Raw genomic sequence first — 55,296 nt, forward strand, 5'->3', positions numbered from 1 at the left:
GCGATTGGCCGGAGAAGGCGCTGCGAGGGCAGCGCATCCGCCCCTATAGCGACCTGCTGCTGCACGATATGGGCGAAGGACTGGCCGACAACCGCCCCGAAGGCGTCGCCAATGGCCGCGAGTGGCGCACCGCGCCGCTGTGGGGCGTCGGTCTGACGCAACAGGTCAACCCTCGCGCCGGATTCCTCCACGATGGCCGCGCCCGCTCCCTCACCGAGGCGATTCTCTGGCATGGCGGCGAGGCGCAGGCGGCGCGGGAGCGGTTCCGGTTGGCGACGAAAGAGGAGCGAGGCGCTCTGTTGGCGTTTTTGCAGAGTTTGTGAGGTTGAAGATGAAAGAGGCTGGGCCTCCGGCCCAGACCCGGCCAGGGCTTTGCCCTGGACCCACGAGGGCGCTGCCCTCGACCCGGCAGGGCTCTGCCCTGCACCCGGCAGGGAAATGATTTCCCTGCACCCTCGTGAGTTTTCGTTTCGTGCGGGCTCTGACTTTTGTCAGTCATTCGCACTTTGTGAGTAGGTCCTATGGCTTCGTCTTTGAAAATTTTATCGCGTGGTCCCTGTTTGGTGGTTTCACAAGGCTTGGCCATTGTGTTGCTGCTGTGGTCACACCACGCCTTGGCCGCTTCTCTCAGCGCCGCGGACTACCAGCGCGCCGCCGCCGCATCGGGCCGCGTCCTGGCCGCGCCCGCCTACGCCGCCCTGGCTGATCAAACCCAGGCCCTGGCCACAACCCTGACCCAGTGGCGCGCGGGCAAAGTCGACCTCGTCGCCGCCCGTAGCGCCTTTCACGCCGCCATGGACGCCTGGCAGGGGACGCAGCCCATCCGCATCGGCCCGGTGATGGCGCAGACCGGCCCGGCGCGTTGGCAGTATTGGCCCGATAAACACGGCTCCGGCGGACGCCAGATGCGGCGCGCCCTCAAAACCCGCCCCGAGGCGCTGCTCAAACCCGGCGCGCTGGCCACCCAGAGCGTGGCCCTGCGCGACTTCCAGGCGTTGGAACGGCTGCTGTTCCCCACAGGCGGCGCGGCGCCGGACCCCGCCAGCTACGGGGCTGCGCTGGCCGCCGCCATCGCCGCGCATTTGGCCGAGCAGAGCCAGTCATTGCGCATGCAGTGGGACGATCAGTTCCAACCGGCATTGGATGACCCGGCGCACAGCAACGGCGCGTTCTATGACGCCCCGGACGCCGCGCGCGCCTGGCTGAAAAGCATTCATGAGGCGATCTCGCTGCTGATTTTGCAAAAGCTGGAGCGGCCGCTGGATGAGAGTCTGGAAGCGGCCAACCCCAAACGGGCGGAGAACTGGCGCTCGGCGCGCAGTGGCCGCAATGTGGCGATCAATGTCGCCGCGTGGCGTCGGTTGTTTACCGCACCGGACGGACTGGGAGATCTGCTCAGTCGGTCCGGTTCCGACGCCCTGGCCAAAGGCATGGCGCGGGATATGGCGAGCGCGCAAAAAGCCGCCGAGTCCCTCTCCATGCCGCTCTCCCAGGCGGTGGCGGACGCCGAAGCGCGTTCTCAGGTGGAGGCCTTGTTAACTCAACTCAAAGATCTGCGCGATCTCATCGAAGGGCCGTTGGCCGATGAGATCGGCCTGAACTTGGGCTTTAACGCCCTGGATGGAGATTGATCATGCCTCATGTGACCCGACGAGACACCCTGCGCGGCCTGGGCGGGGCTGCTCTGCTGCTGGCGACGCCGCGCCTGGCCCTGGCCGATGCGGACAACGCCGCCAAAGCCCTGAATGTGGCATGTCAGCAGCGCGGGCGCGATCAGTTCGAGCTGGTGGCGTTGGATGGCGCGGGCGCGCCGCTGTGGTCGACGCCGTTGCCGGGGCGGGGCCACGGCGTGGCGCTGCGCCCGCAGGGGGATCTGATCGCCCTGACCGCGCGTCGGCCCGGCTCCTGGCTGTGGGTTGTGGATGTGCACAGCGGTCAGACGCGACATCAGATCGAAGCGCCGTCGGGACGCCACTTCTACGGTCATGGCTGTTTCAACGCCGATGGAACGCGCTATTTCGCCACCGAAAATGAAATCCAGAGCGGCCAGGGTTATGTAGCGATCTATGCGGCGGACGCTGGATTCAAACGCTTGGGAGCGTTTCCGGTGGGGGGCATCGGCCCCCACGAGATTCTGCTGGACGCCCCGCGCCAGGAGTTGGTGGTGGCCATTGGCGGCATCCTCACCCACCCGGACCGGGGCCGCGACAAACTCAATCTGGATAGCATGCGCCCGGCGTTGGCGCGCTTCTCGCTGGATGGGGTGGCGCGCAGTCGGGTGGAGCCGCCTGCGCGCTGGTCGCAGCTCTCCATTCGCCACATCGCGCTGGCCCCCAATGGGACGACGGTGATGGCGATGCAGTATCAGGGGCCCAAGGATCAGGAGCCGCCGCTGTGGGGGGTGGCCGACGCTGAAGGGATGCGTCTGTATCATGGTCCGGCGGGGATCGCGCGCCGTTTGCGCCACTACATGGGCAGCGCGGTGGTGGATGGCTCGGGGGCGTATGCGGCGATTACCGCGCCCAGAGCCAATACGGCCACCTTCTGGCGTCTGGCCGATGGCGCGTTGGTGGGCGAACTCGCTATGGCGGATGTGTGTGGCGCGGCGGCGTTGGAGGGGGCGGGACGGTTTGTGCTGACGGGCGGCGGCGGCTGGGCGGTGGAGACGGACGTGACGGGCCGGGTGAGCCGACGCTGGAGGCCGCATGGAAACGGCGCGTGGGACAACCATCTGGCATAGAGACGCGCGGAGTAAAAGTGTGTGCGTGACGCAGGCCGGTCGAGCGCTGTTTAAGGGGCCTGCGGCTGGCCGCAGGCGGGGTCTGGGGGCCGCTGCCCCCAGCGGGTCCAGGGCGGCGCCCTGGCGGGGTTTGGGGCGGAGCCCCAATATCTTTAATCCGTTAAGCCGTTTCCCCACTGAACAGAGGCGGCGCCAGCACAGAGCAGGGAATAAGCAGGGAAGGTTGAGCCAGCAAGGAAGCTTTCGGGGAAACGGCAGTGAGCGATATGTCGGCGTAGCCGACAGGAGCGAATGCCGTAGAAGCCGCAGCCTGGGAAAGTCAAAAAATGTTTGTGGATAAATAGTTAAGAACAAAAGACCGCAGCCCGGGAAAGCCAAACAGCGTGTGGGGCAAAAAGCCCAAAATACTGATGAATCGAAGCGCATTGCGCCCAGCATTATCAACCAGCCAGAGCAAGCATCATGAAACGACTGCCAGTCCTCCTTGTCCTCGCGCTGTTGAGCGCCGCCAATGTCCACGCCGACGACCGCATGGCGGATCTGGGCCGCCAGCTCTTCTTCGACGTCAATCTGTCGCAGAATCGCACCCAGGCGTGCGCCACCTGCCACGACCCCAATCATGGCTTTGTGGATGGACGCGACAATGGCGTGGAGGGTATGGCGTCATTGGGCGATGATGGGAAATCCCTCGGCGACCGCAATGCGCCCACCGCCTCCTATGCGGCGTTCGTTCCGCCGTTTGTCCACAACGCCAAGGGCAACTATGTGGGCGGTCTGTTCCACGATGGACGCGCGGGGAGCTTGGCGGATCAAGCTGGCGGACCGCCGCTCAACCCCATCGAAATGGGGCTGAAGGACAAGGCCGAAGCAGTGGCGCGGATTCAAGAGAACCCTGACTATGTCGCAGCGTTCAAGACGCTCTATGGCGCAGACGTGTTCTCCCGGCCCGAGCGCGCCTATGCGGCCATGAGCGAAGCGATTCAAGCCTACGAGCGCACGGCGGAGTTTGCGCCGTTCGATTCCAAATACGATCGCTATCTGCGCGGCGAGGCCCAACTGAGCGAGCAGGAGGAGTTGGGGCGCACGCTGTTCTTCTCGCAGCAGTTCACCAACTGCAACCTGTGCCACCAGTTGCGCACATCCCCCATGGGCGCGCAGGAGACCTTCAGCAACTATGAACACCACAATATCGGCGTGCCGGTGAACACGGCGCTGCGGGCGAAAAATGGCGCCCAGCCCGAGCATGTGGATCGCGGTCTGCTGGAGAATCCGGCCATCGACGATCCGGCGCAGGCGGGCAAATTCAAAACGCCCACACTGCGCAATATCGCCGTGACCGGCCCCTATATGCACAATGGGGTGTTCAAGGATCTGCGCACGGTGATCCTGTTCTACAACAGCTACAACACCAAGAGCGCCAAGCGGAAGATCAATCCCGAGACCGGCCAGCCGTTCGCCCCGCCCGAGGTGGCTGAGAATCTCTCCCTCAAAGAGCTGCAAAGCGGCCCGGCGCTGGATGACAAACGCATCGACGCCTTGGTGGCGTTCCTCAAAACCCTCACCGATGCGCGCTACGTGGAGTGACGCGCGCATCGGTGGGGGCTGCGGCGCGCGTTACTCTGAGTCCATGATCTTCTTGCGCCATCTGGCGGCGTTTTTCGCCCATTTCTGCAGCATCTTTCCGCAGCGCTCGGAGTTGGCCTCCGGGGCCATTTGTGTTTGGAAGGTTGTCGTCATATCCTCCAACGTATCGCGCAGGGCCTGCTGCTGATCCGCCGTCGCCCCCTTGCGCGCGGCGCGATCGATAAACATATCCACCAGATCATCTGATGTCTCAGGCGAGCCGTACTGCTGACACACCTTCAAGCCCGCGCGGGCGCTCATCAGCATCTGGATCATCATGTTCTGCCGCATCAGCTTGGGGTCGAACTCCTTCTGCGCCTTCTTGTAGGCGCGCTCCTGCTCCGGGGTCATGCGCTTGGCCACCGCCTTGACGTGACGACGGGTCAACACGCCATTCCACGCGCCATGGGTCCCCGGCGGTTTGTCGCAATAGGACCATTTGCCCTTCAGAGATGCCTCGCTCAGACCGGTAAAGATCACCTGTCCCCAAAAGGCGCTGCCGTGACGCTTTTCACTGCAGCGCAACTCCGAGCGGGGCTGCACCCAGTAGCCCACAAAGCGGTTCTCGTTATCCTCCACCGAACCATAAAGCTTGCCGGTGTAGTCCGGGTATTTGCCCTCGGCGGTTCCGTCATCGTCTATGGTCAGGGCCATGGGGCCGAAGTCGGTTTTCCACTCCAACTCCTGCATCGCCAGGGCGGGGCCGGAGGACAGCAGCAGGGCAAGCGCGCCCAGCAGGGTGAAGACAGAGCGTTGCAGGATATTCATGAAGACTCCCGATGACAGATCAGTGAGCAGACTCAAAGCGCGCGTAGAGAACATTGTATACGTCGCTGTTTTTTAATCAAAGTTGCCTAGTCGCTCCAGTAGCGCCAGCCGGATTGATAGCGCTCCAGAACCGTGGGGCGGTCGATGGTGCTGATCCCAAGGTCGCCCGGGTCGTCGATATCGCCGCCAAAGGTGAGCAATCCAGTCGCCATTTCAGGGCGCAGATAGCGCAATCCCGGCCATGTTAACGAGGTCCACTCCACCTCCGCGCCACCCGCCATCACAAAGCCCCACTCGCCAAACGACGGCACATTCAAGTGATAGGGAATCGCCGAACCGAACACGCTGCGCACCGTGTTGTGGATGGTCCAGAACGCCGCACGGGCGTAGAACGGGCTGGTGGCCTGGGTGACGAACACTCCACCCGGCGCCAGATTGGCTTTGACCAGATGGTGGAACGCATCGGAGTAGAGTCGCGCCACGTCGGTGGAGGAGGGGTCGGGCAGGTCGGCAACGATGAGGTCGTAGAGCTGGCCGCGCGCGTTCAGATAGCTCATGGCGTCGCCCACCTGCACATGGGCGCGTTTGTCGCGCAGGCTGTCGCCGTTGAGGGCGCGGATGTGGGGGTTCTCCCGCGCCAGCTCCAGCACCCGTTCATCCAGATCAATCAGATCGATGCGGGCAATCTGCGTATAGCGCAGCAACTCGCGCACCGCCAGTCCATCGCCGCCGCCCAGCACCAGCACGCGCCAGGGGCCGGGCCGACTGGCCGCCAAGCGCGCCATGGGCAGGTGAATCAGCGCCTCATGATAGCGGTATTCGTCGATGGCGGAGAACTGTAGCGCGCCATTGAGATAGAGGCGCAGGTCGTTGCGGTGGCGGGTCAGCACCACCTCCTGAAAACGGGTGCGCTCGGCGTGGACGATGCGGTCGCTGTAGGCGCTCTGATTCCACAACGCCAGCAGCCAGTGGGCCGATGCCAGTCCAGCGATGATGAGCAGAGTCGCGCCCCAGGCTGCGCGGCGGTAGTGGGGGCGGCGTCCGGCGGGCAGACGCGGGCCGAAGCGCCACGCCAGCAATCCGGCGATGGACATGTTGATGAGGCCAAACAGCAGGCTGGTGCGGAAGGTCCCAAACAGCGGCAGCAGCAGCAGGGGAAACGCCACCGTGGCCGCCAGCGCGCCCAGGTAGTCCAGCGACAGCACATGGGCGATGCCCACCCGCAGGCCGTCGTAGGTCTCCAGAATGCGCGTGAGCAGCGGCGTCTCCAAACCGATCAGCAGACCGATGATCAGGGTCAGCGCAGAATAGACCGGGATGAACGCCGCGTCGTTCAGATAGGCCAGATAGATCAACGGCGCCGAGAGTCCACCCAGCAGGCCGAGCAGGATCTCGGCGGCGATCATGCGTTCGATCAGGTCGCGGCGCAGGAATTTGGACAGGTAGGCCCCGGCGCCCATGGCCGCCATATAGAGGCCGATGGTGAGCGAGAAGTAGAACACCGAGTCGCCGCGGAAGTAGACCACGGCGGTGGCGATGAGCAGCTCATAGATGATGGAGCAGAGCCCGGCGGTGAATATGGCGTAGACCAGGGTAAAGACGTCGCGGTCGCGCTGCTGCGGGTCTGAGGCCGTCATGACGGGGAGGGTGCTCCAGTGTGAAGAGATGCGAAAACGTGCGAGCAAGCACGGAGCAAAACTATTGCAGGTCCAGGAGGATCATCCTCCTGGCGGGTCAAGGGCGGCGCCCTTGTGGGTCCAGGGCAAAGCCCTGGTGGGGTCTGGGGCGAAGCCCCAGTCTCTTTCATCTTCCAAGTTTTTGACAAGCTAGGGGTAACGGCGCTTATTTCCCGCCGCGCAGACCGCCGCCCCGCGAGGAGGGGCCGCCGAGGCTGCCGGAGCGGGCGCTGCCGCCGCCGCCGGTTCCCCAAGAGCGGCTGTTGCCCGGGTGGCCAAAGAAGCCGCCGCCGCCATGGCTGTAGTAGCGTCCGCCATAACCCGAATAGCCGGATCCCGCCTGCGCCGAGGGCAGCATGCTCCACCAGCCGCCCAGACCGGCGGCGGCCAGAATCAACAGAACAATGTGGGTGGGGGTCATGATCTCTCCCAGGGCGAGACGCGCTTGCCCGCCGAGGCGCTGGCGGCGCGTTTGATGTTGCGCCGCCAGATGCGATCCAGCACGAGGCCCAGAATCAATAGCAGAAGCGCGCCCTTGTCATAACTGGCGCTGCTGCCGCGCAGATAGTCCAGACGGATGGAGATGGGGGCGCTCAGGGTGGCGTCGCGTCCGTTGCCCACATCGGTGATGGCGCCCTGACGCACCTTCAGACGCAGATAGTATTCACGCGGTCCGCTCAGGGTCAGGCGCATGGTCGCTTCGGTCTGTTCATCACTCCACGCGCCGTCGCTATCGCGTCCGCTCTCGCGCCACAGATCGCCGGAGAAGCCGGTGATGGCGGAACCGCCGGGTTTGTCGATGAGTTCGCTGTCAATCGCAGTCCAGCTCTGCTGACTCTGATTGACGTGGATGGAGAACTCCACCGGCTGACTCTTGCGCTGGATGGTGAACGGCCCATAGGTATTGGGGTAGAGCGAGAGTTGGTTCAGCTGCACGCTTTTGGAGGAGGTTGACAGCCCCGCGCCGGTCAGCACGTAGAGCAGCGCCAGGGCCAAACACAGCAGTCCGGCCAAACCAAAGTCGATGCCGCGCAAGCCGCCTGACGAACTCATAGCAGCGCCGCCAATAACAGAGCGAAACCGATCACCCCGCAAGCCTCCACCCAACCGGCGGCGAGATTGCGATCCTGGGAGATCTCGGCGTCCAGGTTATGCGTGGGCAGCAGCAGCAGATCCAGCAATTTGCGCATGGCCAGCAGCAGCGCCATGCCCACCAGGGAGACGCCGACGAAGTCCAGCAGGCCAGAAGCCCAGCCGGTGAAGTCACCGCGCACGCCTGCGCCGATGAGAATGCCCAGGGCGGTCAGCGCGCCGCCAAAGGCGACCCCGGCGGCGGTGTTGCCCGATTCGATCTCACGGGAGAGGGCGTAGGGGGTGATCATGTCGTAGGCGCGGGCAAACAGCAGCAGCGACGCCTGACCCAGCAGGAAGAAGAGAAGGGAGCTGTGCGGTCCGCCGCCGACGCCCATCAGACTGCCGCCCACATTCAAGCCGGTGGCCAGCAGCAGTCCCGCGCGGGCGGAGGCCACCGCTAAATTGTGCTTCTCCACCACCGCCTGCAGGGCGTCAAAGCCGGGGAACATCCACTTGTCGAAGCTCCAGCGCGCCCCCAGCAACATGACCAGCCCGAGCGCGGCGTAGCCCGCCACCACCAGCATGTCCGCAGTCAAAGAGCCGGAGCTGGGGCCGGAGAGGGCGCCCAAAAAGATCAGGCTCGTGGCCAGCAGGTAGGCGCCCAGAGTCAGGCCGATGGCCGGATTGTCGTCCTGCCCCAGTTGTGCAGAGAGATTGTACGGGGTGATGCGATCCAGTAGCAGACGCGCGGCGGCCAGCACCACGATATAGAGCCCGGCGTAGGCCAGCAGGGCGACGATCTGATTGAGCGGATCATCGGCGTGGAGAATATTCATGCGGCCTCTCCACCGTTCAGGGAATAGACGGTGTATTGCGAGGGCTTGAGGAGCTGGTACAGATGGCACTGGTACTCATCTTCGCCCCAGCGCTCAATGCTGATGCCCGACTGATGATCCGGGGCCAGAAAGTCCCAGTAGCGCAAGCGTTCACCCAGCGGCGAGGTGGCGTTCTGGCGGTAGAAGGTGGCTTTGCCGGACTCATCGAATTCGTAGGTCACCCCCTCAAAGGAGATTTTGCCCACGCTGTTCTGGCGGATCTGCTTGAGCTGCTCCGGGGTCAGGCCCAAGGCGGTGAGGGACTCCTGACGCAGGGAGACGGAGACCTCCAACTCGTCATCCTCCTCCACTTCGATCCACACTTTGCGGGTTCCGGCGTCGCCCTCCAGTTCAAACCAGCTGAAGCCATCCTCGTCATAGGTGTGGCGGCCGAGAATGGAGACGTCGAAATCCTCCAGGTCGGGGCCGACGCCGCGCAGGGAGACCAGGCCGCCCGCTTCGACATTCTGCAGCACCAGGGGTTTGCTGACTGGGGCGGCGCCTGCGCCCTGTTTGCGGCGATTGGAGAGCATGAAATATCCCGCCACGATAATGGCGATCAGCAGCAGTAACTGAAATCCGTCCATGCCGAGAACTCCCGTGGGGCCAAAGCGTTGTCATTGCGCGTCACAAATAGATCGGGCGCGAGCCATGATGACCCGCGCCCGATCCGTCTGTCAATCCAGCAAGCGCAGAGGGAGCGGCGCTCCGGCTCTGCTCTGGCGGCGACTTACTTCAAGGTTTTCAAGAACTCGATCACGGCGGCGCGATCTTTCTCTTTTTTCAGACCGGCGAAGGTCATTTTGGTCTTTTTCAGCATCTTCTTGGGCTTGGTCAGCCACTTGTCGAGGGTTTCGTCGTCCCAGGTCAGGCCAGCCTCTTTCATGTCTTTCGAATACTTCTTGAAAGAGTCGCTGTGCGCGGAGTGGGAGCCGTAGATGCCGAACAGGTTCGGGCCCACTTTGTGTTTACCGCCATCTTCGGAGGTGTGGCAGGTGCCGCACTTCTTCTTGAACAGCTTGGCGCCATCGGCCGCTTGGGCGGTATTCACGGTGAAAGCCAGGGCCAGGGCCATGCACAGGGCGGCGGTGATGCGTTGAATGGTCATGCTATTTCCTTGTCTCTTCCAGGATGTTGAACGGTTCGCGCAAAGCCCTTATAAGGCGCCATATTGGCCGAAATGTCAACCTTAACAGCCGATTTTCTTGTGTAAGCGCCTTGAATTTATTGGCTTTTCCGTATATTAGCCAATGGTGTGAGTCGGAACGATTTTGCCGTCCTGCTCGACTTTGCCGTGTTTCACGCACGCTTAACGTATTCGTGTCAGGCGGGCGGGAATTGTCGCGCCCAAGGTGCGTTTTTCTGCGTTCCGGCGACGCTGCGGGCAGGGTGAAAACGGCAGCGGGCGCGGATCATCATGACCCGCGCCCGCGTGTGGAGTTTGCCGCAAACTTTCTGGCGTCTGAGGCTAAGGAGGACTCTATTTGGCGGTGCTCAAGTAGGCGATTACGTCTGCGCGGTCGCTGGGTTTGCGCAAGCCGACAAAGGTCATGCGGGTGCGTTTGAACATCGCTTTGGGCTTGGTCAGGAACATGTCCAGACGCTGCGGATTCCACGCGAATCCGGCTTCTTTGAGGTCATTTGAGTAGGGAAAATGCGGGCTCGTCCCCGCTTGGCGACCCACCACGCCATACAGGTTCGGCCCCACTCTCTTTTTGCCCGAGCTATCAAAGAAATGGCAGGAGGCGCACTTCTTCTTGAACAGCTTCTCCCCGGCTGCGGCGTCGCCCTGCGCAAACGCGACGTTGGCGGCAACAGTCAGCGACAGGGTCATGCTCAGGATTGCGGCAATGCGGGAGATGGTCATGACGACTCCTCGTTGTTTGCTCAGATGGTGTGAGCGCATCGTGCGCGCTTGAGATATCCGTGGCGCACAGGCAAGATTTGTCGCACATTTTAAGCCGCATTTTCATCACCGCCAACCCGACCGGAGCACACACGAGCGCCCTATGGAGATCACCCAACTGATTATCGACGCCTATGGCTGTCAGGGACCGCTCAATGACGCCGAGCCGATTCTGGACGCCATGACGCGCGCCGCCGAGCGGGTGGGGGCGCACAGCATCGGCCAGGCGCAGGCGCGCTATGTGCCCCACGGGATCACCGCGATTCTGTTTCTGGCGGAGTCGCACATTCTGGTCTCCACCTGGCCGGAGCATCAGTTGGCCATGGTGGATCTGCTGCTGTGCAACCCGGATATGGATCCCTATGCGGCGTGGGCGGAGTTGGAGGCGTTGCTCAAGCCGGTGAGTGAGGCGCGCATCAATGAGACGTTGCGGCGGGTGGCGCTGGAGCCTGGGACAAGCTGAGAGCGATGACCCGGGGGCTCAGGAGAAGAGGCCAAACAGAAACGCCAGGGCGATGATCTCGGCGCAGATGAGGGTGAGGACATAGCTGGCGTCGGCGGCGCGTTGGCGTTTGAGCAGCGTCAACAGCAGACCCATTGCATAGGCCGACAGGCCGACAAGCGGCGCGCCGACGCCAACCAAAACGGAATCAATCGCCTTGCCGACGCTGCCGATCCCGGCCAAGCGCCACGCTCCGGTCGACGCGCCCGCCACCCCCAGAGTGATGAGAACGCCTGCGCCGACGGTGGCGCTGAGCCCCAACACGCAGTGTTTGATCAGCGGCAGCGCCTGCTCTGGCGTGATGGCGGTGCGGGCGAGCGCCCGATCCAGGCTGCGCAGGCGCCACGCAAAGCCCAGCGGAATCAGCAAGGCGCAGGCGGAGAATGTCCAGAGGGCCCACGCCAGCGCGCTGGGCGGAAGCGTCGGCATGCGGGTCGTTAGCGTCAGCAGGCTGGCCGCCAGCGCCAGCAGAAGCGCCGTGAGCGCCCAGGCGAGGCCCCGCCACAGAGTCAGATTGGGGGGGCGCACTGTTGCGTCAAGCGGCGGCATAGCGCCTCCTAGGGGGGCGGCGGTTGCGCAGCGGGCGGGGACGTGCGCGCCGCCCAGCGCGCCTGGAACGCTTTTTCCTCGTTTTCCATGCGCTCCAGACACGACTCGCCCGGCGCCATGGGGATCTCTTGTTCCACGCCATCGGCTCCGGTGAGCAGCAGCGCCCCTTCACCCGGTTCATGGAACATGGGGCAGACTGCCTGAAAGGCGATTGTCAGCGTCCCATTCACCCAGCGGTGGTGACTCACCCCCTCTTCCGAAGCGCCCATCCGCCAATAGGTTTCCAACAATCCCGTTGCGGGATTGAGGAACACATCGCCCAGCCGCTCCAGCGCGGAACTGCGCACGAACTGATCGGCCTCGGGGTCGAACAGCCAATAGAAATAAGGGGGGTTGGGGCGTCCGGTCTCGCGCTCCAGCAGGGCCAGATCGGTGTAGCCATCGCCGTTGAAATCCGCCGCTTTGAGGCCGCCTACACCATCGGCGGTGCGCCAGATCTGCGCGGGGAAGGGGGCCAGGGTTAGCGTCACACGGGCTTGGCGGTCGGCGTAGTCGGGCTTGGCCAGATGGGACAGACGCAGCCCGTGGGCCTCCAGCGCGTCGTCGTTCAGATCGCCCCACGCCTCCAGGGTGAATGCGCCGCGATCGCGGTCCAGGGGGATGCGACACGCGACGCCGCGACCATGGCCGCTCACCTTGGCGGCGAAGTCGCACGCGGGAGCGAGGGTCGGGGCGGCTGCGGCGGGGCTGGGCGAGCAGCAGGCGGCCAGGGCCGTCAGAATGATCAGGGACCGTAGGGACATGGGGCGCTCTTGAAGCGGGATGGCGGCGCGGTCGCCCGCGCCGCCGACTGCGCTTACTGCATGTTCATGCGCGCTTTGAGCGCAGCCAGGGAGTCGCTGGCGCTGGCGCCCTTGTCGTCGCCCAGGGCGGCGTCGATGGCGTCATCGGTGGAGGTGGTCGCCGCCGCCATGTCGCCATAGGCCTGGGCCAGGGACTCCTGCTCGTTGACCTTGTCGCGCATGCGCTCGAGCATGGCGATGGTGCCTTTGCCATCCACTTGCGCCAGTTCGGCGTTGAGCTTCTTGGTGGCGCTGCTGACCTGGGCGCGCGCTTTGAGGGTGCGCAGCTCATTTTCCCACTTGCCGATCTGGTCGCGGATGTTGCGCACATTGCGCTCCAGTTGCGCGGTCATGGCGTCGAGCTTCTGCAGATCCGTTTGCAGGGCGTTGGCGCGGCTGTTGGCCTCGTCGCGCTTGGCCAGCGCCTCGCCAGCCAGACGGTCGGCTTCGGCGGGGTCCAGTTGACCGCTCTGCGCCTTTTGCAGCAGCAGCATCGCTTTGCGCTCGTAGTTGGCGGCGTTCTCCTTATCGGCGTTGACGTCGCGGCGCAGGCGCACCGTCTGCGCCTTGACCTGGGCCAGACTCTCCATGTTGCGGGTCTGATCCTCTTTCAGTTCGCGAATGCCCTGTTCGGCCATCTTGGCCGGGTCTTCCACTTTGTCCATCACCGCGTGGGCTTCGGATTTGCCCCAGGTGAACAGGCGTTGAAAAAATCCACTCATCGACTCTCTCCTCGTGCTTTTCTCGTTGGATTCGCCTGTTCAGGCGGCGGCGCCTTGGGCGAAGGCGATCAACTCATCGGCGAAGTCCACCAGACCCACCGACAGCGCGTTGATGGAGGCCTCCAGCTCATTGAGATCCAGATTGGCCAGTTGCAGGGTGTCGCGGAAGATCACCCGCTGACCATCCTCATCCAGGCAGAAGGCGCCGTGAACCAACTCGCGGTTCATCTGCAGCAGGCGCTTGTAGACCTCTGCGCCGCCTGCAGACGACTCCATGATCACCTGCTCGATCACCAGCAGATCATCTTCGCAGTCGACGATGAGATTGGTGATGCCGCGGGATTCATCGGAGACGATGAACAGGGTGGCGGCGTCATCCTGACGATCGATGGTGACGCCCAATTCATTGAGAAAATCGCGGACGACGGAGAAATATCCTGACATGGGAGTTCCTTTTGTTGGAATGCCGTTCGGATGGCGATAGCGCGGAATCGCTCGGGCGGACCGCAACCATTACAACGTAGGTGGCGCATGGAAGCCGTCGGTTGCAACTTCACCGGCGCAAACGCCGCCTATGGGATGGAGATTGCGGCAAACGCCGTTTCAACCCGCGTGCGCCCGCCCAGCCTCTCAATCACATATGGGGCGTTGCGCCGGATTGGCAAGAGGGACAATGCGGCGCAACCGCGTTTTTTCCACCGCCAGCGGCGTCGCGCGCGCAGTTGGATTGTTGAAAAGCGCTATCATTGTGGCGCCTTGGCAGGGTCAATTCAACCGCTTTATCCGTTGCAAAAGGCTGAAATCGCGCATAATCCCTTGGGCCGCAGCGCACATCGCGGCATCATGGACGGGTCGCTATCGCATTGAGGAGTCGGATTGATGAATGTTGCCAAACAGTTGATTGTCCGCGTGGGCGCGCCAATGGCGCTGCTGCTTGTGTTGAGCGGTTGCGGACCATCGGTGAAATCCACCGTCATCGCCCCGCCCAGCGGCGTGAGCGAAGGCTCTGCGCCGCGCAGCGTGGCGGTGCTGCCGTTCAGCGGTCAGGGCGGGCGGCGGGTGAGCTCCGCGATTGAGAGCGCCTTGACCAACGCCAAGCTGCGCGGCGCGGCCTACTTCACGGTGGTGGATCGCACGCGCCTGGGGTCGGTGCTCAAGGAGTTGCGCTTGAGCAATGAGAACCCCTACTTCGACGCCTCGTCGGCGGCGCGGGTGGGGCGTCTGGCGGGAGCCCAGGCGATTCACTACGGCGACGTCTCCGCCTATGGCTGGAACACCACAAAGTACGGCCTGGCGCGCGAGGATTGGTGTCGCCGCGCCTATCGCGGCCACTCGCGCAAGAAAGAGGAGCGTGAAGCGTGCATGCAGGGCCAGCATCCGCGTGAGAATATCGGCGACAAGGACCGCAACGGGCAACCGCTCTCCACCATCACCTGTCGCCAGCGCCGCGCCGAGGTGCGCATTGCGCCCAAAGTGGTGGCGGTGGAGACCGGCCGCATCCTCTATTCGCAGACTCTGAGCGCGTCGCGCTCCAGCCAGTACTGCCCGGGCGACAAAACCGGTTTGACGCGCGGCCAGACGCTGTTGGATCAGGCCATGACCGAGGTGATGGATGACTACCGCAAGGCGGTGGCGCCGTATGAGAAGGAGATCTCCATCGACCTGATGGAGGAGCCGCTGGCGCCGCTGGCGGCGCACCCCAAGGCGCTGCTGGATCGCGGTTTGGCCTTCGTGCGCGCCGACCGTCTGGAGCGCGGTTGTGAGCTGTGGCGTCAGGCGCGCCGCGAAGGCGGCGAGAACAGTCCGGTGATTCTGTACAATCTGGGCGTGTGCAGCGAGATGTCCGGTCGTTTGCAGGGGGCGCTGGATCTCTACCTGGACGCCGAGCGCATGTTGTTGGAGCCTTCGCGTCCCATCGCAGAGGGGATCAAACGCACCCGCGCGGCGCTGGACCGGCAGCATCGCGGTCTGTAGGTAGTCGCATTCAAATTCGCCAATGCCCTTGTTCTGAATTTGACTCACAAGAGCGCGCGCCTCGGCTGGAGAAGCGGCTAGATTCGATAGACGCTGCGGAATCTTTCACGCTCCACGCCATACTGTTTGGCGTTCCCCGGGGCCGGTTTGGGCGCCTCCGCCGTTGGCGGTTCGGGCTTCTCTTCAGCCGGGGCGGGCTTCGCCGCCAGGGGCAGAGCGGGCATGCCGCTTTCGGGGGGGAAGTCACACAGCTTGACGACTTTCCGGTGATTGGGCGATATCAACACGCCGACGGCAAAGCTCCCTTGCTGCATGCGCGCCCCCCAGCCGGGCGGGTTGGGCAACGCGGTATAATCCTTGCCGCTCACCAACACGCCATCACGCGGGTGGGTCAGGCGGAATTTTATCCGCCAAATACCGTATTCGCGTGAGATGAGACTGACTTCCGTTACCGTGGCCTGGTGATAGTCGCCTCGTATGTGGAGCGCATGTCGATCCGTTAACCAAGCCCCGGCGCGCAGCATAAACAGCGTGATCCAGAACCCGCTCAACACGCCCCAGACGACGAAAAAATTCCCATTCCAGGGCGCGGGGCTCACGATTGTGCTGAGAAGACCCAGAAAAACACACAACACCAGACGCCGCTTAACCAGCGCGTGCTGATAGATCTGTCGCCACTGGGCGTTGTGGTCGTCGGCGAAGGCGCGGCGCTGCTCGCTGTCCCAGACCGTGGGGGGCGCTGCGGGCGGGGTGTCGGTGTTCATGGTTTGTCCAGTGCGCACAGCGCCAAAGCGGTTGGTTTGTTGTGCACGGTTTGCATGCGCCGCGCGGTCGGTCAGACGGTGTAGACGCTGCGAAAGCGGTCGCGATGGGCGCCGTAACGCTTAAGCTCGCGCTGCTGATTGGAACCTTCAGGCGCGGGGGCGCCCTCCTGCATCGGGTCCAGGGTCCCTTTGGGACCGGCCTCCGCCAGCGCCGCCAGCCCGCTCTCGGCGGGAAAGTCGCTGAGCAGGATATAGGTGTCGCTGTCGGTGGGCAGCAGCACCCCCACCAGCAGATCCTCCTCCTTGAGGCGTTCACGCCATTGCGGCGCGTCGGGGTGGGCGGTGTAGTCGTTATCCTCCACCACCTTGTTCTCTTTTTTCGGATTGCGTACGCGGAATTTGACCTGCCAGATGCCCCGGCTCTCGTCCTCTTCGAGAATCTCGGTGACGAATGCGGTGGCGTAGTCGCCGCGGGCGTGGCTCTTGCGCCGCGACTTGGCGTAATCGCTGGAGATGATCCAGAACAGCGCCGTCCACACCAGGGTGGCGATGCCCCAGGCGAGGATGAAATCCCAATTCCACCACCACGTTCCCAGTCCGGCGCAGATGGCCCCCACAACGCCATACATCCACCACAGGCTGGTGAACAGCGCGCGGCGGTAGAGCGCCCGCCACTGGGCGGCGTGGGCGTCGGCGAAGGCGCGGCGTTGTTCCGGGCTCCAGGTCATGCAGATAGACTCCCTGCGGGTTGATCATCCAAGTGGCGCGCCCGCCCTGGGGCGCGCGGCGTGTGTGTGACGCTGTCGATTCAGGCGCTGTAGACGCTGCGAAACCGCGCCCGCTGCGCCCCGTAGAGCTTGGGCGCGCGCTTGCGCGGCGGCGCCGACGTCATAATGGGGCCCCACATGCCGTCAAAGAAGCCTTTGGGGCCAACCTCGCGCAGGGCCGGCAGGCCGCTCGGCGCAGGGAAATCACTCAACACCACCTGCTCGGAGGGGTTCGACAAGGCGAACACGCCGATGAGCAGATCCTGCGTGAGTCGGCGCTCTGGCCAGCGTTCAACGTCCGCCAGGGTGGTGTAGTCGCTCTCCTGCTTGATCTTGCCGCTTTTGAGTTGGCGATATTTGAATTTGACCAGCCACACGCCATGTTTCTCGTCGCTCAACTCCACATCGGTGACCACCGCCGGGCAGTAGGTCTCGCCGTCGATGTGGCCGCGCTTGCGCTTGGCGGCCAGATCATTGGCGGTGAACCAGAATAGGAGCGCCCAGATCAGCGTCGCCAGCGGCCACGCCAAGCGCCAATCCCAGGAGACGAACATGCCGCCCAGCCAAGTGGCGACGCCCCCCAGTAGGATGAAGACCCACCAGAAGGAGAAGAAGTAGACGCGCCGATAGATGCGTTTCCACTCCTGTGCGTGAGCCTCGGCGAAGGCGCGCCGCTGTTCTGCGTCCCAGGCCATCAGGCGGCGTTCCAGGTCATCAGGCGGCGCCGGAGCCTTGGCCGGAGCGCAGCGGCGTGATGGCGTTATCGGGCAGAAACACCAGCGCGCGGATGCGGGTTTCGCTGTTGGCGAACACCTCGGCGTCGAAGCCATGCAGGCCGGTGTCGTCGCGCAGGGCGTAGCAGTCCACCTCCAGCAGCCCCTCCTCGTAGGTGGGCAGGCGTTTGTGGCGGTAGTCGCCATCCAGCCAGTAGCCCTTCCAGGCGTCCACCGACTGCACGTAACTGGGCGCGGTCCAGCCTTTGAACGCATCCGGCTCGCTGACCCGCTCCATGCGCACCCCCACCGCTTCGCCGAACATCTCCGCCAGTTTGTCCAGCGGCAGCAGTTGGCCCACTTCGCCGCGGCTCAACTCGCGCCCCACCGCCAGCGCCCGGTCGCCCCAATCGGCGGTCACCTCCAGGGTGTACAGGCGGTTGCGATCGTCGCGCAGTTGGAACAGCGTGCGCGTTTCGCCCTGCAGGTCCAAGGTCCAGATGTCGGTGACCTCCATGGCCCGTTCGCTCAACTCGGGGATCTCCGGCAGCACGGAGAATTGCGCCAGATCGCCAATGCGCAGGTTGCGGGGGTGGTTGTCGGGTAGGTTGGATGGGGACACCGGGCTCTCCTGGTTGGACTGGGAACGAGAGGGTATTGAAATTTAATCGGACGTGGGGCGCAACTCCTGCCCCGCCTTTCTCCACAGAAACGCCAGACAGGCGAACGCCAGCGCAATCCATACGGCAATCCAGACAATCTCCGGGATCAGGGTCATTCTGGCCAGGGTATGGCCATCGCCGCCCACGGCGTGGAACAGATTGAGCGGCGAGTGGATGGCGGTGATCAGCACGTAGATGCCGCAGAACTGCAAAAACGGTTTGATGATGGCCGCGTGGCTCCATTTGACCGCGATGACGAACAGGCCGGTGAGCATGCCGCCGATGAGCCAACTGGCCGGATCGCGCATATACAGCACGGTGGTGGCGCCGACGAACAGCGCCAGCAGGCTGGCCATGGTGCGGGCGCTGGTTTTGGAGCTGGAGGAGGCCACCATGTAGATCATGGTTCCCCATAGCGCGGCGCCGAAGTAGCCGCAGAAGGTGACAATGAAGCCGATGCCGCCGCGGTGGTAGGCCATGCCGCTGTCGTTCAGATTCAGCTCGATGCGGGTGATGGAGCCGCCGGTGAGCAGCGTCGCCAAACCGTGGCCCATCTCATGGAAATAGGTCTCCATCAGCGAGAACGGGTAGCTGACGATGGGGATCTGCCGCACGATGAAGGCCAGCAGGGCCAACAGCAGCAGGGTCATGCGCGGGCTGAAACGGGGCATCGGCTTCTCATCATTGTCGTGACGCTTGCTTCCACAGCGTCGCACTGGGTAAGGTGGGCGCCGTGCAACGCCCCCGTAAGAGTCCAACAATTCTCAGGATCGGTCAATATGTCCGCCAATAGCATCGAACAGAAAATGGAGCGGGGAACCGCTATCGCACGGCGCTTCACCATCTGGCTGACGGAAAATGGCAAATGGCGTCTGATCGTCGGCGGCCTGCTGTTGCTGCTGAACCTGCCCGGTTTTGTGGGCGCGAGCCTGATGTTTGTTTCCGGGCCGATCAAATCCGCCTATCTGAGCGCCAACGGTCAGGAGGTCACCGCCACGGTGACGGCGCTGGAGGACGCCTCCAGCATGACTGTCGATGGCAAGCGCCTGAAAGAGGTCTCCTACGTCTACACCCTCGATGGCGAGGAGTGCGCCGGCAGCGCCACGGTGAATGTGCCCGGCAGCGTGCGCGTGGATGGCCCCATCGCCGTGCGCGGCGACTGTTGGGTTTCGGCGCCGGTAAAATACTCGCGCGGCGCGTTTGGCGCGCTGCTGTGGCGCGCGCTGCTGCTGGGCGTGGCGGCGTTCATTCTGCGCCCCGCCGTGCGCACCGTGCTGCGCAAGGCCAAACTGCATCGCGACGGCCTCTATGTGGAGGCGCGGGTGAACTCTGTGCGGCCCATGAAAAACGGCGCCATGCAGGTCGATTATGTGTATGACGCCCCGCGCGGCTCCCGTCAAATCCACGGTGTGGCCGCCCTGGCCAATCTGCCCGACGACCAGCTCAACGCCCTACGCATGGGCGCCACCATCGGCGTGTTTACGCATCCCGACAAGCCGGATATCTCCACTCCCTCCGAGGCGTTCGACTCCCACGAAACGCCGCTGATTCTCAGCGCCGCTTCCGATGAGCGGAAGCCGCGCAAACGGTATGGCGAGGATCGTCCGCGCTTTGTCAGCGCCTACGCCTGACGCCGCTCTCGGCGCTATTGTCAGTTGAAATCAGAATCGGACAGTTTGGGTATTGGTCATGAAAGATATCGAGGGCTATGCCCTCGAGCTCCCAAGGTCAACATCCAAACCGTGGGCTCCGCCCATGTATGGTCCGCTCCGCCACGGCAAGAGAAAATGTCCACTGATGTGTGAGGCTTAGTCGCGCCCATGTATCCGGCCTGTTGATGAGGGGCTTGTCGCCCTCTGGCCCTGATGGAATTTGCGCGTGGCCCTCCTCAACACACCCTCGGCCTCTATGGGCCCTTGGGCGAAACAGGTTCTTGACCACGCAGGGCTATGCCGTTTCACGCCATCAATCTCGACTCTCTCTCGCAACCTGGCTGGTGGGATCTCTTTCTCTTTCCTTATCGGCCTGTTTTTCTTTTAGAGTTGTATTGCGCTCTCTCTACACAGCGGCGCTGGCCCCATAGGCCTCCTGCTTCACCAGCATCGCCCACGCGCTGCGCGCCATGCGGTTGGCCAGCGCCACCACCGCTTTATTCGCGCCGCGACGTTCCGACACCGACACTGCCCACTGGCTGCGGCGATCCGGCTTGTTTTCACACACGCGCAACGCCGCCCGCGCCCCATGAATCAACAGGGTGCGAAGATAACCGTTTCCCCGCTTGCTGATCCCCGTCAGCCACGCCTTGCCCCCTGTGGAGTGCTGATTCGGAACCAACCCTATCCATGCCGACAGCTCCCGGCCATTCTTAAACGCCCGCACATCCCCCACCGACGCCAACAGCGCCGTCGCCGTGATCGGTCCCACTCCCGGGATCGTCATCAGCAATCGACACTGCGGCTCCGCCTTGGCCAGCGCCTCAATCTCACGCTCATATTTGCCGATGCGCTCATCCAAATGCGCCAGCTCATCGCGCTCATCCTCCAGAATTACGCGAAAATTGGCGCTCATTTCCGAGCTCTCATCACTCAAAATCAGCACAATCGCCCGCCGCGCCTGTTTGATGCTCTTGGGAAAGACAATCCCATACTCGGCAAGCAGTCCGCGAATCTGGTTCACCAACGCCGTGCGGTTCTTCACCGCCAGACTGCGCACCCGATGCAACGCTAGAATTTCTTGCTGGGCAACGCTTTTGATCCCCATAAAACGCATATTCGGACGCTGTACCGCTTCACATATCGCCTCAGCGTCCACGCTGTCGTTCTTGTGCCGCTTCACGTAGGGCTTCACATATTGCGGCGCCATCAAACGCACATCATGCCCATATCCCTGAAATTTCCGCGCCCAATGGTGGGCGCCGCTACTGGCTTCCATCCCCACCAGGCACGGCGGCAGTTGCGCCATGAACTCCAGTAACTTATCTCGTTTCAAGCGCTGTTTCAGAACGCTCTTGCCGCGCGCATCGACGCCATGCAACTGAAACACGCTCTTGCCCAGATCAATCCCCAGTACCCGTACCTGTCCGTTTTCGATATGATTGCTCATGGTCCGCTCCGACTCCGTTTAGATGGAAAAACACACCACCATCTTGGCCCATTGCGAGGCCGTTTGGGTAGCGGAGCGGACCATTCCATTACACCCGCTGGGGGCGCGGCCCCACAGACCCCGCCGCCGACCAGTCGGCGGCCAATAGTCAGCGCAAGCCGGGCCTACGTCACGCAAACATTGCGTGTTTGAATTTGTGTCATTCTGAATTCAAGCGACTCTAGAAGCCGGATGGGGGCAGGCGCCGCCGCCCGGTGCGCCGCTCTACATCAATGACCCCGCCAGGACCACACCGCCAACAGCGGCGATGAGCACGCCGACGACGACGATGAGCCAGTTGAAGATCAGCTTCAGTCGGTAGGACCAACTGGTGCGCGTCTTCTCCCCCTCGCAGCGGATCTGACGCAGCTCCACATAGGGGATCGGCGCGCGCCGATACCACCCCTCGATCTCCACTGTTTTGCCGGTGTAGCGGTCGCGTTTGAGCAGCGCAAACAGCGCTTCCCACAGCGCCAGCGGCTGGCGGTAGTCCAGATAGATGATGCCGGTCTCGTCGCGCAGGATGAAGTCCTCACTGAGGATGAAGCCGGGCTGGCCGCGACCGATCACGACGCCGCGCAGGGTGCAGGGGATGGCGCGCACATCGGAGGTCTTGACCCGTTTGAGCAGCGCCGCCACGCTGGCCTCGGGGTAGCCCTTGCGGCGCGGATAGCGAAACCGCAGCTTCAGCGTGCGGGCCAGGGCGAACAGTAGGATGCTGATGCCCACCAGCAGGACGTTCAGCCCCTCTCCAACCGCCCAGTAGGTCTGGTTGGCGGCGTGCATCTGATCGGTCCACTCCTCTACGAAGTAGGGGTCGAACGGCAGCGGGCCGGCGATGATTTCGGTCAACTCGTTGGCCACATAGGGCATGCCAAACCAGCAGCAGATCAGCGTCAACACCGGCAGCGCCCACACCAGCAGATCCACCAGGAACTCATCCCAATAGGACTCCGGCTGGCGCTGATCCAGCGGGAAGGCGGCGGGTTTGCCGAGGCTGGCGCCGAAGTCGTTCAAGGCGTCGATGCGGCGGGCGATGAGCGGATGGGTGGAGAACCACTCATAGAGTTTGGCCCACGGGCTCCACAGATCCCAGCGCATGGCGCGCGCCACGGAGGGGGGATCCAATGGCGCATTGGCGGAGTCGGCGTCGCCGGAGACCCCGGCGATGGCCATGGCGCGGGCGTGGCTGGCGGAGAAGATGCCCATGGCCCCGAAGGCGCTAAAGCCGGGGTTGCGATAGCTGGGTTGGGGCGCGTCCGCTTTTTTCTTGTCGTCTGATGCGGCGGCGGGCGGCGCTTTGACTCCACGCCCCATCAGGCCGTAGCCGATCTTCACCAACGCCCGTGACAGCGCCTCGGGGTTGCCGGTGGTCTCGGCGGCAAAGCGGTCGGCGTGGTATTCGCGGATGCGTGAGAACGCCAGCACCATCATCTGGCTGACGAAATAGAGCGCCCAGGCGCCCATGCCCACCATGGCCAGACGGCCATCGCGCTGGCGTCCGCCGGTGAGCAGTCGGAAGATGGCGTAGAAGATGATGGGGAACAGCTGCGCCACCGTCATCAACAGGATGTCCCAGTGCGCCGCATGGCCCAGCTCGTGGGCGACCACCGCTTCCAACTCGTCGGGCTCCAGCAGCTCCATCAATCCGGCGGTGACCACCACGCGGGCGTTCCTGGGGGTGTGGCCATAGGTGAACGCCTGCGGCGCGCCATCCTCGATCAGGCGCAGGCGCGGAAACGGCATCTCATTGTCGGCGCAAGTCTTCTCAATGAAGGCGCGTAGGCGCGGCGAGAGCTGTTCGGGCTCCAGCGGGCGGCTTTTGAAGAAGCGTCTGAGCATCCAATCCAGCAGCAGCGGCGAGAACAGGAATTCCACCACGCCCAAGCCCACCGCGATGCCCACCGCCATCTCCAGCGGCAACTCGCCAAACTCCACCGCTGCAATGAGAAAGGCGGTGAGCAGGGCGAACAGGCCGACCAGGGTGAAGATGGAGCGCATCAACAGATTGGGCAGACTGCGCGCCATGGTCGGCAGAAGCTCTTGCGCGCGCGGGGGGGGAGCGTCTGCGGGGGTGGCGGCGCGATCCGGCTTGAGGTGCAGGCGGCGCTCGCTCTTGAACAGCGCCTCCAGCTCGCCCAGGTCCAGCCACAGCCCACCGCTCTTGGGGCAGTAGTCCAGAGTCGGCCCCATGGGCCAGTTGATCGCCTGCATTTCGCCGCCGCGCGGAGAGCGCCGCGAGCCGGGCTGCGGATGGCTCAACGCCTGGGTCAGCTTCTGTTGCAGCGGCTGCGGATCGTCGGTGAACAGGAACAGTTCGCCGCGATCCAGCCACACCCCCTGGCAACTGGGACAGCGGTCGATCTCCACCCCTTCATGGGTGAGTTCCGGTTGCAGGGCGACGTCGCGGCAGGCGGGGCAGAGCAGGGACATGGCGATCAGCTTTTGGCTTGAGGCGGGAAACAAGCGGCGCGTCAACGCTGGCTTGGCGCGCCGATACAGCGGTCAGTCTGGTGATGCGCCTATTTGGCCCGGCTGGTGAGGTACTCCACTGCGGCTTTCAACTCATCATCGCTGCAATCCATGCAGGTGCCTTTGGGCGGCATGGCGTTTTTGCCGTTCAGGATCGAGTGCATCAGCGCATCCATCCCCGTGGCGATGCGCGGCGCCCAGGCGGCTTTGTCGCCGGTCTTGGGCGCGCCGGCGGCGCCGGTCATATGGCACACGAAGCACTTGGTTTTGTAGATCTCTTCTCCCGTGCGCCCTCTGCCCCAGGCATGGGCGTCGCTCAGTGACAGCGCCGCCAGGGAAAAGGCGGTCAGACTCAGAATCCAGTGGCGTTGCATCGCAGCGCTCCTTATAGGACTGACGGCGTTGGCGGCGCGTCAGGCGTTGGTGGAGAGATAGTTCTTTTCGTATTTCAACACCTTCTGTACATAGCGTTGGGTCTCTGCATAGGGCAGATCGCGGATCAGCCGCGCCAATACCTGCTCGGGGGTGAGCGCATTGATCACCCGGGCCGCCGCGCGGATGTTGTTGCGGTGGCCAAAGGCGCGCGCCACGTTGCCAGCGCCGGTGTTGTAGCCGGCGATGGCGCAGTAGCGCCGCGACAGCGGGTTGGTGATGAAGCGCAGATAGCGGTAGTGCAGCAGGTGCAGATAGCCCGCGCCCAACTCGGTGTTGGCCACCGGCTGGAACAGCAGATCCTTACTGGGTCGCTGCTCCACTCCGTGCACGAAGGCGTAGGCGTCGGCGCCGCCGGAGGTGGGCACCAGCTGCATCAGGCCGTAGGCGGGAATGGGCGAGACCGCGCGCGGATTGAAGTCCGACTCGGTCTGCGTCACCCCCAGAATCAGTGACGGCGGCAGTTTGTAGCGTTTGGCGAACTGCTTGGCGTGGGGCGTCATCACCTGCGCGCTGACCTTTTTCAAGCGCGGCGACAGCGCCACCCGCACCGCCATCACCGGCGGACGTTTGCGCGGGGCGATATCGGCCTTGGACGTTTGTGGACGACGCTTGGGCGGCAGCTGCGGGATCGGCGCATAGGCCAGCTCCTTGGCCACGGCGTCGGCGGTTTTGCGCGCATCGCCATCGCCCACCACTTGCGCGATGGAGCCTACCCCCATCTGCGCAATCTGCTGCTCGGAGGCGCTGTCGGGGGTGATCTCCAGACGTTTGCGCACCGGGTCCATCTGCCCGGTCTGGGCCGGGGTCTGATCCGCCAGCTTGTTGGCGAACTGCTGCATCTCCTCGCGCGCCTGCTGCGGCGTGGTCGCGCTGATCCGCTTTTCGATCAGCACCGTCTCCTGGGCGTAATCCACGGTGACGCGGCCCTGCTGGGCGGCGTCGTAACCCACCCAGTGGGAGGAGCCCGGCAACTCCACCGGCGCGATGGGCGCCTGCCAGATCGACTCGGCGTCGCTCTGCGCCTGGGCGAAGGCGGCGCGGGTCTGCCTCTCCAGCAGATCGAAGGCGGCGCGGATGCGCGCATCCAGCTCATCGAAGGCGAAGTTGGTATCGGACTCCACCTCACCCAGAGCCTGGCGCTGCATGCGCTCCATGGCGTCAACGGCGGGATCCCCCGCCCACAGGCGTGTGGGGCGCAGCAGCAGCCCACCCCCCATCAGCGCCAACGCGCGCAGCGCGGCGCGGCGGTTGCGAAAGGCGGCGTTCATGCTCAGTTTCCGCTGGCGATGATCACACGGGCGGCGCGCAGGAAGTTATCCCCGTGGGTGGTGCTGAAGCGGATGCGATTGGCGTCCTCGGCGGAGATGCGGATGCCATACTCATCGGCGCCCTGAGCCGCCACCACCATGGGGGCCTCGCCCACGCGCACGCTCTGCGCCTTGGCCTGGGCCAGATCTGGCGCAAACGCCGCCACCCCCAGTTTGCGATACGCCTCCATATCCACCATCAGGCCGGAGTAGACCACGTCGGGCTGGCTGGGCGTGCCGGTGTAGATCACCGGGTGCAGGCTGGGGTTGTAGGCGGCGCCGCCCAGACTCACCACCAGACCGGTGGCGTGGTCGGTGAGGGGCTGCGCGATGGGGGCCGGAGCCGGGGCCGGTTGCGAAGCGGCGGGCAGTTGCGGGGCCGGGGCGACGGCGGCCATGGCCTGCGCCGGGGCTGGCGCAGGCTGCATGGGCGCGACCGGGGCGCTGGCGCCGGGCAGGCTGGGCATGCTCATGGCTGGAGCGGTTTGCGGCACGGCGTCGATGAGGGCGTTGGGCTGCTGCTGACAGCGCGCCGAGCTGCGCGTCATGCACACGCCCATGGTCACCCGCGCCATGGGCGTGCCTTCGATCCACTCCACATTGCGGTCGATCTCAAACGCGCCGTGCAGCGAGGCGCTCAATTTGGCGCTCACCACGCTGCCTTGCGCCAGACCATCCTTGACCAGATGGCGCTGGTCGATATTGACGTCATTAAGCGCCTCGGCCAGCTTGGCCATGGCGTTCACCCGCGCCGCCTGCAGCGCCATGATCATGGCCTGCGGCTTGTTGCGCATGCGCTGCATATCCACGGTGCCGAAATCGGTGGCTTGGACGATTTGCGAATTCCAGTCCACCTGCGCCCCGGCGCCCATCTGCGCATATGTCGCCTGCAGCGGCAGCGCTGCGCCCAGCAGGGCGGCCACGGCGGCCAGACGAATGGTCAAACTCTTGATGCGGCGGTTTTTCATTGTCGGGCTCCGATTACGGTTCGTGGCGCAGGTCGGTGGTGATCACCGGCGTGGGCGGCGCGACGTCTTTGAGGGTGAAGGAGGATTGCTTGAAGGTCGCCGTGGCCTGGAACCCGGCCGAGGGGCGCATATGGTGATCCAGATCGGCGTTATCCAGCGCCACCACCAGTTTGTTGCGGTGGATGCGGCCATCCTGGGAGTCGATGTAGCCGTCGAAGGTGACCACGTGCTGGCAGTCGCTGGCCATGCGCGTCGGCGGCAGCGCGGTGACGCGACTGCGCCACACGCCGTCGGCGTCGCGCTTGCGCAGGGTCAGCAGCCAAGCTTGATTGATGCGGTCGGCCATCTGCCGCCCCTGCAGGCAGGCCCACTGCTGGCTGTCGGGCCACTGCCGCGTGGGCAGGTTGAGCACATCCTGGAATTTGAGCGAGATCTCCAGCTTGTCGGGGATCAGCTCATGGGGCTGGCCGTCGCTGAGACTGGCCACCACGTCGGGCTTCTCTTCCAGGCTGTAGGTGTCGATCTCCTGGACCTTATAGGCCAGGGCCAGACCCTGACCGGCGGTGCCCGCATCGCCGCCGCCCTCGGCGCCGATGGCGCCCATGGCCGAGACCGAGCCCAACGCTTCGGTTCCGGGGACGGTCCCTTGCGCGCCGACGCCGATTTTGGTGTTGGTTTTGTGGCTCAGTTCAAAGTTCTCCAGATACAGCGCCTCGGTGACGTACTGGCGCTTGGGCTCAAAGCGGATCTCCCACAGCGCGCGCGGACGGATGATGCGCAGCCCCTGGGCGATGGCCTCGCGCTTGTTGCTGCCGCCCAGCGCCACGCCTGCTTTGACCGGCACCAGGCTGGGCATGCCGCCCAGAGCGAGAATGGCGCGGTCGGCGGTCTTGTTGTGCAGATCGGAGAGCGAGCGCAGCGATTCGGTGCTCACCGGGCGCCAGCCGGGGCCTTTGACCGGGCCCATTTTGTCGGACCACTCAAAGCCGATATAGGCCAACTCCACCGGTTTGGTGGGCACGTGGTAGACCGGCTCGAACATCGCCTCCACCGCCTCTTTGTGGGTGGTCCCGGGGGAGCCGGTGGCGCAACCGGCCAGGGCCAGCAGCAGGGGGAGGGCCAGGGTCCGCGTGGGGACGCCGAAAATGCGGGAAGGCAGGTGCGCCATGAAGGTTCTCCAAATTGAGGTGGCGGGGCCAGCGGCGCCGAGGTTTCGCCAATCGAGGCGCCGCGTTTGACAATGTCCCACTGCGTGCGCGAATTCAACCGTTTCCGGCACGATATGCAGGCGTTGACCGGAATTCTCCCGGCCGCTCATCGCCCCGCAACCTATCGGTGACGGCGGGGCGAAAATGGTTGCCGAGGTTGAGAGTCGGTTTGACGAGAAAACCGCGTTGATAAACAGGCTCTCAGCCGCCGCGCATGACGATGCGCGCGCCCTTCATCTCCACCGACTCCAGCTTGACGCCCTGGTTGCGGCAGGCGGCGCGGAAGCGGCGACGCGCCTCGGCGGGGGGCAGCTCGGTGAGAATCTCCAGCTCCAGCAGTTTGCCGCTCTGGCGCTGGATGCGATAGCGCCAGCGCAATTCGTCGGCCAGCAGATCCTCGATGCGGTCCTGTTGTTTCAGCGGCAGATCCAGCAGGGCGATGGTGACGAAACTCTCGCGGTTGCCGGTAAAGCGCGCCACGATGCGCGCCGCGCCCTGCTCGGCGGCCTGCTTGCCTAGCGCTGAGGCCAGCATCGCAGCGGTCGCGTTTTGCGCTTCGGGTCCAGAGGCGGTGGGGCGTTTGCCGCGTTGGGCGACATTGGCGAACAGCTCGCCGGTGGTGACGTCATACAGCTTCAGCGCCACGCTGGCGTAGAGTTGGGCGTAGTCGGCGTCCAGCGCGCGCGGCTCCAGCCGCAGAGTGGCCAGGGCCAGGGCGTCGGCGCTCTCCTGCCGCGCCAGGGTCAGCCCGGCGTTTTGCTCCGATTGAGACAGCTCCCCCAGACGCCGCTTCAACTGCGCGGCGCGATCGGCCAGGAACACGCGGAATCCCGCCGCCGCCAAACGCTCCTCCACCGCATCCAGCAGCGCCTGCGCCGCCGGATGGTCGGCGGTGAGATCCCCCGCAGCGCGGGGTTGCGCAACCACCATCACGCGGCGTTGATCGAAGTGGTTCTGCTGGAAGGCGCTCTGGCATTTGGGGTCCAGCAGGCAGTCGGTGATGCTGTCGCTTTTGGACTCGTCCACATCGGCCTTGATGGTGACCCGCTGGCCGCCAGTCAAGTCGTCGCGCCCCTCAGCGGTGACCACATGGCTGCGGATCAGCCCGGCGCTATTGGCGCTCAAACGGGCGTAGTCCAACGCCCCGTTCGCCACCACGCTGCGGGCGTCGATGCGCGCCCCCAGAACCTGCTGCACGGCGTTGCTCAGGGCCTGCTCGATGGCCTCCTGGCGGCTTTCGCCCACTCCGACGGCCTCCACCTCCAGCGCCGGGCTCGGCGTGGCGGCGAGCAGGAAAAAACTCAAGATGCACAGAAACAAGAGACGATTCATGGCGACTTACCGTTTGGATTGGCTAATGTAGAGCGCGGCTCTTTGGCATACACACTGTATGCGCCGGAGCAGGCGCAAAGCAAATGGGAGCGATGATGCAGGTTGGCGACAAAATGGCGGGCGGACGCTATGTGATCCGCGAGAAGCTGGGGCAAGGGAGCTTTGGCGCGGTCTATCGCGCCCACGACGCCATTGGCGACGTGGATGTGGCCATCAAAGTCGTCTCCGAGCAGGCCGCCGCCTCCAGCGCCGCCATGGAGGATCTGACGCATAACTTTCGCCTCGCGCATCGTCTCAAACACCCCAATATTGCGGTTTACAACACCATCGCCGTGGAGCCCGACACCGGCCTGCGCTCGTTGGTGATGGAGTACGTTCCCGGCGTGGATCTGAGCGCCTACCGACGCCAGCAGCCGGGCCGGGTGGTGGAGCTGAAAACGGCGCTGGACATTGTCAAGCAGATCGCCGCCGGATTGGATTACGCCCACAGTCAGTCGATTCTGCATCGCGACATCAAACCGGAGAATGTGCGCATCACCCCCGGCGGGGTGGTGAAGATTCTCGATTTCAGCCTGGCGGCGCAGCTGCGCACCACGGTGTTGGCCACCCGCGTGGACGCCGCGCAAACCGATCTCGTCTCCGCCGGCACCCGCGCTTACCTGGCCCCGGAGCAGTGGCAGGGGCGGCGCCCCACGGCGCAGTCGGATCAGTACGCGCTGGGCGCGTTGCTGTACGAACTGATCAGCGGCGACCTCCCATTTGTGGCCAGCGACCCGGAAGTGTTGCGTCACGCGGTGTTGAATGAGGAGCCGCCCGCGCTGGCGAAGTTGAGCAAGCGGCAGAACCGCGTGGTGGCGCGGGCGTTGGCGAAAACGCCCGAAGCGCGGTTTGACTCCTGTGCGGATCTGGTCCGCGCGCTGGAGGCGAGCATGCGGCCGCGGCGCTGGCCGTGGGCGCTGCTGCTGGTGGCTCTGCTCGGTTCGGCGGGGGCCGCCGGTTACTGGCGCTATGGCGGCCAGTTGCGCGCCACCGACTCGCAAAAGGCGGCGCGAGCGCTGGCGCAGATGGCGCTCGCCAAGCAGCCGGAGCTGCATGATGTGGGGTTGGCGCCGCGCTTTACCGCCTGCACTGAGTCGCGTTACGAGCGCCTGAAGACCGCTCTGGTCAATGCGCCGGGGCTGCGCGTGCTGGAGCGCAAAGAGTTGGCGGCGGTGCTCAAGGATCAGGATATCGCCAATCTGTTCACCGCCAATCTCTCCGATGAGGAGATGCAGGGGGTGCGCCGCGCCGCCCAGTCCGATGCGGTGGTGGTGGGGCGCTGTGCGGGCAAGCGTCTGTTCCTGCGGCTGATCAGCGTGGCCGACGGCGCGCTGCTGGCGGCGGCGGATATGCCGCTGCCCCGCGCCGAGCATGTGGCCCCGCCCACGCCGATTCCGCCGCCGCGTCCGACCCCGACTCCAACTCCAACTCCAACTCCAACTCCAACTCCAACTCAAGCGCAGACACCGGAGCCGAGACCTGCGCCCACTGATCAAGTGGAGATCATGCTGGAGAGCCCCGCGCCGACGCAGGCGTCGATGAAGGAGAGCCCCGCGCCGACGCAGGCGTCCGTGCGGATGAAGAGGAGCGCTGTGGCGCAGGGTGAAGATCAATCGGCGCTGGTTTTTACCGGGCGTGTGATTCAGGCCAGCCCCCGTTCCGAGTCCTTTCCGGCCATCGCGCCCAAGTCCGACAAAACCCAGAGCGGGCCGGTGGTCGATGGACGCATGGCGCAGGTGTTGGCGTGGCTGGATCAGGATCCGCTGGAGCAGGAGCCGCCGCCCCGGCGTGAGCCGCCGCCGCCGCGCGCGCCGGAGCCGCCGCCCATCTCCGACAATCCGCCGCCGCCGGTGAAATATTCCGAGCCGCCGCCCGCAAGCACGATCTCTGCGCGGCAGGCGGAGCGGGTGGAGGCGTTGCTGACGGCGGCGCGGGAGGATATCGCCGCCAAGCGCCTGACCAACCCGGAGGATAACAATGCGGTGGAGAAGCTGCGCCGCGCGCAGGCCATCGACCCCGACAACGGCGCGGCGCAGACGCTCTTGCTGGCGGTGACCGAATCCTATTTGGGCTTGGCGCAGAGTGCGTTAAAGAGCAAGCGCTGGGACAAGGTGGAGACCTATCTGCGGCGGGCGCGCACGGTGGGGGTGAATGAGGAGCGCATCGCCCAGGCGCAGGCGGAGCTGGACGCTGCGCGCAATCCCCAGCCCAAGTCCAAACCCGCGCCCAAGCCCGCCGAGCAGTGGCGCCCGCAGCCCGCCAAAGCCAGTGCGCCCACTGCGCCCCGGGCCGGTGAGAAGCGGCGCTTTGGCAATATCGATTTCGTGTGGATTCCCGGTGGGGCGTTCCGCATGGGCTCGCCGCGGGAGCCCGACGCCACGCCCCACCGGGTGGCTTTGGACGGCTTCTGGTTCAGTGCGCGGGAGATCACCAATGGCGACTATCGCCGCTGGCGCTCCAGTTACGACAGCGGCGCCTTCCACGGTCGTGAACTCAACGGCGACAAGCAGCCGGTGGCGCGGGTGACCTGGAACGAGGCTGACGGTTTCGCCCGTTGGTTGAGCCGCTTGCACGGCGGAACCTTCCGTCTGCCCAGCGAAGCGGAGTGGGAGTACGCCGCCAGCGTCGGCGGACGGCAGGCGCGTCCGTGGCGGCGCGAGCTGCGCAAGGCGTGTCAATTCGCCAATGTGCACAATCCGGCCAACCGCCGCGCGTTCGGCTGGTCGTGGCCGCCGTTTCCGTGTGAGGACGGCTATCGCGTGAGCGCCAATGGCGGGCGATTCCCCGCCAACGCGTGGGGGGTGTATGACGCCCTGGGCAATGTCTCCGAGTGGATCGGCGACTGGTTTTCGGCCAGCTACTACGCGGTTTCGCCGCGCAGCAATCCGCGCGGCCCCCGTGACGGCGAACGTCGCGTGGTTCGGGGCGGCTCCTGGCGCGACTCGCCGCGGCTGGTCAACGCCGCCCGGCGCGACGCCCAGGAGCCGGACCTACGCTCCCCCTTCATCGGCTTCCGCCTGGTGCGCGAACCGTAACCGGGATCGCCGCGCCTGGCGTCAGCTCTTCAGCGAGTTGGCCTGCACCAGGGAGAACTCAGGCCAGTCGCCATGGCGGCGCAGGAATTCGGCGTTGAAAATATCGCGCGCATTCTCCTCATCCAAGCGCCAGGGGATCGAGACAATCCAGAATTTCAGCGCTGGCGCATCCTTCAACGCGCGGCGGATCTGCGCTTGATGCGCGGCGAATTGCTCTTCCTGATTATGATGATAGGCCAGGCGGTCCAACTCCCCCATCAGCCTGTCGGCCATGGCGCGCGGGGCGCTGGGCAGGCCAATCTGAAGACCGATCTTCTGCATCTTCTCCGCCAGCGCCCCTGCGCCAAACTCCGGCGCGTGGCGCATCTTGTCGAAGCGATCCCAATCCAGAATGGTCAGCACCAAGGTCTTTTCGATGGCTCCAGAGGTTGAGTGTGAAACGCCGCCCGGGCTCGGTCCTGTCGCGCCCCTGTTGCGGGAGTAGGTCACCAGCGCCGGTCCCAGCAGCGACCAGGGCAGCGTCTCGTTGCTCAGGTAGACGTCATCCAACCCGGCGTCGGAGAGGCGCCAGATGGGTTTGCCCTGGCGTTTGCGCTGGCGGATCACGCTGCGCATCTTGCTGCCCGCCAGCATCAGCGTGACGATGAGGAAAAAGCCAATCGCGGTGACAATGGTTGGCGCTGCGCCTCGAGCCCCGTCCAGGGTCATGGTGAACAGCGTCGAAGCGCCAAACCCCAGCGCCAGGAAAAACCCCACGATCATCGCGCAGCCGGTGCTGGCGAACTCCCCCTCCAGAGGCGGGTTCAGGCGACTGGCGCGGTACTGATCCCATAGCGCGCCTTTTTTTACTTTGGCCATGATGCGTCTTTCTTCAATTCGCGTGTGTGAAACGGTTGAGGGTAAAGTCGGCGAGGGGCTACTCCCAAGGCTGAACCTTGGGCTCCTCTTCGCGGCCCAGGGGCTGCTCCCGGGTCAGGGCGAACGCGGGCAGAGCGCCGTCGCGGCGCAGGAATTCGGCGTTGAGAATGTCGCGCAACTGCTCGTGGCTCACTCCCGCGGGGGGCAGGAGTTGGTAGCTCCACAGCGACGGCGCGGCCTGCAACAGATCCGCAATGCGCGACTCCTGGGCGTTGAAATCCGCGCCGAAGCCGTTATGGCGCGCCAGCCGACGCAGCTCTTTGATGAAGCGATTGCGGATGTCGCCGCCGTTGCTGGAGAGGGCGCCGTGGGTGGACCAGTCGGAGGCTTTTTGCGCCAGTTTCTCCCCGGCGGAGTCGCTGCGGCGCTCGATGCGTTGGAAGGCGTCCCAGTCGCGGATGCACACATGCAACTGGGGCTCAATGGTGGTTCTTGAGGAGGTGTGGCCGCTGGCGCTGCGCGTGCTGCTGGTGCGTTTGACATAGGCGACCACCGCCGGGCCCAACAACTCCCAGGTGAGGAAGTGGTCGCTGATATAGACATCGAACAGACCGTGTTCGGTCAGGCTCCATGTGGGTTTGCCCTGACGCTTCTGCGCCCGCGCCAACGCCGTGAGGCGCTGTTGGCGCATCAGCAGAGAGGCGATGAAAACAAGCATGGCGGCGGGGAGAATGGCGAGGTAGATCGGCTGCCCCTCATCCCAACTCGTGCTGCCGTTGACGATGCTGGCAACGGTCATCAACGCCAAGGCGATCGTCATCACCCACAGAACGAAGAGGGCGCAACCCTGGTTGGCGTGCTGGCTGACCAGCGGCGGAGTCAAGCGGGTGGCGCGGTATTGCGCCCACAGGGAGGGCCTTCTGGATTTGGCCATGTGCCGGGTTGTCCTGCATTAGAGTCTGTTTTTTATCAGAAAAAAACGATCTGAAGTGTAACGGCGAGGCGCTGAAGGCGCAATGTCTGTCTCTTTTGCGCCCTTGGCTAAGAAACAATTTTTTTCCCATGAGAAATCGCTGTGATGCGCTCTCGTCGTCGACTTCCACCCTGCAATGGCGCTTGAGGTGGGAACGGCGGACGGCTATAGTGGCGCGGTTCGTTGGGCGCTCCGCCCGTCATCGCGACGGGTGGGCTGAAATGGGAAGTCGGTGCGTTGCGTCTTCCGTCCTGGTTCGCCGGGGCGACTGAAGACAAACAATTCCGACGCTGCCCCCGCAACGGTGATCGCGTTTGAGAACGGGCCATCCCGCCACTGCGCTTCGATAAGCGTGGGAAGGCGGTCCGTTCTGGTCTGAATCCACATTCAGACCGCGCGTCAGTCCGGAGACCGGCCCGACAGTTAACCGCGTGTGTGTTTGCGGTTAGGAGCGGGGCGCCTCCGACGCGAATTTTGTGTGAATGCTGCTGTTCCCACGCCAGGCTTGCGTCTGATCTCCTCCCTGTTCCTCTCTGCGATTCACCACGCTCCCATTTGGCGTTAAGCGTACGGGCGAGTGCGTTTGACGCGTCAGATCAGGAGCCACTCCTTATGCGCCCTCACTCTCTGTTGTCCCGTTGTGTGTCGTCCCGTTCCCCTTTGTTGCGCTCGGCTTTGAGTTTGGCCGCCTTCAGCGCGCTCACCGTCTACGCCTCGGCCCAGACCACGCAAGGCGCGGGCATCGTGGTCACCGCCACCCGCACCGCCGTGACCGTGGACCAAGCCCTGGCCCCGGTGAGCGTGATCACCGCCGAGCAGCTCAAACAGCGTCAAGTGCGCAATGCCGAAGAGGCGCTGCGCGCCCTGCCGGGCATCGACATCGCCAAGAACGGCGGCGCGGGCGCGCAGGCCAGCGTCTACATGCGCGGGGCCAACGCCGACCATACGCTGCTGCTCATCGACGGTCTGAAAATGGGCTCGGCGACCAATGGTCTGGCCAGTCTGCAGCACCTGCCCATCGGCCAAATTGAGCGCATTGAGATCGTGCGCGGACCGCGCTCGGCGCTGTATGGCTCCGAGGCCATCGGCGGGGTGATTCAGATCTTCACCAAAAAGGGCGCCGAGGGGCTGCGCGGCGAGGCGCTTATCGGCGGCGGCGGCGAGGGGACCAACGAACAGGGTCTCTCCCTCTCTGGCGGCAAAAACGGTTGGCGCTACGCCGCCTCGGTAAGCCGCTTGGAGACTGACGGCTTCGACGCCCGCCAGCCCACCACCGGCTTTTTCGCCGTCAACCAGCCCGACGACGATGGCTACCAGCGCACCGGGGTGAACGTGCGGGTGAGCAAAACCTTCTCTCGCGGGGAAGTGGAGCTGCATGGTCTGCGCTCCTTCGGCGACAACGACTTCGACGGAACCCCCAACCAAGGCGAGTTCGTCAATCAGACTCTCGGCGCCAAAGCGCGTCTGCAGGCCACCGACTATTGGGACATCACCCTGCGCGCCGGCCATAGTCGGGATGACTCGACCAACCTCACCGACGGCGTCTACTTCAGCGAATTCAACACCAAGCGGGTCTCGCTGGGGCTGCAGAACGACATCGCCATCGGCGATGACCATTTGCTGACCATTGGCGCCGACTGGATGGATGACCGGGTCGATAGCAACACCGCCTATGACGTCACCAGCCGCGACGTGCTGGGGCTGTTTGGTCAATACCAGGGCGCCTGGGGCGACCACGATCTGCTGTTGGCGCTACGCTATGACGACAACGAGCAGTTCGGCGGCCAGACCACCGGCAATGTGGCCTGGGGCTATGATCTGCCCTGGGGCGGTCTGCGTCTCACCGCCGGTTATGGCACGGCCTACAAAGCGCCCACTTTCAACGACCTCTACTGGCCCGCCAGCGCGTGGTTCAGCGGCAACCCCAATCTCAAGCCCGAGGAGTCCCACACCTGGGATTTGGGGCTGGCGGGGGAGAATCACGGCGTGAGCTGGTCATTGAGCGGTTTCCGCACCCGGGTGAAGAATCTCATCGCCTATGACGCCACCACCTTCACCAACAACAACATCAACAGCGCCAAGCTCGATGGCGTGGAGCTGGAGCTCGGTTTTGACATCGCAGGCGTCGACATCAACGTGGCCGGGACCCTCACCCGCGCGCTGGATGGCGACACCGGCAACCGCTTGGCGCGGCGCGCGGCGCGCAGCCTCAAAGTGCAGGCCGACAAGCGCTGGGACGCGGTGAGTGTGGGCGGCGACTGGATCGTGCAGGGGCATCGGTGGGATGAGCTGGCCAACACCACCTATCTGGCCGGGTATGGCGTGGTCAATCTGCGTGGCGAGTATCGCTTCGCCCAGGATTGGGCGTTGCGGGTGAGCGCCGAGAACCTGTTGGATCCGACCTACCAGACCATCAACACCTACAACACCCAGGGGCGTTTGATTCTCGGCCAACTGGTGTGGAGCTTTGCACAATGAGCGCGGCTGTGGGAGGCGAGGGGATGCAAAACAGTGGAGTGTTTGCGCCGGTTTCCGACGCGCGCAAACGCTTTGTGCTGTTCCTGCTGCTGCTGGGCGTGATGCTGATATCCCGCGGGCATCACATGGGCTCGGCCAAGCTGCTGCCGGATATGAGCATTGCGCTGTTTTTCCTCAGCGGCTGGCTGTTGGCGCGGCCCATCTATGCGGCGCTGTTGATGCTGGCTGCGGTGGGCATCGACGTATCGGCGCTGCAAGCAGGCGTGAGCAATTTCTGTGTGACGCCCGCTTATGCGCTGCTGGCGCCTGCCTATTTGACGATGTGGGGCGCAGGCAAGCATCTGCCGGGCCTGCTGATGGGTCGATCCCAGGGCATGGCGTTGGCTCTGTTGGCGCTGGGCGCGTGGGCGGCGGTGAGCGTGGCGTGGCTGCTCTCCAGCGGCGGCTTCTATCTCTTCTCCGGGCGTTTCTCCCACCCGAGTTGGGCGGAGTTTGCGCATCGGTTTGAACTCTACTACGGTGGCTATGCGGGCAATGCCCTGCTGGCCATCGCCGTGGGCGTGACGGGGGTGATCCTGCTGCGTCGGTTACGCCAGCCGCAGGAAGAAGAGCTGTGTCTGGATGAGGAGGAGACGGCGTAACCGCTTTTCCATGCGCGGGCGCCGGGGATAACCCAATGCGATGAGCATTTTCCAAAGCGCCATAGGTCAACTGCAGGCCATGCCCTCCCACGCCGAACTGGCGCGGGAGTGCGGTCTGACGTGCGATGCGCTCCCGCCGCCGCCTGCGCGGCGGGAGCGTTCGCGCCTGTGGGGCTGGGCGGCGCTGTCGCTGCTGTTGCATCTGGCGCTGGTGACGCTGTGGCCGCGTAGCGCGCCGCCGCCGCCAGCATTGATCATTCCCGAAGTGACGTTGGTGATGGAGGCGCCGCAAAGGGCGTTGGGGGGCGCCGATGGCGCGACCCAACCGCCGCCAGCTGCTGTGGCGGAGTCTGTCGCGGAGCCTGTGGCGCCCATGGCGGAGCTTGTGGCGATTGAGAAAACGGTGGAGGCGACGGCGGCTCCCGTTTTGGAAACTGAGCCCGCGCCTGCGCTCGAACCGTCGCCTGAACGCGCTGCGCCGGACCCGGAATCGGCGCTGCCCGAGGTGGTCACGGTTGCGCCCCTGCGCCGCGCCGCGCCCAGCGCCCGGCGCGCGCCCAAACCGCCGCCGGTGAAAATGGTGGCGTCCAAACCGGCGGCGCCGGTCAACCCGCCGCCGGTGGCCACGCTATCGCCGCAACCCGAACTCCCAACCACCGAGACGCCCAGCGCACAGAGCGCGTCGCCAGCGTCGGATTTGGTCCCCGCTGCTGCTAACGCAATGCAGCCAGCGGGTGCGCCGGATGGTCAGGACGCCGCCAACGCCGCCAATCTGCGGCAGCGCGCCGTGCGTGAGATCGAGGCGGGGGTCAAACGCTATTTCAATTACCCCAGACGGGCGCAGCAACGGGGGTTGGAGGGCACGGTGCATCTGGCTTTCACCATCGCCGCCGATGGCCGCATCGCCGATCTGCGCATTGCGCGCAGCTCCGGCCATAGGATTCTGGATCGCGCCAGTCTCAAGACCATGGCCCGCGTGCGTCTGCCGGAGATGGCGGAGGGCGTGCGCTTCGCCGCCATCGCCTTCGACGACTTTCTGATTCACTACCGCTTGAAGTAGTCCTGGTTAAATAGCCAAACGTCCAATGTTTGCGTGATGCTGGTCGAGCTAGCGCTGACTATTGGCCGCCGACTGGTCGGCGGCGGGGTCTGGGGTCTGCGACCCCAGCGGGGTGTGGGGCGGAGCCCCACGGTGTAGCTGTTGATCTTGGGAGCTCGAGGGCATAGCCCTCGATATCTTTCATTTTCCAAAACCCGAGCATGTCCGATTCTCAGTTTGACTTGCTATAGCGCTGACTATTGGCCGCCGACTGGTCGGCGGCGGGGTCTGGGGGCCGCGCCCCCAGCGGCCACAGGCGAAGCCGTATCTCACAGCATGGGCGGAGCCCACGGTGTGGCTTTTGAATTTGGGAGTTTGAGGGCGGAGCCCTCGATATCTTTCACCCTCTCCAGAGATGTTTGAAGTGACTATATCAAGCGGCTGCGGCGGAAGATGAACAGGCTGATTCCAGCCATGATCATCAGGATTCCACACACCGCCCAGAACGCCCAGTGCACTTCGGTGCCGGGCAGGCCGCCGACATTGATGCCCAGCAGGCCGGTGAGAAAGCCCAGTGGCAGAAACACCCCGGTGACGATGGAGAGCAGGTACATGGCGCGGTTCATGCGTTCGGCGATCTGGTTGTTGAGCTCCTCGCGGATCAGCATGGCGCGGTCGCGATAGCCGTCCAGTTCGCCCAGAAACCGCCCCACCAGGTTCTCCACTTCACGAAACTCCCGCTGGTGGCGCTTGAGCAGCCAGGAGGGGCGCGATTTGGTCAACTCCTGCAGTGCGCGGCGCTGCGGCGTGAGGTGTTTGCGAAAGCCGATCAACTCACTGCGGATCTCCAGCAACGGCTCGCGAATGCCGCTATCATCGCCGCGCAACACCTGATTTTCAAACCGGTCCAGATCCTCCTCAATGCCGTCCAGCACCGGCTCCATGCGGTCGTGCAGCCGACCCAGCAGAGTGACCAGCAGATCGCCGATGGTGCGCGGCCCGCGCCCCACAAGTAGCGCCCGGGCCATGTCCCGCACCGAGCGCAGCGGCGCCGAGCGCACCGTCACCAGCCGCGTTCCGTCGCTCCACAGGTTGAGAATGGCCATGTCGTCCGTTTCGGCGCCACGATTGAAATTCATGCCGCGAAAGGTGGCCAGCAGCGCGCTCTCCTCTACCAGGCAGCGTGGTTGATTATCCATATCCCACAGCGCTTCGGCCATGAGCGGATCCAGGCGGCTCTCCTCATTGAGCCAGCGCCCGGTGCGCGGGTTGTCGGCGTGCAGATGCACCCACAGCAGCCCCATCTCCGGTTTCCACCCGGCGATCTGCTCCCAATCCATCTCCGTAGCGCCGCCGCGTCCATCCAGCAGCAGGGCGTGAATCAGGCTGACGTCTTCCGGTGGCGTGGGGGTCTCTTCGGTCATGGCGCGTCTCTGAATGGTTTTGCTGCGGGCGCTTCTGTCAGTTCGAGGGGGAAGATTCAAGAGACTGGGGCTTCGCCCCAGACCCCACAAGGGCGCCGCCCTTGACCCGCCAGGGCTTTGCCCTGGACCCACCAGGGGAATGATTCCCCTGGACCCCCGTTGGTTTGCTCCGCGCCAGCATGCGGATTGCGTGCGTGTTAAGCTTGATTCTACCTGGCGGCGAGTCGTCAGCTTATACAGTATATTCTGCAGATTACTCCTTCGTCTCAACCATCTGGCGCTATTTTTCGCTTCCCTTTTTGCCGCGCATGGCGTAAATCCTCTCATCCGCACATATTTCGCCGTTATTGAAATCGGTCGGACGCCGTACAGGTCTCCTCACTTTATCAGGAGGATGCGCATGAGAGCGTGCGCTGACGTCTGGACCGATTCCGCCATTGAGGCCGCTCAACGGGCGCTGATCGCCGAGCAGTTGGCCACCCAAGGCTATTGCGTCATCCCCAACTATCTGGATCTGGCCGCGCAGCAGGCGCTGCTGGCCGAGGCGCTGGCGGCCCAGGCGGGCGGACTGTTCCGCCCCGGCGCGGTGGGCCATGGTCAAAACCGCCAGGTGGAGAGCGAAATCCGCAGCATGCAACTGCTGTGGCTGGATGCGCAGTTCCCGGCCCAGGCCGCCTATCTGGCGCGCATGGGGCTGCTGATGACGGATCTGAATCGGCGTCTGTTCCTAGGCTTGCGCAGTTGCGAGGCGTTTTTTGCGTTGTATGAGCCGGGCGACTTCTATCGCCGTCACTGCGATAACTTCCTCGACGCCTCGCCGCGCAAGGTGACGGCAGTGCTCTACCTCAACGCCGACTGGCAAGCCGACGATGGCGGCGAGTTGAGCCTGTTCGATGGCGATGGCGCGACGCCTATTGCGCGCATCCTGCCCCAAGCGGGGACGTTAGCCTGCTTCCTCAGTCGCGATTTTCCCCACGAAGTGTGCGTCACCAATCGCCAGCGCATCGCCATTCCTACCTGGTTGCGCAATGACGATCCGACGATCCCCCTGCCGCCTGACGTCCTCTGACGCGGATTACCCGACGGGGAGCGCGCGGCGCAGCTGAATCAGCGCCACGCGCTGGCCCTGATGGTCGACGCGCTCTTCGATGGCGTAGGGTTCAAACCCCATGCCCGCATACAGCAGCAGGGCCGAGACGTTGTGGTTGAAACAGGCCACGGTGACCTCCCGCGCAGCGTAACGGGAGATCGCCAGATCCACCATGCGGTTAATCAGATAACGCCCCACGCCCTGGCCGCGCGCTGCAGGGGCGATGATGACGTTGCCGATGGCGCAGCGACCGCCCTGAGCCCACTGGTAGAAGTTGGCGTAGCCGACCACTTGACCGCGCAACTCGACAACGGTGGCGTCGGCGCGCTGATCCATGGCGCGCTGCAACTGCTCAGGGGTGAGCGGAAAGGTCGCCTTGGGAAACAGAAAGAACAGCTCTTCAGCGCTCTGGGGAAAGCCGCAGATGGTGGCAAGGTCTGCAGAAGTCGCCGGGCGATGGCTCAAGGAGAGGGACGACGTTTGCATGGCGTGAAACGGAGGCGTCGCGATCTTAATGTTGCTGCTTGAGGCGGTTCATGATGCGGCGGCCTTCGTCGCGCAGGGCGCCTTGGGGATCGCGGATGTCATACTGCAGCGCCAGTTGCCGGGCGCGATTGAGATAGTGGCGGGATTTGCGTAGCTTGCCCGCATTCAGGGCGCGGCGGCTCAAGGTCAGATAGCGTTTGACGATCTCTCGCAGCAGCAGTTGCGCCTCCTGGCGGATGTTGGCGTTCACCCCATACAGGGAGCGCGCCATCATGATGTAGTACTGCGCGCTGTCATCCAGCGGCGTGGTCAGGCGGTTATCCTCCAGCGCCTGTTTGGCCTGCTCCAGCAGACGGAATCCGCGCTCCACCGGATCGCCGATGTCGGCGGGAACCTCCGGCGCTTGCGCCAGCGCAGCGCGCAGCGCCTTGGAAGACGCGGGCATAGGGGCGGCCTGGGCTTGCGGCGCAGTGGCCGTGGCGTCGAAGGTGATGGCGCGCGGCGTCGGCGTGGGGTGGGGCTCAGGCGCCGCGGCGTCCATCAACGGCGCTGGGTGTGGCGTCTGACCCACCTTCAGCGGCGCAGCGGTCGGGCGTCCACTGGGGGGTGGCGCGTCAGGTTCCGGGCCCAGTCCATCCTCAGGCGGCGTGGCGCCATTGAGATCGGCCAGCGCCGATTCGCTCAGAGGCTCGGACTCTGTATTCCCCCCGTTGTCCATCGTTGTGTCGGTTTGCCGGGCGTCGGCGCCGATGAGGCGCCCATGCACCAGGGCGCGAATGCGGTGAAAATAGAAGCTGGCGCCGATAAAACCGTCGTCCAGGGAGTCGAATTCGGTCACTTCGGCAGCGCTCTGCTGCGCGATCTGGTCGGCGGTCATCCGCCCAGCCAACGCCTGCAGGGCGCTCTTGCGCAGGGCGGCAAGCCCTTGCTCGCGGGCGACCCGTTTGGCGTCCGCCAGGGCGTCGCGTTTGCACTGCTCAATGCCTTGGGGTCCGCACTCGGCCTCGCCGCGCGCCTCCACTGAGCGGGTCTTCTCCAACTCCGTGCGTAGGGTTTGCCGCAGATGCGCCTGCGCCTGCGCAGCCTGCTTGCGCCATGCGCTCTCCAGCGGCGCCAACAGCGACTTTTGTGACGCAGCGGCGGTTTGCGCCTGCTCCAACTGCGTCTCTTGCCGGGCAATCTCCTCGCGGCGGGCGTCCAGCGCCTTTTGCGCCGCCTCCAACGCCGTGCGTTCGGCATCCAGCGTCAATGCGGGGTCATCCAGCAGACGCTCCTGTTGCACCGCCAACGCCTCCTGCGCCTCGGCGACGCGCTTGATCAGCGCGCTCTCCTGGGCGCGGCTGTCGGCCAACGCTGTGCGCAATGTTTGCACCTGCGCCTGGGCCTGTTCGGAGGCCGAACGCGCGGCGTGCAACTGCTGCTGATTTTTCTGCTCAGGGGTCGCCGATTGCGCCTGCGCCGCAAGCGGCGTCAGCGCGCACAGCGTCAGCAGAGCGCGCCGCAAACGGCGCGCCCCTTTCACTTGGCGGCGACCCGGCGCGATCACCCGAACACCAGTTTGGCCACTTCCGGGTAGCGCCGCACAAAGTGCGCGGTGATCCCTTCGGTGATGTGGTCCGGCACCTCCTCATAATCCTTGCGACACGCCTCGGGCAGAATCAATTCGCGAATGCCCACCCGCCGCGCGGCGATCACCTTTTCGCGGATGCCGCCCACCGCCAGCACCTGGCCGGTGAGGGTGATCTCGCCGGTCATGGCCAGACGGCGCGGAATCGGCTGATTGCGCGCCAGCGACAGCAGCGCGGTGGTCAGGGTGATGCCCGCCGAGGGGCCATCCTTGGGCGTGGCGCCTTCGGGCACGTGCAGGTGCAGGGTGCCGCCCAGGCGGTTGCAGTCGCCGCCCAGTTTGGCGCACTGCGACTGCGCGTAGCTGAAGGCGATGCGCGCCGACTCCTTCATCACATCGCCCAACTGGCCGGTGACGATCATGCCGCCCTTGTCATCACTGACACGCGCCGCCTCCACGTCCAGGGTGGCGCCGCCCAGGGAGGTCCACGCCAGCCCGGTGACGATGCCCACCCCCTTCATGGGCTTCTCATCGCGGAAGTCCGGTTTGCCGAGGAAATCCTCCAGATCGCCGTGGCCCACTTTGATGGGGCGTTGGGCGTCGTCGAGAATCTTCACCGCCGTTTTGCGGGCGATGGCGCCGATCTTCTGCTCCAGGCGTCGCACCCCGGCTTCGCGGGCGTAGCCCTCGACGATGGCGCGGAAGGCGCCGTTGCTGATGCGCAGATCGTCCTTGGTCAGACCGTTCTTCTCCAACTGCTTGGGCAGCAGGTGGTTGCGCGCGATCTTCACCTTCTCGGCGGCGATGTAGCCGGATAGACGAATGATCTCCATGCGGTCCAGCAGCGGACGCGGGATGGTGTCCAACTGGTTGGCGGTGCAGATGAACAGCACCTTGGACAGATCGAAGCGCACATCCAGGTAGTGGTCGAGGAACTCGGTGTTCTGCTCCGGGTCCAGCACCTCCAGCAGCGCCGAGGCGGGGTCGCCGTGGTAGCTGGCGCCGATCTTGTCCACCTCGTCGAGCATGATGATGGGGTTGCAGTATTTGGTGTGGCGGATCGCCTGCACGAACTTGCCGGGCATCGCCCCCACGTAGGTGCGGCGGTGGCCCTTGATCTCCGCTTCGTCGCGCATGCCGCCCACCGAGAAGCGGTAGAATTCCCGCCCCACCGCGCGCGCCACCGAGCGGCCAATGGAGGTTTTGCCCACCCCTGGCGGGCCCACCAGCAGAATGATGGAACCGCCGATCTCCCCCTTGAGCTTGCCTACGGCGAGGAACTCCAGAATGCGCTCCTTCACATCCTCCAGGCCGTCGTGGTCCTGGTTGAGGATTTTGCGCGCGCGCTTGATGTCCAGCTTGTCGTTGGAGTGCACACCCCACGGCAGGCCGGTGAGCCAATCCACATAGTTGCGCGTCACCCCATACTCCGACGAGCCGGGCTCCAGCATGGAGAGTTTGTCCAGCTCCTCGTTGATGCGCTCTTCGGCCTCCTTGGAGAGGGTGAGCTGCTCCAAACGCTCGCGGAAGCCATCTACTTCGGCGGTGCGGTCATCCTTGGTGATGCCCAGCTCTTTTTGAATCTGCTTGAGCTGCTCGCGCAGGAAGAACTGGCGCTGATGTTCGGTGATGCCCTCTTCCACCTGCTTGGAGATCTTGTTCTGCACCTTGACCATCTCCAGCTCTTTTTTGAGCAGGGCCAGCACCTTCTCCAGGCGCGGCATGATGGGCAGGGTCTCCAGCACGTCCTGCAACTCCTCGCGGTTGGAGCTGGTCATGGAGGCGACGAAGTCGGCCAGCTTGTCCGGTTCGCTGAAGTTGTGGCGCGACAGGAACATCTTTACCTGTTCCTGGTACAGCGAGTCGTACTTGAGCAGCTCCTTGAGGGTGTTGATCACCGCCATGGTGTAGGGCTTCAGATCATCGGGCTCGATCATCTCCACCGGGTTGTTGTGGTGGGTGACTGCGGCGATGATGGGCGGACCGGCAGAGACCACTTCGCGAATCTCGAAGCGCGAGATCCCTTCGGCCAGCAGCTTGATGGATTTGTGCTCTTCGTCCTCGGCGGCTTCCAAAATGCGCGCGGTGGCGCCGACCGTGTAGAGTTTGTCGGCGTCGAACACTTCGCGGCCATCCTCGGCGTGGCTCATGATGATGCCGAACAGACGGCCCGGCGAGTCCATGGCCATCTTGATGGTGTCGTAGTAGGGCGAGCCCTCCACCTGGATGGGGGTCAGCATGCCGGGGAAGAAGGGGCGTCCGCCCAGCGGATAGATCACCATCTCCATGGGCAGGGCGTCGTCAATGCGCATGGGCGGTTGGCCGTCGGACTCACCGTCGGCGTCGTGCGCTTCCGGCTCTTCGATTACGGCGTCGAAGATCTCCTCCTCTTGCGGGGAGTCGGGCTTATCGGACATGCTCTTTTCCTTCCAGTGTGCGCTCTACTGTGTACGCGCAGACAACAAATTGACGATGCGTCGCGCAGCGGGCGGGTTTCCCAAAATTGGCGTGATGTATGGGAAATCGGCTGCTGGCCAAGGCGGAAACCCATGCGCTTGCTTAAGTAATATGGGTTGCCAAGGCAATGATTGCAAGGCGGGCGCCTATCGAATAGGCGGCGAAAAACAGACGCCCCGCCAAGCGGGAGCCTGGCGGGGCGAATTTTTCACCTCTGAGCAGTCGGCTGGCGCGTGATGTCAGCGCGCCGGGACGATGCGATCAGGAGGGTTTGGCACTGGCGCAACCACCGCCTTCGGCGGGGGTAAAGCTGTTGCCGCAGCCGCAGGTGGAGGCGGCGTTGGGGTTCTTGATCTGGAACTGGGCGCCGTTGAGATCCTCCACAAAGTCGATCTCGGAGCCGCGCAGATGGTTGATGGAGACAGCGTCCACCAACACTTTGACGCCATCCTTCTCCACCATGATGTCGGTGTCGTCCTGGTTCTCATCAAAGGTGAAGCCATACTGGAAACCCGAGCAGCCGCCGCCGGAGACGAAGATGCGCAGTTTCAGATTGGGATTGTTCTCTTCGGCGATCAGTTCGCTGAGTTTTTTGGCGGCGTTATCAGTCAGGGTGACGGACATGGGACAAGCACTCCTCGTACGATTTCGAAATTGGGCGCGGCGGATGATCAACTGTTGGCCCAGGCGCAACCACGGCTTGGACCGCCACGATGGGGGCTATTCTCGCTTAATCGATGGCCCGGGCGCAAAGATAGTTGGAAAATGATGCCTTGTCAACATCTCTGATGATGTAACAACTCTGTTTGCGCGCCCCGAATTGGCGGCCTGGGCTTGTGGGCTTTGACCATGGCGCGGCCAGGGGGTTCCCGGAGTAGGCGCGCGGCTTTTGCTCCTGTCCCTTTCCTGGCGGCAGTCGAGGAGGCATTATGCCAAAGCGCCTGAACAGGGCGCAGACAGTCGTAGTCAGACAATCCGGATGGAGAGTTGGAATGACGCAGTTCGTGTGGCGGGATGAGGAGTTCAGCGTGGGCGTGGCGTCGTTGGACGAGCAGCACAAGGGACTGTTCAGCGCCTTTATGAATCTGGGGCAGTCCATTGAAAACGTCTATGATGACAAGGCGCTGGGGGTGATGCTCAACCTCTTGTTCATCCAGATGGAGGGGTATGTAAAGACCCATCTGCGCTATGAGGAGCTGCTGCTGGAGAAGTGGAGCTTCCCGGAACTGGAGGCGCACAAGCAGAAGCACGATCTGCTGGAGAATGAGCTGGCCGCCTATAAAAAGTGCCTGGATGCGGCGGAAGATGAGCAGAAAAAGGCCATTGCGCAGCAGATTTCGCTGTTTATGGAGCGCTGGCTGATCAACCACATTCAGGGCGATGACCGCGCCTATGGGCCGCATCTGCGCAAGATGGGGGTGGTGTGAGGCGAGCCGTCCGCGCGCTGCTGATCCTGCTATTGGGGGGAGCCTTGAGCGGTTGCATCGGGCCGGGGTATTACCTGCAGGCGGCGGGCGGGCAGTGGGAGATCTGGTCCAAACGGCGCCCCATTGACGTCGTGCTGGCCGATGCCTCCGCAGCGGAAAAACTCAAAGCGCGCTTGCGCCATGCGCAGCAGGCGCGACGCTTCGCCATCGAACAACTGGGGCTGCCGGACAACGGCTCCTATACCCGCTACGCCGACTTGGGGCGTTCCTATGCGGTGTGGGCGACCTTCGCCGCCCCTTCAGACTCACTCACCCTGAAAAGCTGGAGCTTTCCCCTCATTGGCGAGTTGAGCTATCGCGGCTACTTCGATGAAGCTGCCGCCCAGGCGCTGGCGGCGGAGCTGCGCCAACAGGGGTATGAAACCTCGGTGCAGGGGATCCCCGCCTACTCCACTCTGGGCTGGTTCGCCGACCCGCTGCTCAATACCCACATCTTCTGGCCGGAATCGCAACTGGCGGCGCTGATGTTCCATGAGATGGCCCATGAGCTGCTCTACATCCCCGACGACACCCTGTTTAATGAATCCTTCGCCGAGGCCGTCGCGCAAATTGGCGTGGGGCGCTGGTTGCAGGCGCAGGGCGATGCAGCCGCCATCGCCGCTTGGCGGGCGCGTCAGCAGGCGCGGGCGCAATTCCTCGCGCGGGTGGCGGATCTGCGCGACAAGTTGGAGGCGCTCTACGCCGATAAAGCGTTGACCACATTGGCGATGCGGCGGCGCAAAGCGGGATTGTTCGCCGATTTCCGAGTCGCGTTTGTGCAGGCGCAAGAGGACGGTCCGTTGGCGCCCTACGCCCGCTGGGCGCTGGCCGAGGATCTGAACAACGCCAAGGTGGGCTCGCTGAGTCTTTATGCCCGCTGGGTTCCGGCGTTTCAGCGTCTCTATGAGCAGGAGGGCGCGGATCTGGAGCGCTTTATCGCCGCCGCCAAACGCTTGGGCGCGCTGCCCGCCGCGCAGCGTCGCCAGCGCATGGCGGCGTTGTTAGCGTGACGGGAAGCCAAAATCAGATATTTCGTTAACGGGGACATGGAAGATATCGAGGGCTTTGCCCTCGAGCTCCCAACGACCAAACCTTGGGGCTCCGCCCCAAACCCCGCTGGGGGCGCGGCCCCCAGGCCCCGCCGCCGACCAGTCGGCGGCCAATAGTCAGCGCAAGTTCACGCTGCGTCACGCAAACATTGGCCGTTTTGCGCCGTTTTGGATTTGTCTGGCTATCACAGAGGGAGTCGCGCCATGAGCGCCGAGCCGGTGATTCTGATCCATGGATTGTGGATGGCGGGGGCGGAGATGACCCTGCTGGGCAGTCGTCTGGCGGATGCGGGCTTTGCCACGACGCGCTTTCGCTACCCGTCGACGCAGAAGGGGATTCTGCAACACGCCGACGCCCTGGCCGAGGCGGTGCGCCAAAACGCCGGACCGCGCGCGCCGCATCTGGTGTGCCACAGCCTGGGCGGGTTGGTGGCGGTGACCATGTTGCAGCGCCATCCAGAGTTGCCGGTGGGCCGTGTGGTGGCGCTGGGCTCGCCCCTGCGCGGCAGTTGGATGGCGCGACGGCTGGCGCGTCACGGCTGGGGCGCGCGCATGCTGGGTTTCAGCTATGAGTCGGCGCTGAAAAACGGCGTCAAACCGCCGGTTCCCGTTGGCATCGAGATGGGCTCCATCGCGGGGACGTTGTCGGTGATCGGGGCCAACAAGATCTTTCGCGGTCTGCCCGAGCCCAGCGACGGCACCGTGAGTCTGGCGGAGACCCATCTGGAGGGGGTGGCCGACCACGCCACGGTGCGCGCCACCCACATGGGGCTACTGCTCTCCACCACGGCGGCGGAGCAGACCGAGTGGTTTCTGCGCGGGGGGAGCTTCGCTGAGTGATTTGTGTGGATAGGCTGCTCGTTAGTGGTTTAAGGACCTGAAAAGAGTGGAGTAAGCGGATGGCGGACTGGAAGCGGGAGCGGGTTCAGAAGAGTTCTCTACGGTTTGCTGAACAACTTCGCGCCTTTCCAGACGTGGTCCCAAAGGCGTGCGCCCCTTTGCTGGAGAGTGCGGAGCAATTTGTCGACCTTCCTGAACTGTTCTATAGGGATTCAATTTTATCCGAGCGTAAACAGCGGGAACTCTTGACCTCGACAATCAGTTTGCAAGGCGCAAATTTTCTCTTTGCCATACAACAATGCCGTCTCATTGATGAGTTTTTTGCGCTCTGGCTTGTGGGGTGTGCGAGCGGACTCAATTTGAAGAGAGAGACGGCCTTGTGCGCCGAGATTTACGCTGTGATGCAGGCCCTTCTCAACAGCGATACGGTCACAAGCAAACAGAAAATCGCATTCTATTGGAATTTTGCTTTAGCAGGGTGCTGAAATTATGATCTCTTCTCCGCTCACCAGCGCCGGGAAGATTTTTTTCTGAGGTTTTTGAGTTCTGATTGAGTTGAGCCCTCCCTGTTTGTCCACTTATGCGGTCAGAGGGCGGTCATTCCAGCCCTTTTGCGTTCATATTTCCGCCAACTTGCGCATTCGCACCAAATTGTATGCCGCCAAGGCAAAGGTGAAGGCCCATTCCACCCTCTGCTGGCCAATGAAGCGCGTTTTTCTCATCGTTCCAACCGTCTTGATCCAGCCGAACACCTCTTCAATGCGTTTGCGCTTTCTCTGGCTGATCACATAGCCTGCATGCCGGGTCGTGCGTCCATCAATGGCCGAGCGGCGATTGGTGGTGTTTTGCGCCACATGCGGCGTCACTCGCAGAACTCTCAAGCTTTTCACAAAGTCTTGCGTGTCATAGCCTTTATCCGCTCCCAGGGTGACCGGGTGACGCCCCGGCAATTCAGACGCCATCTCCAGGGCGGCGTCCCGCTCTGCTGTGCCGCTGGCGCAGGTTAATCGGGAGTCAACCACCAGACCGTTGCGATTCTCCATCAGGGCGTGGCCCATGTAGGAAAGTTTGGCCTCTTTCCCTTTGCCTTTGCGGTGGAGACGCGCATCGGGATCTGTCGTGGACGCATGGGTGTCGTTGGCGCGCGTCTGTTTATGAAAATCGACTTCCGGGTTGCGCGATCCTCCGCTGGGCGGATCGCCAGAGCCATCGCGCGGGCGAAAGCTCTTGGTTGACGCCCACGCTTCGATCAATGTCCCATCCACGCTGAAATGTTCGTCAGACAGATATCCGGCTTTGCCAGCCTGGTCTTTGATCTGATTGAAAAAATCCCGAGCAACCTGGGTGTTGATCAACCGCTCCCGGTTCTTGCTGAAGGTCGTCACATCCCAGACCGGATCATCCATCGACAGCCCCACAAACCACCGATACAGCAGGTTGTAATCCAGCTCTTCCATCAACATCCGCTCACTGCGAATGGAGTACAGAACCTGGAGCAGCAAGGCGCGAAGCAGTTTTTCCGGCGCGATGGAGCGCCGTCCCGTCGGGGAGTAGAGTTCCGCAAACGCGTCGCTCAACTCAGCCAGCGCCTGATCAACCAGCGCGCGGATTGATCGCAACGGGTGGCGCTGCGGAATCCGGGATTCAATGGAAACGTAGCTGATCAGTGAAGCTTGCTGAGTATCATCTCCGCGCATAATCCCAACCTTTCCATATGATATCGTTGAGAATTATTATATCATGACGATAATGGACAAGCTCGGATCAAGTAAGACTTTTTCAGCACCCTGTTAGATGAGAATTCTGCAGCGAAATTCGACAAGAGTATGCCGGAACCCAAGGAACGGTTTCTCGTTTTATTGGCCAAGGAATCCGCCACAGATCCAAAATGGGCCGCCAAGTGGGTCAGGGATACAGCGCACAGCTTTTCGCATGAAAGGCGTGTGCCGGAGGGCAGGATATATCATCCCATTGGCCTGTTCCCAAAGCGGCTTCAACAGAGAGTGGCGTTGCTTTTATCAGACGTAGACCCCTTCTTGGCTATTGGGATGCTGAGTGGTTTGCTGGGGTATCGGCGCTTTATCAAAAGATCTGGCATGGATTGCCTGGATCCAGACCCGGATTATCGTGTTGTGGCGCAAGATCTCTATCGGTTGATGAGGCAAGAGAGTGACTTTCATGTAGATGATAAAATCACCGTTTTGACGTGCTTGTTGCAGAATGGATTTCCAGACCAAGACTACTGGCCTCAATTGATTGATGCGTTGGGAGAGGCTCTTTTGCTAGTAATGATTCAGAATCGAAATATATATCGGGAGGCCTTGCGCCAGATGGCGTTTTTCACGCCTATGGAACACCGATATTATGAAATCATCTTTGATAAAATAAAAAGTTTATTCTTTTGCGAATCTGTAGAGAGTGATCTTCGTGAAGTGTATGTACGTGTTTGCTTTATGAGGGATTGTATTGATATGTGTGTTTCGGAATCCGATGGATCAAGAGATGGGATCTCCATTGCAAAGAGAAATCCATCCTGTGTGGCGAATGCAGACCACCCGCTCCATGTTTTGGCGCATGAAGCGTATTGGAGGTATGTGAAGCAGTTGGAAACAGCCAATCTGAAATATGCGATGAATGCTTTGGAGCGGGGGATGGGCAGTGAATCACAGATACTGGCCACTGAGGCGACACAATACTTTATCAACCGCTTTCCCGCTTTGATCCAACAGGATGTCGAGCAAGCAGGGTGGGCGTTATATGGCGTGGCGGAAAGTTTGAACAGGTGCGGGGCTGGAAGGCGAACAGGCGATAAGTACGGATTTAACGACCGCTGTAGGGATCAGGCGTTCGGCGCGTTAATTGGCTTGCTGAAGGAGAAGAGCGCAAAGGCGGCGCAAACCGCTCTCAGCGGATTCCGCCACTGGAGTGATTGAGTCGGTTAGCTTTCTGAACAAGGAGTTGCCGCCAGCGCCTCAATGGCCGCCAGCAGGTCGCTTTTTTTGATGGGTTTGGTCAGGTAGTCGTCACAGCCGGCGGCGATGGCCAGACTCTTGTCCTCGGCAAAGGCGTGGGCGGTCAGCGCGATGATGGGCAGATGCGCGCCCTCCTGTTGCAGCTCCCATTGGCGGATGGCGCGGGTCGCCTCCAGTCCATTCAAACGCGGCATCTGGATATCCATCAGCGCCACGTCAAACGCGCCGCCGTCGCACACCAGCCGCACCGCCGCCGCGCCATCATTCACCACCTCCAGCGCGTGGGGCGTCTTCTGCAAAAACGCGCGAATCAACATCTGATTGTCTTCGGAGTCCTCCACCAGGAGGATCCGCAAGGGCGCGCTCGCATCCGGCGTCGCTTGCGCCGGAACGCTCTCCAGGGCGGGCGCGCTGGGCGGCAGGGGCAGATCCACCTCGAATACGCTGCCCACGCCCTGCTCGCTGCGCAGACGGATCGCGCCGCCCATGTGGATCGCCAGATGTTTGGTGATGGCCAATCCCAGCCCGGAGCCGCCATATTTGCGCGATAGGCTGGAGTCCACCTGGGTGAAGTGCTCGAAAATATGCTCCTGATGCTCTGCGGGGATGCCGATGCCGGTGTCCGTCACGCGGATGCGCACGCCGTGGGGCATCTCCGGCAGCGGCGCAATGGAGACGGTCACCGAGCCGCTCTCAGTGAATTTGATGGCGTTGCTGATGAGGTTGAACAGAATTTGACGCAGGCGCGTCTCATCGGCGCGCACGCTATGGGGCATTGGCCCGGCGATCTGCAACTCCAACGCAAGCCCCTTGGCGCGGGCGTTCTGCTCGAACAGCTCAATGGTGGCGCGCAGCAGGTCGAGCAACACAAAGTCGGCGTTTTTCAGTGATAGCGCGCCCTGTTCCAGACGCGCCAGCTCCAGCGTGGTCTCGATCAACGCCAGCAGCGCCTTGCCCGCCTCCTTTTGTTTGCGCAGGAGCTTGCGCTGATGCTCTTTGGCGCAGCTCTCCTCCATCAACTCGCCCATCCCCAGCATGACGTTGATGGGGGTGCGGATCTCATGACTCATAATGGCGAGGAATTCGGTTTTGGCGCGACTGGCGGCTTCGGCCTGCGCCTTGGCCTGTTGCAGTCTGAGTTCGCCCTGTTTGCGCTCCGAGATATCCCGCACAAAGCCGAAAAACGTCCCCGGCTCCTGAGCCAGGTGGGTGGCGCTGACCTCCGCATTCCAAATTTCGCCACTCTTGCGCCGGTGTTGAGTCTCAAACACAGCGTGGCCGTTGCGGATGATCTGCTGCATGCGCGCGTCAACGTCAACCTGTTGTTCAAGAGCTTCCAAATCCGTGATCTTGAGCCGTAATAGCTCTTCGCGGGTATAGCCGGAGAGGGCGCAGTAGGCTTGGTTGACGTCAATGATCACGCCGTCGCCGCTCACCGCCCAGAAGCCATCGCCGCTGGTCTCCACCACGGAGCGGTAGTGGCTCTCTTTGAGAAGAGCGGTCTGTTCGGCGCAGATGCGCTGGGTGATGTCCTGCGCCATGCAGAAAATGCGCGTGACTGCGCCGACGTCATTCTGCTGCCGCGAAAGGGAGAAGTCGGTCCACACGACGGCGCCATCGCGGCGGAGGAATCGCAGCTCCAGGCGCGCATGCTCGGTTTGGCCGTGGAGCAGATCCTGGAACGCGCGGGCGCAGGACGGGGCGTCCTCCGGGTGGATGAGCGAGGTGACCGGCAATCCTGACAGCTCTTCGACGGTGCGTCCCAGCAACGAGGCGAAAGCGGGATTGACCTCCTGCAGCCGACCATCGATATCGCACTGGATAATGCCGATGGCGGTATTGTTGATGAGGGCGCGATGACGCTGCGCACTTTCGCGAATGGCGCTATCCGCCGCAACCCGTTCGCTGATGTCGCGCGAGACGCCAATCAACTGTGTCTGCCCGTGAATCTCCGCGCGCACCACGGTGACTTCCACCGGGAACTCGTCGCCATCCCGGCGACGGTGACAGGTCTCGAAGCGGATCTGCTGATCGGGGGCCAAGGAGCCCAGCTCGGAGGCGAAACGTTGGGCGTCCATGCTGGGGTCGAAGTCGGTTGGCGACAGGATCAACGCCTCTTTGCGCGTGTATCCCAACGATTCGCAAAAGGCGCGGTTGACGTCGAGAATCTTCCCGCTCTGTGGGGAGCCGATAATAACGCTTTCCGACAGCGCGTCCAGGATGATGCGATAGCGCGAATTCTCCTGGGCGATATCCTGCGCGCGGGTTGCGGCCAACTCCTCAAGATGGGTGTTGACATCGCGCAGCAGCGATTGTTGATACACCGTCGCCAAGCCCGCTTGGGCGGTTTCGCGAAAAGCGGACAGCAACTCCTGGGCGAGTGGAGTAAAGGGATTGGCTCTGTTGTCGAGAATGCAGATGGTGCCAAAGATCTCCCCGGTGGGCCAGGTGAGGGGCAGGCCGCAATAGGAGATCATCCCCAACGGGACATCGGGGTTGTTGGCCCACTGCGGGTCGGCCAGGGCGTCGGGCACGCGCAGCATCTGCCGGGTGTCCATCACCCGTTCGCAATAGAGCCCGGAGTCCAGATGCTCCGTGGCGCCTTTTTGGTAGGGGGAGTCCGCTGTTTCGGCGGAGATAAAGACTTCGATATCGTTGGCGTGAACCCGCATGATGAGCGCGGCGGGAACTTGCGTAGCGCGCGCCAGGGTGTTGACCACCTGTTGCCATGCGTCGATCATCTCCGCCGGAACAGCGATCGATTCCAGCGTGCGGTACTTCCCTGCAACTTGTCGATTTGAATCCATGATCGAACTCCATTTTCCACAACCCAGCCCACGTCAGCGGCTCTGTGGGGTGACAGAGCATTGACGACGATTTCTGCGAGATCAGTTGGGAAAAATCAGCTCAGGGCGACGGCAATGTCGCGCTCTCCTGAAGGAGTCCTGCAAATTAATTAACTTAATAGCAATAATAGAAGATCGAATGGAACGAGCCAAGCGGAATGTGGACTGGGCTCGAAGCTTTGGCAAGGCGGTTCACTGACGCGCCGCCAGCAGCGCCAACCACTGGGGGATCGCCTCGCGCAGGTCCATGGTCAGGCGGTAGTCGGCTACGGCGTGGAGGGGGGCGCCCGGATCGTTGTTGATGCTGACGATGCAGCGCGCGTCCTTGATCCCGGCGATGTGCTGAATGGCGCCGGAGACGCCGACGCCGATGTAGAGGTCCGGGGCGACGATTTTGCCGGTCTGCCCCACCTGCCAGTCGTTGGGGGCCAGCCCCGAGTCCACCGCCGCGCGGGTGGCGCCCACCGCGCCGCCCAGGGCGTCGGCGAGCTGTTCGATGAGGGTGAAATCCCCGGCGCTGGCCATGCCCTGGCCGCCACACGCCACCACCGCCGCTTCGCGCAGATCGGGACGTTCGCCCCGCGCCGGTTGGAAATCCACCACGCGGACAGGGTCATCGGCGGGCTCAGTAGGCGGCGCCAGCGTCGCTACGGACGGAGGCGGGGCGTCGTCGGGCGGCGTAAACGGGGCGAACGCCGCCGGGCGCGCGCTGAGTAGGATGGGCCAGCGGTCGGTGGTGAGGGTCTGGATGGCGTTGCCCGCATGAATGGGGCGAGAGAAGGTGTGCGCATCCGTCACCGCGCAGATCTCGCTCAGCGGCTGCGCGCCCAGTCGTGCGGCCACGCGCGGCAGTATCTCCCGGCCCCAGGCGGTGGCGGGCAGAATCAGATGGCTGTATGCGGGCTCGGCAGCGTCCATGGCGTGGGCGATGTAGGCCGCTTGCGCCAGAGCGGTGGCGGGGGGCGCTTCTGACGGGGTCAGAATGCGCGCAACGCCTCGAATATCATCTGCGAGGG

General features: G+C 63.6%; 51 protein-coding genes and 1 riboswitch (2 of these 52 cut by a window edge). Of the genes, 17 read left to right on the forward strand and 34 right to left on the reverse strand.

Features of this window, described 5'->3' with window-relative positions; all coding sequences use genetic code 11:
• The 4 genes from MAIT1_RS04505 to MAIT1_RS04520 form a co-directional block, all read left to right on the forward strand.
• A protein-coding gene (locus tag MAIT1_RS04505) for a di-heme oxidoreductase family protein (RefSeq protein WP_085441091.1) crosses the window boundary here: on the forward strand, positions 1-323 show its 3' portion. The gene continues 1,117 nt to the left of window position 1, outside the view; 323 of the gene's 1,440 nt are visible here — the last part of the coding sequence; the start codon falls outside the window, past its left edge; it ends in the stop codon at positions 321-323.
• Between the two features lie 198 nt (positions 324-521).
• Positions 522-1,631, forward strand: a complete 1,110-nt coding sequence (locus tag MAIT1_RS04510; protein ID WP_085441092.1) for an imelysin family protein — start codon at positions 522-524, stop codon at positions 1,629-1,631.
• A 2-nt stretch (positions 1,632-1,633) separates the two neighbouring features.
• Positions 1,634-2,740, forward strand: coding sequence for a DUF1513 domain-containing protein (locus MAIT1_RS04515; RefSeq protein ID WP_085441093.1), 1,107 nt, complete (start codon positions 1,634-1,636; stop codon positions 2,738-2,740).
• A gap of 462 nt (positions 2,741-3,202) precedes the next feature.
• Positions 3,203-4,324 (forward strand): cytochrome-c peroxidase, encoded by a 1,122-nt coding sequence (locus MAIT1_RS04520; protein WP_085441094.1) that lies wholly within the window; start codon positions 3,203-3,205, stop codon positions 4,322-4,324.
• Between the two features lie 30 nt (positions 4,325-4,354).
• Here MAIT1_RS04520 and MAIT1_RS04525 read toward each other — a convergent pair whose 3' ends face one another.
• The 8 genes from MAIT1_RS04525 to MAIT1_RS04560 form a co-directional block, all read right to left on the reverse strand.
• On the reverse strand, positions 4,355-5,131 hold the full coding sequence (locus tag MAIT1_RS04525; RefSeq protein ID WP_085441095.1) for a hypothetical protein: 777 nt from the start codon (positions 5,129-5,131) through the stop codon (positions 4,355-4,357).
• An 86-nt stretch (positions 5,132-5,217) separates the two neighbouring features.
• Complete coding sequence (locus tag MAIT1_RS04530; RefSeq protein ID WP_085441096.1) at positions 5,218-6,768, reverse strand: polyamine aminopropyltransferase; 1,551 nt, start codon at positions 6,766-6,768, stop codon at positions 5,218-5,220.
• Between the two features lie 205 nt (positions 6,769-6,973).
• On the reverse strand, positions 6,974-7,228 hold the full coding sequence (locus MAIT1_RS04535) for a hypothetical protein (protein ID WP_085441097.1): 255 nt from the start codon (positions 7,226-7,228) through the stop codon (positions 6,974-6,976).
• The gene (locus MAIT1_RS04540) at positions 7,225-7,860 is read right to left on the reverse strand and encodes a hypothetical protein (protein WP_085441098.1); all 636 of its coding nucleotides are present in this window, start codon (positions 7,858-7,860) and stop codon (positions 7,225-7,227) included. Before MAIT1_RS04540 ends, MAIT1_RS04535 begins: the two co-directional genes overlap by 4 nt.
• The gene (locus MAIT1_RS04545) at positions 7,857-8,717 is read right to left on the reverse strand and encodes a DUF350 domain-containing protein (RefSeq protein WP_085441099.1); all 861 of its coding nucleotides are present in this window, start codon (positions 8,715-8,717) and stop codon (positions 7,857-7,859) included. The genes MAIT1_RS04540 and MAIT1_RS04545 overlap by 4 nt, the downstream gene beginning before the upstream one ends.
• Positions 8,714-9,343: a DUF4178 domain-containing protein gene (locus MAIT1_RS04550; protein WP_085441100.1), complete on the reverse strand. Its 630-nt coding sequence runs from the start codon at positions 9,341-9,343 to the stop codon at positions 8,714-8,716. Before MAIT1_RS04550 ends, MAIT1_RS04545 begins: the two co-directional genes overlap by 4 nt.
• 143 nt (positions 9,344-9,486) lie before the next feature.
• On the reverse strand, positions 9,487-9,864 hold the full coding sequence (locus MAIT1_RS04555) for a c-type cytochrome (RefSeq protein ID WP_085441101.1): 378 nt from the start codon (positions 9,862-9,864) through the stop codon (positions 9,487-9,489).
• A gap of 372 nt (positions 9,865-10,236) precedes the next feature.
• Positions 10,237-10,623, reverse strand: a complete 387-nt coding sequence (locus MAIT1_RS04560; protein WP_198947794.1) for a c-type cytochrome — start codon at positions 10,621-10,623, stop codon at positions 10,237-10,239.
• 142 nt (positions 10,624-10,765) lie between these two features.
• On the opposite strand from MAIT1_RS04560, the gene MAIT1_RS04565 reads away from it, so the two are divergent.
• Positions 10,766-11,125: an S-adenosylmethionine decarboxylase family protein gene (locus tag MAIT1_RS04565; protein ID WP_085441102.1), complete on the forward strand. Its 360-nt coding sequence runs from the start codon at positions 10,766-10,768 to the stop codon at positions 11,123-11,125.
• 18 nt (positions 11,126-11,143) lie between these two features.
• Here the strand turns inward: MAIT1_RS04565 and MAIT1_RS04570 are convergent, their stop codons facing one another.
• From MAIT1_RS04570 to MAIT1_RS04585, 4 genes are read right to left on the reverse strand one after another with little or no spacing between them, the layout of a single operon-like run.
• Positions 11,144-11,713 carry a hypothetical protein gene (locus MAIT1_RS04570; RefSeq protein WP_085441103.1) on the reverse strand — a complete coding sequence of 190 codons (570 nt, stop codon included), beginning with the start codon at positions 11,711-11,713 and terminating at the stop codon, positions 11,144-11,146.
• 8 nt (positions 11,714-11,721) lie between these two features.
• Positions 11,722-12,516 (reverse strand): XAC2610-related protein, encoded by a 795-nt coding sequence (locus MAIT1_RS04575; RefSeq protein ID WP_085441104.1) that lies wholly within the window; start codon positions 12,514-12,516, stop codon positions 11,722-11,724.
• A gap of 53 nt (positions 12,517-12,569) precedes the next feature.
• The gene (locus MAIT1_RS04580; protein ID WP_085441105.1) at positions 12,570-13,277 is read right to left on the reverse strand and encodes a PspA/IM30 family protein; all 708 of its coding nucleotides are present in this window, start codon (positions 13,275-13,277) and stop codon (positions 12,570-12,572) included.
• 39 nt (positions 13,278-13,316) lie between these two features.
• Positions 13,317-13,721, reverse strand: coding sequence for a YbjN domain-containing protein (locus MAIT1_RS04585; RefSeq protein ID WP_085441106.1), 405 nt, complete (start codon positions 13,719-13,721; stop codon positions 13,317-13,319).
• Positions 13,722-14,156: 435 nt separating this feature from the next.
• Between MAIT1_RS04585 and MAIT1_RS04595 the strand changes: the two genes are divergently transcribed.
• On the forward strand, positions 14,157-15,251 hold the full coding sequence (locus MAIT1_RS04595) for a CsgG/HfaB family protein (protein ID WP_085441108.1): 1,095 nt from the start codon (positions 14,157-14,159) through the stop codon (positions 15,249-15,251).
• Positions 15,252-15,328: 77 nt separating this feature from the next.
• Here the strand turns inward: MAIT1_RS04595 and MAIT1_RS04600 are convergent, their stop codons facing one another.
• From MAIT1_RS04600 to MAIT1_RS04620, 5 genes are all read right to left on the reverse strand, one after another.
• Complete coding sequence (locus MAIT1_RS04600; protein WP_085441109.1) at positions 15,329-16,015, reverse strand: hypothetical protein; 687 nt, start codon at positions 16,013-16,015, stop codon at positions 15,329-15,331.
• Positions 16,016-16,086: 71 nt separating this feature from the next.
• Positions 16,087-16,743 carry a hypothetical protein gene (locus MAIT1_RS04605; RefSeq protein WP_085441110.1) on the reverse strand — a complete coding sequence of 219 codons (657 nt, stop codon included), beginning with the start codon at positions 16,741-16,743 and terminating at the stop codon, positions 16,087-16,089.
• Positions 16,744-16,823: 80 nt separating this feature from the next.
• Positions 16,824-17,477, reverse strand: a complete 654-nt coding sequence (locus MAIT1_RS04610) for a hypothetical protein (protein WP_085441111.1) — start codon at positions 17,475-17,477, stop codon at positions 16,824-16,826.
• 19 nt (positions 17,478-17,496) lie between these two features.
• Positions 17,497-18,117, reverse strand: coding sequence for a hypothetical protein (locus tag MAIT1_RS04615; protein WP_085441112.1), 621 nt, complete (start codon positions 18,115-18,117; stop codon positions 17,497-17,499).
• 42 nt (positions 18,118-18,159) lie between these two features.
• Complete coding sequence (locus MAIT1_RS04620) at positions 18,160-18,828, reverse strand: M50 family metallopeptidase (protein WP_085441113.1); 669 nt, start codon at positions 18,826-18,828, stop codon at positions 18,160-18,162.
• A gap of 108 nt (positions 18,829-18,936) precedes the next feature.
• On the opposite strand from MAIT1_RS04620, the gene MAIT1_RS04625 reads away from it, so the two are divergent.
• Positions 18,937-19,788, forward strand: coding sequence for a hypothetical protein (locus MAIT1_RS04625; protein WP_085441114.1), 852 nt, complete (start codon positions 18,937-18,939; stop codon positions 19,786-19,788).
• A 427-nt stretch (positions 19,789-20,215) separates the two neighbouring features.
• Here MAIT1_RS04625 and MAIT1_RS04630 read toward each other — a convergent pair whose 3' ends face one another.
• The 7 genes from MAIT1_RS04630 to MAIT1_RS04660 form a co-directional block, all read right to left on the reverse strand.
• Positions 20,216-21,259, reverse strand: a complete 1,044-nt coding sequence (locus MAIT1_RS04630; protein WP_085441115.1) for an IS110 family RNA-guided transposase — start codon at positions 21,257-21,259, stop codon at positions 20,216-20,218.
• A 264-nt stretch (positions 21,260-21,523) separates the two neighbouring features.
• Positions 21,524-23,731 carry a M48 family metalloprotease gene (locus tag MAIT1_RS04635; RefSeq protein WP_143814652.1) on the reverse strand — a complete coding sequence of 736 codons (2,208 nt, stop codon included), beginning with the start codon at positions 23,729-23,731 and terminating at the stop codon, positions 21,524-21,526.
• Between the two features lie 89 nt (positions 23,732-23,820).
• Positions 23,821-24,144, reverse strand: a complete 324-nt coding sequence (locus MAIT1_RS04640) for a c-type cytochrome (RefSeq protein WP_085441117.1) — start codon at positions 24,142-24,144, stop codon at positions 23,821-23,823.
• Between the two features lie 39 nt (positions 24,145-24,183).
• Positions 24,184-25,473, reverse strand: coding sequence for a transglycosylase SLT domain-containing protein (locus MAIT1_RS04645; RefSeq protein ID WP_085441118.1), 1,290 nt, complete (start codon positions 25,471-25,473; stop codon positions 24,184-24,186).
• A gap of 2 nt (positions 25,474-25,475) precedes the next feature.
• Complete coding sequence (locus tag MAIT1_RS04650) at positions 25,476-26,480, reverse strand: hypothetical protein (RefSeq protein ID WP_085441119.1); 1,005 nt, start codon at positions 26,478-26,480, stop codon at positions 25,476-25,478.
• A gap of 13 nt (positions 26,481-26,493) precedes the next feature.
• Positions 26,494-27,648, reverse strand: a complete 1,155-nt coding sequence (locus MAIT1_RS04655) for a hypothetical protein (protein WP_085441120.1) — start codon at positions 27,646-27,648, stop codon at positions 26,494-26,496.
• Between the two features lie 241 nt (positions 27,649-27,889).
• On the reverse strand, positions 27,890-29,020 hold the full coding sequence (locus MAIT1_RS04660) for a hypothetical protein (protein WP_143814653.1): 1,131 nt from the start codon (positions 29,018-29,020) through the stop codon (positions 27,890-27,892).
• 83 nt (positions 29,021-29,103) lie between these two features.
• Here MAIT1_RS04660 and MAIT1_RS04665 point away from each other — a divergent pair, with 83 nt between their 5' ends.
• Positions 29,104-32,094, forward strand: coding sequence for a bifunctional serine/threonine-protein kinase/formylglycine-generating enzyme family protein (locus MAIT1_RS04665; RefSeq protein WP_085441122.1), 2,991 nt, complete (start codon positions 29,104-29,106; stop codon positions 32,092-32,094).
• A gap of 21 nt (positions 32,095-32,115) precedes the next feature.
• On the opposite strand, the gene MAIT1_RS04670 is transcribed toward MAIT1_RS04665, so the two are convergent.
• Together MAIT1_RS04670 and MAIT1_RS04675 are read right to left on the reverse strand one after the other, a co-directional pair.
• A complete protein-coding gene (locus tag MAIT1_RS04670) occupies positions 32,116-32,952 on the reverse strand; it encodes a hypothetical protein (protein ID WP_085441123.1) in 837 nt (278 codons plus the stop codon).
• A 58-nt stretch (positions 32,953-33,010) separates the two neighbouring features.
• Complete coding sequence (locus MAIT1_RS04675) at positions 33,011-33,886, reverse strand: hypothetical protein (protein ID WP_085441124.1); 876 nt, start codon at positions 33,884-33,886, stop codon at positions 33,011-33,013.
• Positions 33,887-34,093: 207 nt separating this feature from the next.
• A riboswitch (cobalamin riboswitch) is annotated at positions 34,094-34,359 on the forward strand.
• A gap of 247 nt (positions 34,360-34,606) precedes the next feature.
• On the opposite strand from MAIT1_RS04675, the gene MAIT1_RS04680 reads away from it, so the two are divergent.
• From MAIT1_RS04680 to MAIT1_RS04690, 3 genes are read left to right on the forward strand one after another with little or no spacing between them, the layout of a single operon-like run.
• Positions 34,607-36,403 (forward strand): TonB-dependent receptor domain-containing protein, encoded by a 1,797-nt coding sequence (locus MAIT1_RS04680; protein WP_158089311.1) that lies wholly within the window; start codon positions 34,607-34,609, stop codon positions 36,401-36,403.
• A complete protein-coding gene (locus MAIT1_RS04685; RefSeq protein WP_085441126.1) occupies positions 36,400-37,044 on the forward strand; it encodes a hypothetical protein in 645 nt (214 codons plus the stop codon). The genes MAIT1_RS04680 and MAIT1_RS04685 overlap by 4 nt, the downstream gene beginning before the upstream one ends.
• Positions 37,045-37,084: 40 nt before the next feature.
• Positions 37,085-38,104: an energy transducer TonB gene (locus MAIT1_RS04690; RefSeq protein WP_085441127.1), complete on the forward strand. Its 1,020-nt coding sequence runs from the start codon at positions 37,085-37,087 to the stop codon at positions 38,102-38,104.
• 407 nt (positions 38,105-38,511) lie between these two features.
• Here the strand turns inward: MAIT1_RS04690 and MAIT1_RS04695 are convergent, their stop codons facing one another.
• Positions 38,512-39,507 carry a zinc transporter ZntB gene (locus MAIT1_RS04695; RefSeq protein WP_158089312.1) on the reverse strand — a complete coding sequence of 332 codons (996 nt, stop codon included), beginning with the start codon at positions 39,505-39,507 and terminating at the stop codon, positions 38,512-38,514.
• Between the two features lie 400 nt (positions 39,508-39,907).
• On the opposite strand from MAIT1_RS04695, the gene MAIT1_RS21455 reads away from it, so the two are divergent.
• Entirely contained in the window at positions 39,908-40,576 is a 669-nt protein-coding gene (locus tag MAIT1_RS21455) for a 2OG-Fe(II) oxygenase (RefSeq protein ID WP_143814654.1), read from the forward strand.
• Between the two features lie 6 nt (positions 40,577-40,582).
• On the opposite strand, the gene MAIT1_RS04705 is transcribed toward MAIT1_RS21455, so the two are convergent.
• From MAIT1_RS04705 to erpA, 4 genes are all read right to left on the reverse strand, one after another.
• Complete coding sequence (locus MAIT1_RS04705; protein WP_085441129.1) at positions 40,583-41,083, reverse strand: GNAT family N-acetyltransferase; 501 nt, start codon at positions 41,081-41,083, stop codon at positions 40,583-40,585.
• Between the two features lie 25 nt (positions 41,084-41,108).
• Positions 41,109-42,629, reverse strand: a complete 1,521-nt coding sequence (locus MAIT1_RS04710; protein ID WP_085441130.1) for a coiled-coil domain-containing protein — start codon at positions 42,627-42,629, stop codon at positions 41,109-41,111.
• Positions 42,626-45,067 (reverse strand): endopeptidase La, encoded by a 2,442-nt coding sequence (gene lon, locus MAIT1_RS04715; RefSeq protein WP_085441131.1) that lies wholly within the window; start codon positions 45,065-45,067, stop codon positions 42,626-42,628. Before lon ends, MAIT1_RS04710 begins: the two co-directional genes overlap by 4 nt.
• Before the next feature lie 301 nt (positions 45,068-45,368).
• The gene (erpA, locus tag MAIT1_RS04720) at positions 45,369-45,731 is read right to left on the reverse strand and encodes an iron-sulfur cluster insertion protein ErpA (protein WP_085441132.1); all 363 of its coding nucleotides are present in this window, start codon (positions 45,729-45,731) and stop codon (positions 45,369-45,371) included.
• Between the two features lie 368 nt (positions 45,732-46,099).
• On the opposite strand from erpA, the gene MAIT1_RS04725 reads away from it, so the two are divergent.
• From MAIT1_RS04725 to MAIT1_RS04740, 4 genes are all read left to right on the forward strand, one after another.
• A complete protein-coding gene (locus MAIT1_RS04725) occupies positions 46,100-46,534 on the forward strand; it encodes a bacteriohemerythrin (RefSeq protein WP_158089313.1) in 435 nt (144 codons plus the stop codon).
• Positions 46,531-47,583 (forward strand): aminopeptidase, encoded by a 1,053-nt coding sequence (locus MAIT1_RS04730; protein WP_085441134.1) that lies wholly within the window; start codon positions 46,531-46,533, stop codon positions 47,581-47,583. The genes MAIT1_RS04725 and MAIT1_RS04730 overlap by 4 nt, the downstream gene beginning before the upstream one ends.
• Before the next feature lie 207 nt (positions 47,584-47,790).
• Positions 47,791-48,462, forward strand: coding sequence for an esterase/lipase family protein (locus MAIT1_RS04735; RefSeq protein WP_143814655.1), 672 nt, complete (start codon positions 47,791-47,793; stop codon positions 48,460-48,462).
• 59 nt (positions 48,463-48,521) lie between these two features.
• Positions 48,522-48,947, forward strand: coding sequence for a hypothetical protein (locus MAIT1_RS04740; protein WP_085441136.1), 426 nt, complete (start codon positions 48,522-48,524; stop codon positions 48,945-48,947).
• A gap of 132 nt (positions 48,948-49,079) precedes the next feature.
• Here MAIT1_RS04740 and MAIT1_RS04745 read toward each other — a convergent pair whose 3' ends face one another.
• Positions 49,080-50,159: an IS5 family transposase gene (locus tag MAIT1_RS04745; RefSeq protein WP_085441137.1), complete on the reverse strand. Its 1,080-nt coding sequence runs from the start codon at positions 50,157-50,159 to the stop codon at positions 49,080-49,082.
• Positions 50,160-50,288: 129 nt separating this feature from the next.
• Here MAIT1_RS04745 and MAIT1_RS04750 point away from each other — a divergent pair, with 129 nt between their 5' ends.
• Positions 50,289-51,395, forward strand: coding sequence for a hypothetical protein (locus tag MAIT1_RS04750; protein WP_085441138.1), 1,107 nt, complete (start codon positions 50,289-50,291; stop codon positions 51,393-51,395).
• Between the two features lie 5 nt (positions 51,396-51,400).
• On the opposite strand, the gene MAIT1_RS04755 is transcribed toward MAIT1_RS04750, so the two are convergent.
• Both MAIT1_RS04755 and MAIT1_RS04760 read right to left on the reverse strand, forming a co-directional pair.
• Positions 51,401-54,241 (reverse strand): PAS domain S-box protein, encoded by a 2,841-nt coding sequence (locus MAIT1_RS04755; protein ID WP_085441139.1) that lies wholly within the window; start codon positions 54,239-54,241, stop codon positions 51,401-51,403.
• A 231-nt stretch (positions 54,242-54,472) separates the two neighbouring features.
• Positions 54,473-55,296, reverse strand: partial view of an electron transfer flavoprotein subunit alpha/FixB family protein gene (locus tag MAIT1_RS04760; protein ID WP_085441140.1) — the 3' portion only. The gene runs 133 nt beyond the window's last position; 824 of the gene's 957 nt are visible here — the last part of the coding sequence; the start codon falls outside the window, past its right edge — the gene reads right to left on this strand; the stop codon is at positions 54,473-54,475.

The sequence above is a fragment of the Magnetofaba australis IT-1 genome (genome assembly GCF_002109495.1).
GTDB classification, from domain to species: Bacteria; Pseudomonadota; Magnetococcia; order Magnetococcales; family Magnetococcaceae; genus Magnetofaba; species Magnetofaba australis.

What these genes read in the sequence shown, in the direction of transcription:
- MAIT1_RS04755 (WP_085441139.1), bottom strand. Translation starts at nt 54,241, where the DNA reads ATGGATTCAAATCGACAAGTTGCAGGGAAGTACCGCACGCTGGAATCG.
- MAIT1_RS04655 (WP_085441120.1), bottom strand. Translation starts at nt 27,648, where the DNA reads ATGGCGCACCTGCCTTCCCGCATTTTCGGCGTCCCCACGCGGACCCTG.
- MAIT1_RS04690 (WP_085441127.1), top strand. Translation starts at nt 37,085, where the DNA reads ATGAGCATTTTCCAAAGCGCCATAGGTCAACTGCAGGCCATGCCCTCC.
- MAIT1_RS04630 (WP_085441115.1), bottom strand. Translation starts at nt 21,259, where the DNA reads ATGAGCAATCATATCGAAAACGGACAGGTACGGGTACTGGGGATTGAT.
- MAIT1_RS04510 (WP_085441092.1), top strand. Translation starts at nt 522, where the DNA reads ATGGCTTCGTCTTTGAAAATTTTATCGCGTGGTCCCTGTTTGGTGGTT.
- MAIT1_RS04530 (WP_085441096.1), bottom strand. Translation starts at nt 6,768, where the DNA reads ATGACGGCCTCAGACCCGCAGCAGCGCGACCGCGACGTCTTTACCCTG.
- MAIT1_RS04535 (WP_085441097.1), bottom strand. Translation starts at nt 7,228, where the DNA reads ATGACCCCCACCCACATTGTTCTGTTGATTCTGGCCGCCGCCGGTCTG.
- MAIT1_RS04565 (WP_085441102.1), top strand. Translation starts at nt 10,766, where the DNA reads ATGGAGATCACCCAACTGATTATCGACGCCTATGGCTGTCAGGGACCG.
- lon (WP_085441131.1), bottom strand. Translation starts at nt 45,067, where the DNA reads ATGTCCGATAAGCCCGACTCCCCGCAAGAGGAGGAGATCTTCGACGCC.
- MAIT1_RS04555 (WP_085441101.1), bottom strand. Translation starts at nt 9,864, where the DNA reads ATGACCATTCAACGCATCACCGCCGCCCTGTGCATGGCCCTGGCCCTG.
- MAIT1_RS04610 (WP_085441111.1), bottom strand. Translation starts at nt 17,477, where the DNA reads ATGGCCTGGGACGCAGAACAGCGGCGCGCCTTCGCCGAGGCTCACGCA.
- MAIT1_RS04650 (WP_085441119.1), bottom strand. Translation starts at nt 26,480, where the DNA reads ATGAAAAACCGCCGCATCAAGAGTTTGACCATTCGTCTGGCCGCCGTG.
- MAIT1_RS04600 (WP_085441109.1), bottom strand. Translation starts at nt 16,015, where the DNA reads ATGAACACCGACACCCCGCCCGCAGCGCCCCCCACGGTCTGGGACAGC.
- MAIT1_RS04580 (WP_085441105.1), bottom strand. Translation starts at nt 13,277, where the DNA reads ATGAGTGGATTTTTTCAACGCCTGTTCACCTGGGGCAAATCCGAAGCC.
- MAIT1_RS21455 (WP_143814654.1), top strand. Translation starts at nt 39,908, where the DNA reads ATGAGAGCGTGCGCTGACGTCTGGACCGATTCCGCCATTGAGGCCGCT.
- MAIT1_RS04550 (WP_085441100.1), bottom strand. Translation starts at nt 9,343, where the DNA reads ATGGACGGATTTCAGTTACTGCTGCTGATCGCCATTATCGTGGCGGGA.
- MAIT1_RS04585 (WP_085441106.1), bottom strand. Translation starts at nt 13,721, where the DNA reads ATGTCAGGATATTTCTCCGTCGTCCGCGATTTTCTCAATGAATTGGGC.
- MAIT1_RS04525 (WP_085441095.1), bottom strand. Translation starts at nt 5,131, where the DNA reads ATGAATATCCTGCAACGCTCTGTCTTCACCCTGCTGGGCGCGCTTGCC.
- MAIT1_RS04725 (WP_158089313.1), top strand. Translation starts at nt 46,100, where the DNA reads ATGACGCAGTTCGTGTGGCGGGATGAGGAGTTCAGCGTGGGCGTGGCG.
- MAIT1_RS04685 (WP_085441126.1), top strand. Translation starts at nt 36,400, where the DNA reads ATGAGCGCGGCTGTGGGAGGCGAGGGGATGCAAAACAGTGGAGTGTTT.
- MAIT1_RS04695 (WP_158089312.1), bottom strand. Translation starts at nt 39,507, where the DNA reads ATGACCGAAGAGACCCCCACGCCACCGGAAGACGTCAGCCTGATTCAC.
- MAIT1_RS04595 (WP_085441108.1), top strand. Translation starts at nt 14,157, where the DNA reads ATGAATGTTGCCAAACAGTTGATTGTCCGCGTGGGCGCGCCAATGGCG.
- MAIT1_RS04660 (WP_143814653.1), bottom strand. Translation starts at nt 29,020, where the DNA reads ATGAATCGTCTCTTGTTTCTGTGCATCTTGAGTTTTTTCCTGCTCGCC.
- MAIT1_RS04745 (WP_085441137.1), bottom strand. Translation starts at nt 50,159, where the DNA reads ATGCGCGGAGATGATACTCAGCAAGCTTCACTGATCAGCTACGTTTCC.
- MAIT1_RS04645 (WP_085441118.1), bottom strand. Translation starts at nt 25,473, where the DNA reads ATGAACGCCGCCTTTCGCAACCGCCGCGCCGCGCTGCGCGCGTTGGCG.
- MAIT1_RS04515 (WP_085441093.1), top strand. Translation starts at nt 1,634, where the DNA reads ATGCCTCATGTGACCCGACGAGACACCCTGCGCGGCCTGGGCGGGGCT.
- MAIT1_RS04545 (WP_085441099.1), bottom strand. Translation starts at nt 8,717, where the DNA reads ATGAATATTCTCCACGCCGATGATCCGCTCAATCAGATCGTCGCCCTG.
- MAIT1_RS04520 (WP_085441094.1), top strand. Translation starts at nt 3,203, where the DNA reads ATGAAACGACTGCCAGTCCTCCTTGTCCTCGCGCTGTTGAGCGCCGCC.
- MAIT1_RS04625 (WP_085441114.1), top strand. Translation starts at nt 18,937, where the DNA reads ATGTCCGCCAATAGCATCGAACAGAAAATGGAGCGGGGAACCGCTATC.
- MAIT1_RS04705 (WP_085441129.1), bottom strand. Translation starts at nt 41,083, where the DNA reads ATGCAAACGTCGTCCCTCTCCTTGAGCCATCGCCCGGCGACTTCTGCA.
- MAIT1_RS04560 (WP_198947794.1), bottom strand. Translation starts at nt 10,623, where the DNA reads ATGACCATCTCCCGCATTGCCGCAATCCTGAGCATGACCCTGTCGCTG.
- MAIT1_RS04635 (WP_143814652.1), bottom strand. Translation starts at nt 23,731, where the DNA reads ATGTCCCTGCTCTGCCCCGCCTGCCGCGACGTCGCCCTGCAACCGGAA.
- MAIT1_RS04570 (WP_085441103.1), bottom strand. Translation starts at nt 11,713, where the DNA reads ATGCCGCCGCTTGACGCAACAGTGCGCCCCCCCAATCTGACTCTGTGG.
- MAIT1_RS04665 (WP_085441122.1), top strand. Translation starts at nt 29,104, where the DNA reads ATGGGAGCGATGATGCAGGTTGGCGACAAAATGGCGGGCGGACGCTAT.
- MAIT1_RS04640 (WP_085441117.1), bottom strand. Translation starts at nt 24,144, where the DNA reads ATGCAACGCCACTGGATTCTGAGTCTGACCGCCTTTTCCCTGGCGGCG.
- MAIT1_RS04620 (WP_085441113.1), bottom strand. Translation starts at nt 18,828, where the DNA reads ATGCCCCGTTTCAGCCCGCGCATGACCCTGCTGCTGTTGGCCCTGCTG.
- MAIT1_RS04575 (WP_085441104.1), bottom strand. Translation starts at nt 12,516, where the DNA reads ATGTCCCTACGGTCCCTGATCATTCTGACGGCCCTGGCCGCCTGCTGC.
- MAIT1_RS04605 (WP_085441110.1), bottom strand. Translation starts at nt 16,743, where the DNA reads ATGACCTGGAGCCCGGAACAACGCCGCGCCTTCGCCGACGCCCACGCC.
- MAIT1_RS04740 (WP_085441136.1), top strand. Translation starts at nt 48,522, where the DNA reads ATGGCGGACTGGAAGCGGGAGCGGGTTCAGAAGAGTTCTCTACGGTTT.
- MAIT1_RS04540 (WP_085441098.1), bottom strand. Translation starts at nt 7,860, where the DNA reads ATGAGTTCGTCAGGCGGCTTGCGCGGCATCGACTTTGGTTTGGCCGGA.
- erpA (WP_085441132.1), bottom strand. Translation starts at nt 45,731, where the DNA reads ATGTCCGTCACCCTGACTGATAACGCCGCCAAAAAACTCAGCGAACTG.
- MAIT1_RS04670 (WP_085441123.1), bottom strand. Translation starts at nt 32,952, where the DNA reads ATGGCCAAAGTAAAAAAAGGCGCGCTATGGGATCAGTACCGCGCCAGT.
- MAIT1_RS04750 (WP_085441138.1), top strand. Translation starts at nt 50,289, where the DNA reads ATGCCGGAACCCAAGGAACGGTTTCTCGTTTTATTGGCCAAGGAATCC.
- MAIT1_RS04675 (WP_085441124.1), bottom strand. Translation starts at nt 33,886, where the DNA reads ATGGCCAAATCCAGAAGGCCCTCCCTGTGGGCGCAATACCGCGCCACC.